This is a genomic window from Flintibacter sp. SJQ-8 (assembly GCF_054108085.1).
This window is the reverse complement of the sequence record NZ_JBPJWR010000007.1, coordinates 1-56,756: the sequence shown is the minus strand read 5'-3', so window position 1 is coordinate 56,756 and position 56,756 is coordinate 1. Positions and strand designations below refer to the sequence as shown.

Here is a 56,756-nt window from a genome sequence, read left to right as displayed (position 1 = left end):
ATGTGGCGGCGGATAGAGGCCAGCTCCGGGCTGGCGGAGTCGGCGATCTCGTCCTCCCCCAGGATGGAGTTGGTGATGCGGTCCTCCAAAAAGCGGTTGGGGGTGAGCGCCTGGAACAGGTGGGAGATGGGGCTCTTCTCCTGGCTGGCGCCATAGTCCCCGGCGGTGCGGGCCGCCCGCAGCACGGTGGCCACGTCGGTGAGCTCCCGGGTGGACAGGCTGCCCCCATGTCCGCCCGCTGGAGGGAGGCCGCCACGGGCTTTACCCCGGAGAAGCCGGGGCTGCCCCGCAGTATCAGCATCTTCACGGCGGCGGACGTCTCGTCCTGGGCCCGCTGGATGTCGTCCATATCCGTCATGGGGCGGAGTGTAAGGGATTTCTCCTTGCCCTCCTCCGTCACGGCGCAACCCGCCAGCATGGTCAGCACCTGGGGCAGTTCAAGGATCTGAATGGATTTTTCTGATAATTCGCTCATAGATGAAACTCCTGTACCCGGCGATGCCGGATGATTTATCTTTGCCTATTGTCCCACAAATCATGCCATTTTGCAAGGGGGCGGTCAATTGACTCCCGCCGCCGGGCCGAAATAGGTCACCAGCAGGTCCACGCAGGCCCCGTAAGACCGGATACCCAGGCTCTGGCCGTTGCCCTTTAAAAAGGAGTCGTACACCTGCTCCGCCCGGTCCTCCACCGGGGAGCGCATGGCCGCCCAATATTGGTTGTTGTCCTGCCAGTCCTGGGACAGCTCCGCCGTGAACGTGCTCTGGGCGATGGCCGTCCAGGTCTGGGGAGAGACTTCATACAGGGCGTTGCACAGCTGGAGCAGCCCCATGAGATAGCCGGAATACTGATAGGTCACGTCCTCCCCGGTGACGCAGGCGGCGATGCCCACAAAGTTGGCCTCCAGCTCGGAGGAGACCATGCGCTGGTGGGCCATCTCGTGGGCCACAGTGGCCGGGATGAGACAGGCCGGGGCGTCCACGTTCACGTTGGCCTCCCCGGTGAAGGGGAAGTACATCCCGGTAAAGCCCAGGCGGCTCTGGAGCCGGGAGAAGAAAATGGGCTTGGCCCTTACGGACTTCACGGCCAGGCAAGGGAATTCCCTTGTCAGGTTTTCATAGATATCCGGGCCGGTCGCAAACACAGTTTCCCGGTCCGCGGCGAAGTGGCCCTCTTCGTCCCGGGGGACCTGGTCGGCCAGCTTAGCGGCGTTCTGGGCGAAGTAATAGGTCACGGCGGCCAGCTCCTCCACCGAGCAGGCCTGGTCGGAAAGACCGCTGCGCTGGGCGAAGGTGTCGGCGTAATAGGCCGCCCGCCACATCCAGCAAAAGGCGCACCACAGCCACAGCCAGGCCGCAGCCAGAGCCAGCAGCCGCCGGAAGAATTGCCCCAGTCCCCGGCGGCGAATGAGGCCCACCACGGCCCGGACCAGCCACACCAGGTTCCCCGCCAGAAACAGGGCAATAGACCACTCCATCACGGAAAACGGGACGAGTGACCACAGCCGCCCCAGCAGCCGCTCCCCCGGACCCATCACGTGGAACACCCAGAAATTCATCACGGCCCGCTTGCTGTGTAGCAGCTGAAACAGCACGCTCAGGGCCGCGGGGATGCACAGCGCCCCCGCCCACCGCCAGAGGGAGCGGACGGTGTTCCCGCTTTTTCGCTCGTAAAATATGTCGTTCACAAAGGGCTCCTCCCGCTTAAGTCTATGTCCATCACCGGCCCACGGGTCCACTCCTGCCCCGGTGGGGGCAGCTGGGGCAGGAACAGGCCGTACAGGTCGGTACACCGGGCCTCCAGCTCAAACAGCCGCCGCCCCGGGCCGTCCAGTTCCCGGGCGTGGGCTGGCTTGGTGAGGATGGGCAGCTGGGCCGTTGTTTTCATCCGTTTTAAAACTTCCCGGCCCCGGGCGTTGAAGCCCAGCACCCGGAGATAGGGCGGCTCAGCGGGGACGTCCGCCGCCGTCAGGCCCAGAAAGGCCCACAGGGCCATCCGCCGCAGCCGGGCCATGGCATACCGCCGGGTCTTGGCCTGGGTGAAGAAGTCGTCCAGGCTCCGGCACTGCCGCCCCGCCCGCTCCAAACGCTGGGGCAGGCCCTCCCCGGCTCCGGCGTCGGGCAGCTTGGCCCAGTCCTCCGCTGTCATCTTCCGCAGGCAGGCCAGCACCGCCCGTTCCCCCAGTCTTGGATCGGCCAGAGGGGCAGACTGTAAAATATCCAGATTCCCGGCGGGGACATAGGGCCGGACGGCCTCCCACTCCCCCCGGGCCAGGTGCTGCCGCAGCTGGGTGGCGGAGCGGAAGCCCTCCCCCGTCCGGTCCAAGCTGTTGTGGGCCGCCCCCTCCCGGCGGATGGTGACGGGCTTGATATTGCTGTGCAGTGAGCGCAGGGCGCGGAGATACTCCACTCCCAAATTGTTGTTTGGGCTGGCCAGGGCGGCCCCCGACGGACCGATGAGGGCTTCCACTGCGGCCTGACGGGCAGCGGCAAAGGACGCGCCCCCCTCCAGGGCCTTCCGCAGCTGTTCCGGGTAGTCCGGGCTGTCCAAACACTCCGCCGCCGCCAGCAGGGGGGCCAGCTCCCCCGTCTCGCTGCCAAAGCACAGGGTATCTATCACCCCGCACCGGCACAGCAGCTCCACCGCCCCCCGGGCGAAGGACTCCGCCGAGGCCGCCGCCCACACCGTGGGCAGTTCTAAGATCAGGTCCGCCCCGCCGTTCAGGGCCATCCTGGCCCGGGTCCACTTGTCCGTCACGGCGGGCCGCCCCTGCTGGACCCAGCTGCCGCTCATCACCGCCACCACAGAGGTGTCCGGCCCCAGCTGTGCTTTCAGGGCGGATATCTGATAGGCGTGCCCCGTATGAAAGGGGTTATATTCCGCTGTGATCCCGGCGATATTCAAGGGCGCTCCTCCTACAAGTTACTGTCAGTCAATTTTCTTCATTTTTTAAGCAAGATAGCCGTTGTATTTTACGAAAAAAAGAGGTACAATAATTAGGCTTTTTTTATTGTAACGCCATTTTCGGCGCAAGGCAACGAAAACAATAAAATTTCTGTTATGAAGGAGATCGACTTCTATGAACGTACTGGTCATCAACGCCGGCAGCTCTTCCCTGAAGTATCAGCTGCTCAACCCCGATACCCAGGAGATCCTGGCCAAGGGCCTGTGTGAGCGCATCGGCATCGACGGCAAGTTTACCTATAAGCCCACCGGCAAGACTGCCGTCAAGGCCGCCGACGTGGCCATGCCCACCCACTCCGAAGCCATCCAGACCGTGCTGAACGCCCTGGTGGACAAGGACAACGGCGTCATCGGCTCCATGGCCGAGATCGATGCGGTGGGTCACCGCGTGGTCCACGGCGGCGAGAAGTTTGCCAAGTCCGTCCTCATCACCGACGAGGTCATGGCCGCCATCGAGGAGTGCAACCCCCTGGCTCCCCTGCACAACCCCGCCAACATCATCGGCATCCGCGCCTGCCAGAAGCTGATGCCCAACACCCCCATGGTGGCCGTGTTCGACACCGCCTTCCACCAGACCATGCCCCCCGTGGCCTATACTTACGCCCTGCCCTATGAGTATTACGAGCAGGACAAGGTCCGCCGCTATGGCTTCCACGGCACCAGCCACAAGTATGTGGCGCAGCGGGCCGCCGCCATGCTGGGCAAGCCCATCGAGGAGCTGAAACTCATCTCCTGCCACCTGGGTAACGGCTCCTCCATCACCGCCATCAACGGCGGCAAGAGTGTGGACACCTCCATGGGCTTTACTCCCCTGGCCGGTCTGCCCATGGGCACCCGCGCCGGCGACCTGGACGCCGGCATTCTCCAGTATCTGATGAACAAGCACGGCATGAACATCGACGAGATGCTCAACGTGCTGAACAAGAAGTCCGGTGTGGAGGGCGTCTCCCACATCTCCTCCGACTTCCGCGACCTGGAGAACGCCGAGGCCGAGGGCAACAAGCGCGCCGAGCTGGCCCTGCGCGTGTTCGACTATGCCGTGAAGAAGTACATCGGCGCCTATGCTGCCGCCATGGGCGGCGTGGATGCCGTTATCTTCACCGCCGGTGTGGGCGAGAACGGCCCTGAGACCCGCGAGAGCGCCTGCGCCGGTCTGGAGTTTATGGGCATCAAGATCGACCCCGAGAAGGACAAGGTCCGCGGCAAGGAGATGGACGTCTCCACCGACGACGCCAAGGTCCGCGTCCTGGTCATCCCCACCAACGAGGAGCTGATGATCGCCATGGACACCGCCGCCATCGTCAAGGGCTGAGCGCTGTTTCCATAAGAGAGCTCAAGAGGGCCGCCCAGCCGGGCGGCCCTCTTCGTTTCACCCGGAACACCCCATCCCGTTGACAATTCCCCCAAAACCGGCCATAATAAAACCAAGAAAGCGGATATGTAAGTATAAGGAGGCTCCCATGGACATCCATGTGAACGACGTGCTGAAAATGAAAAAGGCCCACCCCTGCGGCAGCCAGGACTGGCTGGTGCTGCGGGTGGGGATGGACTTTAAAATGCGCTGCCAGGGCTGCGGCCACGAGGTGATGCTGCCCCGGAGCAAGGCGGAGAAGAACATCCGCAAGGTGTTCCGGGAGGGCGCGCCCGTCCAGGTGTGACCCCTCCCCCAAGACTTTCAGGAAAGGATGAACCACTATGCGCTATGACAGCGACCTGCTGTATCGCCCGCCGGGCGAATGGAAGAGCTATCTGCTGCAATGCACCATCGGCTGCTCCAACAACCAGTGTACCTTCTGCGGCATGTATAAGGAGAAAAAATTCCGCATCCGCCCCACCGAGGAAATTCTGGAGGACATCGACATGGCCCGGGCCTATTACGGTCCCGGCCTTCAGCGGGTGTTCCTGATGGACGGCGACGCCATCATCATCAAGACGGAGGACCTGCTGCGCATCCTCCACAAGCTGTATGAGGCTTTCCCCGCCCTGGAGAAGGTGACGCTGTACGCCGGGCCCCGCAGCACCCTGTCCAAAACCCCGGAGGAACTGAAGGCCCTCCACGACGCCGGGCTGTCCCGGGCCTATCTGGGGGTGGAGAGCGGCAGCGACGCGGTGCTGAAGTTCATCCACAAGGGGGTCGGCGCCCAGCAGATGCTCCAGGCCGGTCAGCGTCTGGTGGAGGCGGGCATCGACCTGTGGGTGACCGTCATCCTGGGCATCACCGGGGAGGGCGGCGACTGGAAGGAGCACATCCTGTCCACCGCCAAGATCATCAACGAGATGAAGCCCCGGCATCTGTCCGCCATGACCTTCGCCCCCGCCAAGGGCACCCCCCTGGGGGACGACGTGCTGGCGGGCCGCTTCAAGGTCTATGGCCCCGACCACATTCTGGAGGAGTGCCGCCTGCTCATCGAGCATCTGGACGTGGACCCGCTGCACTTCACCAGCAACCACGCCTCTAACTATCTGCCCCTGAAGGGCGGCCTGCCCGAAGACCGGGAGAAGTTCCTCTCCCTCATCGACCAGGCCCTGGAGGGCAAGATCCGCCTGCGCAAGACCCTGAACCGGGGCATCTGAGAATTTTTCGACAGAACCCCTCCAACCACGATAAAACTCCCTCGGCTTCCCCTGCTTTCAGGGCGAACCGAGGGAGTTTTTGTGTTTTTCTGCGATGGATTTTTCTTCCTCTCCCGTCAAAGCGCTCTTATAATAGAGATATACATTCAGGAGGTGGAATACCATGACACAGGTCAACGTAGCGTCCCGGAAGTGGCGGGACGCCCAGGGGCGGGAGCGCCGGTTCCACTATGGACTGCTCATCCGTGAGGTGGCGGCGGAGCCCTTCTTCTGCGAGGACTACGGGGTGCGGGTGTGGGAGGACGGCGGCGAGGATGCCAGCGTCCCCGGCATCACCGTCAGCGCCCAGCGGGTGGACGAGCTGCTCTCCCTGCTGGTGGAGCACCGGGTCAGCCCCACCGCCCTGGCGGACGTGGTGGCCGATTGGCTGTGATGGGTGTAAAGGGACTTCCCTTACTTGTCCTTCCTGTCCAGTCGCTGCACGGCGAACACCAGCAGGGCGATGATGCCCAGAACGGCGAAGATACCGGCCATACCCTGGCCCATCAGCTCCAGGGCCATGTTTAAATTCTCTGTCATTAAACACGCACTCCTCTCGTCTCAGCCGCCGATCATGTGGACGGCGCAGTATTGCAGGACCACGCCCCCGGCCACCACCGAGGCGATCTGCCCGGACACGTTGGCCCCGGTGGCCTGCATCAGCAGGTGGTTCCGGCGGTCGGCCTCCTGGCCCAATTTTTCGATGACCCGGGCGGACATGGGGAAGGCGGAGATGCCCGCCGCCCCGATCATGGGGTTGATCTTCCGCCGGGGCATGAACAGGTTCAGCGCCTTGACGAACAGCACGCCCACCACCGTGTCCAGCACAAAGGCCACCAGGCCCAGGCACAGGATCATCAGCGTCTCCACCCGCACGAACTGGTCTGCCCGCATGGAGAAGGAGATGGTCACGCCCAGCAGCAGGGTGATGAGATTGGCCAGCTCGTTCTGAGCCGTGTTGCTCAGGGTGGCCAGCACGCCGCACTCCCGAATGAGATTGCCCAGCATCAAAAAGCCCACCAGCGCCACCGACGCAGGGGCCACCAGGCCGGCCACCACCGTGACCAGAATGGGAAACAGGATGCGCAGACGACGGGAGACCCGCCCTGGGGTGTACGGCATAGCCATGGCCCGCTCATTTTTGGTAGTGACCAGCTTGATGGCGGCGGGCTGGATGATGGGCACCATGGCCATATAGGAATAGGCCGCCACGGCGATGGCCCCCACATAATTGGAGCCCAGCACCTGGGACACCAGAATGGAGGTTGGCCCGTCCGCCGCGCCGATGATGCCGATGGAGGCGGCATCCTTCATGTCAAAGCCCAGGACCGTGGCCAGCAGCACCGTGAGGAAGATACCCGCCTGGGCCGCCGCCCCGCACAGAAACAGCCGGGGGTCAGCCAGCAGGGGCCCGAAATCGATCATGGCGCCGATGCCGATGAACAGCAGGATGGGCATGGCCTCGCTGGCCTCGATCCCCACCTGAAACAGCCACTGGACGATGCCGTGGGTGACCTCTCCCCCGGCCCCCGCCTGGTCGATGACCCCGGAGAGGGGCAGATTCACCAGAATGGCCCCAAAGCCCATGGGCAGCAGCAGCGCCGGCTCAAAGCCCTTTTCAATGGCCAGCCAGATGAGCAGCCCACCCACAACGTACATCACCAACTGCTGGGGGGTGATGGCGAGAACGCCCTGCCATAAGAATTCCATAGACATCCCTCTTTCTTTTCTTGTTTCTTGTTTTTTCGGCGAGCAGTACCTGGCCAGGATGAAAAAAGACCTGCGTTCCCGGTGACAGGAACGCAGGTCTGGTCATTTCAGGCAAAGCCAGGCCGGACGCATACGGTCCGCCATGCTTGTTGGCTTGGCCGCGCACGAAACCGTGCGCCGACTACTCCCCTTTGTTATGTGGATGATACCACAGTTGGGCCGCAGATGTCAAGGGAAATTTTTCTTTCCGGGGTATATTCCACGAAAAATCACGTGTGCAACCTGGAATTGCGGAAATTCAAAGTTGACATGGTGGCATTTCCCGCCGATTCCGTGTAAAATAGACGGTGTCGAAAGGAGGTCACGCAGGATGATCGGAACCAAAATATCGTTTTGCCGGAAAAAGGCCGGGCTGTCGCAGGAAGCTCTGGCGACGAGATTGAACATATCCCGTCAGGCCGTTTCTCGCTGGGAGACGGGCGAAGCAGTACCGGACACAGAGAAGATTGTTCAACTCAGCAGATTATTTCAGGTATCCACCGACTATCTTTTGCTGGATGAGATCAAGGAACCACTGACGGGACAAAATCCGGCCGGTATCCAAACAGGCCCCGCAAAAGAAAAGCGCAAACATCTGCGGATCTATTTTGGAAAGTGTCTGCTGGTCATCGGCCTCATTGCACTCGCTGTCATATTGATCGGTGCGGGCGTTTATGCGGATTCCCTGAATGAATGGTATACTGCATGGGGCAGATATGGAACGGCATTATTCAAAACGTGGATCATTGTGCCTTTTCTGCTCAGCGCCTGTATCTCAGCGGGCGGAGTCATAATTCTGTGGGCAGAATACTTCAGAGAGGACTGATGGACCTGCGCCGGGCAGAGCAGTTCTGTATCATAACAACCCCATAACGCCATCAAACGGAAAAGCCGGACTGAATGACCGAAGCGTGCCATTCAGTCCGGCTTTTTGTCTGTTTCCGGAAACGATAACGGATTTTTTCAGTGCTCCCCCTCGGTCAAAGCGGCCTCGATGGCTCCCTCCTCCGCCTGCATGGCCTTCAGGGTGCGCTCCAGCAGGGTGTCCAGCTCCCAGCCCAGCAGCTGAGCGCCGTTGGCGATGACGTCCCGGGAGCAGCCGGCGGCGAACTTTTTGTCCTTATATTTCTTTTTCAGGGACTTCAGCTCCATGTCCGCTACGCTCTTGGACGGGCGCATCAGGGCCGCCGCGCCGATAAGGCCGGTGAGCTCGTCGGCGGCATAGAGGACCTTTTCCATCTCGTGCTCGGGCTTGATGTCCACGCACAGGCCCCAGCCGTGGCTGGCGGTGGCGTGGATGATGGCCTCGTCCACCCCGGCCTGACGCATCAGCTCCTGAGACTTGACGCAGTGCTCCTGGGGCCACTGCTCAAAGTCCAGGTCGTGGAGCAGGCCCACCACGGACCAGAACGCCTTCTCGTCTCCATAGCCCAGCTCCTGGGCGTACCAGCCCATCACATGCTCCACCGTCACGGCGTGGCGGAGATGAAAGGGCTCGTGATTATACTCGGTCAGCAGGCCCCACGCCTGCTGTCTGGTCATTGCCATGGTGTTTTCCTCCCGGTGCATAAAAATAGAGGGTCAGCCGCAAAAAAGCTGGCCGCCCTCTATTTGTAACCCCATCGGAGCAGTTTGTCAATAGGCGGTCACAATGCCGCCGTCGTTGGCATAGACGCTGGTGATGCCGCCGGCCTCCAGAATGAGGATGTGGGCGAATTTGCAGCGCTGCTCGGCCATGGCCTTCACCTGGAAGGCCCGGTCCAGACAGTTGCAGTGGCAGATCGCCAGGGTGCGCCCGGCGTGGGCCGGGTCGTTTGCCATGTGGTCCACCATTTTGGACAGGGCCTGCTTCATGGACAGCATTTGTCCCAGCTTGCAGATCTCCCCCTCCGGCGTGGCCGCCATGAGCAGCTTGATCTTCAGCGCTCCGGTGATCACCGACTGCAGGCGGGTCAGGCGGCCGTTTTTCCGCAGGTTCTCCAGCGTCTCCAGCACGAACATGGTCTGCATCTGATAGATGAACTGCTCCACTTCCCGCACCACGTGCTTGAAGGGTGCGCCGCTCTCGGCCAGCTCCCGGACCTTCAGGGCCACCAGCACCTCGCCGGAGGAGGCGGAGCAGGAGTTGAACACATAGACGTTCTTGTTGGGGTGATCCTCCTCCATCAGCATCCGGGCCTGTTCGGCGCTGTTGTGGGAGCCGCTGAGCAGGGCGGACAGGGTGACCACATACACGTCCTCCTCCTCCGGGCCCTGATAGGCATCCAGATAGCTCTGGGGGGAGGGACAGGCGGTGGCGGGGGCGTCGTCGCTCTGCTTCATGGCCCACAGTAGGTCGGCCTGGTCAAAGGTCTCGTTGTCAATAAAGCTGCTTCCGTTGGAGCGGATGGTCAGCGGTACCTTTACAAAGTGGGGGTCCTTCAGCATCTGCCCGGTCAAATCGCAGCAGCTGTCCACAACGATCTTAAATCCCATTCGTATCATCTCCGAATATGGTTTTTTAAACTATATCTTGTAGGGTACTATAGCATATTTTCTCCTGTTTGTAAAGAGACCGTCTCGCTTCTGAACGTCAAAACAGCTCCGGGTGCTCCTCGTGGAGTTCCGCCAGCAGCTTTTTGTCCGATTTCTCCGTAAATTCCAGCTTTTCATACAGGTCCGGGCGGCGCTGGCGGGTGCGCAGCAGAGACTGCTTCCGCCGCCACAGGTCCACCTTGGCGTGGTTGCCCGACAGGAGGATTGGGGGCACGGCCCGGTCATGCCAGATCTCCGGGCGGGAATACTGGGGGGCCTCCAGCGTGCCGCTCCAGTGGCTCTCGTTCTCATAGCAGGAGGGGTCGGACAGCACCCCGGGTACCAGGCGGCACACCGCATCGGCCACCGCCATGGCGGGGATCTCTCCCCCGGTCATCACAAAGTCGCCGATGGAGATCTCCTCGTCCACGCACTCGTCGATGAAGCGCTCGTCGATGCCCTCGTAGTGGCCGCAGACCAGGATCAGGCGGGAGTAGTCCGCCTTCAGCCGCCGGGCGTCGGCCTGGGTGAAGGTCTTGCCCGCCGGGGACAGATAGATGGTGTGGACCCGTTCCCCCGCCTGGTCACAGATGTGCTGCCAGCAGTTGTAAAGGGGATCGGCCTGCATCACCGCTCCCCGGCCACCGCCGTAGGGATAGTTGTCCACCTGCCGCTGCTTGTTCTTGGTGTAGTCCCGGATCTGGTGGCACTCGATGCGGATATAGCCCCGTTCCTGCCCCCGGCCCAGCACCGATTCACACAGCATATCGCCCACCACATCGGGGAATAAGGTCATAATGTCGATCTGATACATGGTCTTTCCAGCGTCCTTATCTTTTCTTGTCTTTTTTCTCTCGCGTTCTTCTGCCGCCAGAGCGTCCCGGCAGCGTCCTTATCATTATACGGAATTTTTCCGGCTTTTTCAACGTATGTTTTGTTGTACGATAAAAATAAAGCGGCCGCCGCACAAAAAGCTGTGCGGCGGCCAAAGGTAAGAGAGGGCGTTATCAAATTCAGCTGGCCAGAGAGGCTCGGCTGGCTGCGGGCTGGGGGGAGACGTTCCGGGTGTGGCGGATCTCCTCCCACTGGGTGGTCTGCTTCACCAGGCAGCCCAGGGTGATGGGCACCCAGGACAGCAGGAACAGGCCATATAGCCCCAGGGCGGGCAGCAGGCGGCGGTCCCACTTGCCCTCCAGGGTCAGAACTAATGCGGCGGCGGCGGTGGAACCTAAGATCATCCCTGCCAGCTGGCTGAGGACGGCGGCCAGCAGCACCCAGGGAGCCAGCTCCGCCCGGGGACAGGCCAGGGCGGCAGACACCGACGACAGGATCAGTCCGCCCAGGGCCGCCGCCTGATAGAAGGGCGTCACCAGCAGGGCGGCCAGGTCGACCAGGGCCAGAGGGCTGCTCCCCTGCTCCACGCCCCGGCCAAGTTGGGACAGATACCGCCCGGCCACCTGAATGGTCCCGCTGGTCCATCGGCGGCGCTGCTTCACGGACACGGCATAGTCCAGGGGCTGCTCGTCATAGGTGATGGCCCGGGGGACCCAGACCACCTTCTCCCCCGCCAGGGCGCACTGGACGGTCATCTCCAGGTCCTCGCTGAGGGTGTGGGTGTTCCAGCCGCCCATGCCCTCCAGCACCCGGGCGGCCACCATAAAGCCGGTGCCGTTGATCATAGCAGACAGGCCGACAGCGGCCCGGCTCTGGTTATAAAACCGGTCCATCATCCAATAATAGATGGAGTAGCAGCCGGACATGGGGGTGTCATAGGGGTTCTTGCTGTCCCGATAGCCCTGGGCCGCCCCGGCCCCGGACTGACAGGCCAGGTCCATCTCCCGCAGAAACCGGCTGTCCACCACGTTGTCCGCATCGAACACGCAGTAGGCGTCATACCGGCGGCCCCGGAGCCGGGCATAGGCAAAGCGGAGCACCTCCCCCTTGCTCTTCACCGGGCGGTCACACTTCAGCACCCTTGCCCCAAACCCGGCAGCCGCCCGGGCGGTGTGGTCGGTGCAGTTGTTGGGGATGACCCAGATGTCGTATCGCTCCGGGGGATAGTCCTGCATCAGCAGACTGTTGATCAGCGGCCCGATGACCAACTCCTCGTTCCGGGCGGCGATGAGCACGGCGAACTTCGTCCTGGCTGGACGGATGGGAAAGGGCTTCTGCCCCCTCCAGCACATCAGTCCACTGACCAGATAGTATCCGCCCCACAGGGCCAGCAGCCCTCCCGCAGTGGCCGCCAGGGCCTTTATCAGCATCACGATCCATTCCATGTCCTTCTCCTCCTTGGTGGTTCTGCCATCATCCTAACAGACGAAGGTTAAGAAGCCAGCGGGAAGAAGTTTAAGGTTTTATAAAGACTTTATAAAGGTCCGCCCCTTTCGTCACAATTTCGACATACTTTCTTTACGGTTTATTGATTTGACGGTTTTTAACATATCCTGTATAATTGATTTATACAAATTGGCCAAAACCCTGTTTTGGTCTGCTGGCCCGGAACACCCTTATCGCCCGCGCTCACGGCGTTTTCTCCGCGTGTTCCCCGCAAAAAGGAGGTTCATTTTGATCCGCTTCGAGCATGTGTCCCTGCGTTATGGAAACCAGACCATTCTGAACGACCTGAATTTTGAAATCAAAGAGGGGCAGTTCGCCGTCCTCATCGGCCCGTCCGGCTGCGGAAAGACCACCACCCTGAAGATGATCAACCGGCTCATCCAGCCCGACAGCGGGCACATCTATCTGGGGGGCCAGGACGTGGCCAAGACGGACCGGTATCAGCTCCGCCGCCGCATCGGCTATGTCATCCAACAGGTGGGCCTGTTCCCCAACATGACGGTAGCCCAGAACATCTGCGTGGTGCCCCGGCTGCTGGGCGCGCCCCGGGAGGGCTATGACAACCTGGTGCGCCGGATGCTGGCCATGGTGGACCTGCCCTATGAATCCTACGCCCACAAATACCCCTCGGAGCTGTCCGGCGGCCAGCAGCAGCGCATCGGTATCCTCCGTGCCCTGGCCGCCTCGCCCCCGGTGGTGCTGATGGACGAACCCTTCAGCGCCCTGGACCCCATGACCCGCCGCTCCCTCCAGCTGGAGATCAAGCAGCTGCAGCAAAAGCTGAACAAGACCATCGTCTTTGTCACCCACGACATGGACGAGGCCCTGGACCTGGCCGACCTGATCGTCTTTCTGGACCGGGGGAACATCGTCCAGGCCGCCGCCCCGGAGGAGATGCTGGAGCACCCCGCCACCCAGCAGGTGCGGGACTTTTTGGGCAGCCACGTCTCCGGCCCCTCCCCCGCCGACCTCACCGCCGCCGACGTCATGCGCACCGGCGTGGTGGTGGTCAACCAGAATCGGGGCATCCACGAGTGCGTCAGCCGGATGCAGCACCACAACGTGGACACCCTGCTGGTGGTGGACGAGGCCCTGCGCTATCAGGGCACGGTGTCCATCGCGGACATCCGTCTCACCGGCCACGTGGTCAAGACCATCGGCCCGTTGGTGCGGAACAACACCCCCACGGTGGGCGCGGAGGACAACGCCAAGGACTGCTTCGATCTGCTGGCCTCCAGCGGCTTCCCCTATCTGGTGGTCCTCTCCCCGGACAGGACGGTGGCGGGCATCATCACCAAGACCTCTATGGCCGCCGCCATGGCGGAGCATCTGTGGGGGTGATGGATATGACCATGCAGACCGTCCGCGACATTCTCCAGGCCGTGGCCATCCACCTGGGCTATACGGTGGTCTCGGTGGCGGTGGGCTTTGTGCTGGGGGTGGCCCTGGGCATCGTCCTGTCCCGGTTCCCCCGGGCGGCCCGGTTCATCCTGCCCACCCTGTCCGTGCTGAACACCGTGCCCGGCATCGTCTTCATCGGCCTGCTGTTTCTGTGGCTGGGGATGCGGCCTGTCACCGTGCTGGCCGCGCTCAGCATCTACGCCGCCTTCCCTGTGCTGAAAAACACGGTGGCGGGCCTGGCGGCGGTGGAGCCCCAGTATAAAGAGGCCGCCCGGGGCTGCGGCATGGACCAGCTTCAGCGGCTGCGGCTGGTGGAGCTGCCCCTGGCTATGCCCACCATCATCGGCGGGCTGCGCCTGTCCACGGTGTACACTGTCAGCTGGGCGGTGCTGGCCGCTATGATCGGCCAGGGCGGACTGGGAGACTTTATCTACAAGGGCGTCAGCTCCAACAACCATGTGCTCATCCTCCAGGGGGCCATCCCGGCGGCCCTGCTGGCGTTTTTGCTGGGCTCCCTGGTGGACGCCCTGCAAAAGCGGGTGGTCCCCCGTGGGATACGGGGCGGAAAGGGGGCGGCGTAGAGATGACCATGCTCATGCTGCGGGACCACCTGGCTCTGGTGCTGGCCGCCATGCTTTTGGCCGTGGGCCTGGGCGTCCCGCTGGGGCTTGCCTCCTATCTCTACCCCAAGGCGGGGCGGGTCATTCTCCGCCTGGTGGACCTGATCCAGACCACCCCCGCCCTGGCTCTGCTGGGTGTCATTATGGTGGCCATGGGGCCGGGCAAGCCCACGGTGGTGGTGGGGCTGGCCCTCTATTCCCTGCTGCCCATCGTCCGCAACACCAGCCTGGGGCTGTCCCAGGTCCCCGCCTATTTAAAAGAGGCGGGGGACGGCATGGGCATGACCCGGGCCTATCGCCTGCGCCACGTGGAGATGCCCCTGGCGCTGCCCATGCTCTTCACCGGGGTGCGCATCGCCGCCGTCAACGCCATCGGCACGGCGGTGTTCGCCGCCTTTGTGGGTGGCGGCGGCCTGGGCGGGGTGTTTTACACTGCGATTCGGCAAAAGGACCTGCCCCTGATGCTGAAGGGCACCGCTGTCCTCATGGTCATGGCGCTGATCTTAGACCTGGCCCTGTCGGCGGCGGAGCGGCGGCTGAATGACCGCCGGTGGCGCAAGCCCGCGCCCCCCTGGCTCCGCTGGACCGGCGGGCTGGTCTGCGCCGCCCTGTGCGCCGGACTGCTCCTGTTCCCCCTGCTGCCCCAAAGCGCCGCCGGGACCCTAGTGCTGTATGACGGGGACTACACCGAGGTGAAGCTGATGCACCGCATCATCCGCCTGCTGGTGGAGGACCAGACCGACCTAACTGTGGACATCCGGGACCAGATGACCCAGGTGAACAACTATAATGCCCTGCGGGGCCCCTCTCCCAGCTGCGATCTGATGTTCACCTATGACGGCACGGTGCTCACCACCTTCCTGGGCCGGGACACCGCCGATATCCCTGCCGGGGAGAGCCTGTTTGACTATGTGAATGCCCAAGTGGCGGAGGACGGCCTGCGGCTGCTGGGCAAGGTGGGCCTGAACAACACCTATGCCGTGGGCGTCACCGCCCAGGCGGCCCGGGAATACGGCCTGACCACCCTCAGCGACCTGGCCGCCGCAGCTCCCGACCTGCGCTTTGGGGCGGAGCACGAGTTCTTCACCCAGGAGGGCAGCATGAAGTTCGACCCCTTCACCCGGTTCTACGGGCTGAATTTCCGCACCGTCTCCGCTGTGGACGTGGTGCTGAAATATCAGGCCCTGGAACAGGGGGCCTTCGATGCCATGATCGTCTATACCACCGACGGACTGAACAAGCGGGCGGGGCTGACCATTCTGGCCGACGACCGGGGCTTCTTCCCGGAGTACAACGGGGCCATTCTGGTGCGGGAGGACCTGTTCAGCCGCCACCGGACCGACACACCGGAGCTGGAGCAGGTGCTCAGCCAGCTCACCGGCCAGGTCAGCAGCGCCGACATGGTGGAGATGACCTACGCCGTGGACGTGGAGGGCCGGGACCTAGAGACCGTGGCCCACGATTTTCTGGTCCAGCGGGGCCTGCTGGCATAAAAATGGCATAAGAAAACCATGCGCTCTGAAACGACGACAGGTCGGAAAGGGCGCATGGTTTTTTTGTGCGGCGCATACCCTTACTACAAAAGGAGGGAGCGCCCATATGAATATAAGCATGGAACAGCTGCGGTATAAAGAGGTGGTCAGTCTGGCCGACGGCACCCGGTTCGGCTATGTGGGGGATTTAGAAGTGGACACCGACCTGGGCCAGGTCACGGCCCTCATCATCCCGGGCCGGCCCCGGCTGCTGGGACTGCTGGGCCGGGAGCCGGACCGGACCATCCCCTGGTCCGCCGTGCGCCGCTTTGGGGAGGACATCGTCCTGGTGGACCTGCCCGGCCAGCGGGGGGACTGATTTTTTTCACACGTCCCAGGCCCGCCCGGTGGCGAAAAACCACAGAACCCGCCGCCGCACCGGGCGGCCCAATATCTCTTCCAGGGCGCGGCTGTAGGCAGACAGCTGCTGGCGGTACTCCTCCCCCCGCAGGGCCTCGCCACCGGGCTGGATGCGGTCACTTTTAAAGTCGATGACGGTGACGCCGTCCCCGTCGTCGAACCAGGCGTCGATGACGCCCTGGAGGAGCACCTCCTCCCCCGCCTCCGCCTGGGGCTCATACTCCCGGGCGGGGACCAGCAGAGAGAATTTAAACTCCCGGCGGCACTCCCTGGCCGCACACATGGCCCGGCCCAAGTCGCTCTGGAAAAAGGCGGACAGCACCGCCGGACGGATGGCCTGGCGCTGCATGGGGGTGAGAAAGCCCTCCCGGGTCAGCCGGTCCAGCTCTGCCCGCACCCCCTCCGGGCTGTGGTCCCCGGTCAGGGGGAGATACTGCATGGCCTGGTGGAGGGCGGTGCCCCGCTGGGCGGCGGTCAGGCCCCGTTCCTCCGCGGCAAAGCGGGGGCGGTGGATGGCGGGTTCCGATTGGGGCAGGTCGGTGGACATGCCCTCCTCCGCCGCCTCCTGGTCCAGGGGCCGCCCCTTCCGCTGGGTGGCCGTCACCTTAGAGGGCACGTCGGCCAGGGCCAGATGGGGATAGCGCCAGGACAGATCCGGCTCCGGGCCGTCGTCCGCCTGGGCCTTCTCTTCCGCCCGGAATATAACGCCGTCCCGGTCAGCCTGGTCCTCGCTCAGATCGTTCACCCAGCGGATGTCCCAGCCGGGGCCGATGTCGGGGTCCGGGAAGTCCTCGTCATGTCCCGGACCGCCCAGGGCGCGGAGGAGCGAGGCCTCTGGCCGGGTCATGGCATACAGCAGCACCCAGTGGCCCACACTGGGCTGCACCGACAGGGTCATGGGGGAGACAGGCAGAGACAGGTCCTCCCCCAGATCGGCCAAGGTCTTGCTCCCGGCGGTGAGGGCCACGGACAGGATCAGTTTCTCCCGGGCCCGGGTCATGGCCACATACAGCAGCCGCAGCTCCTCGGCCATCATCTCCTGGTCAAGGCGCAGGGCCACCGCCTGGCGGGCCAGGGTGGGATACTGGACCATCCGCTCCGGCTCCAGCCCCTTGGGACCCACGCCCAGCTCCGGGTGGAAGAGCACCGGGGCCTTCAAATCGTCCCGGTTCAGCCGTCGGCTCAGGCCGCACACCAGCACCACCGGCTTCTCCAGCCCCTTGGAGCGGTGGATGGACAGGATGGACACGCCCTCCCCCTCCTGGGCCGGGCGGGCGGCGGTGAGCTTGCCCCCCGTCTGGCGCAGCCGGTCCAGCCGCAGCAGGAACTGGAACAGGGTCCGGCAGCCCCCGTCCTCCATCTGCCCGGCCAGGGCATAGAAGGACAGCAGGTTCTCCTGCCGCTTGCGCCCCTCGTTCATGGCGCCGAAGACGCCAAGCAGGTCCGCCGTCTCATAGATGTGCCAGATGAGCTGGCGGCAGGTCCTGTCTCCCGCCCCAAAGCGCAGCCGCTCCAGCTGGTCCAAAAAGTCTGCGCAGTCCTGCTCCCCCCGGGCCGCCCCGGCAGCCACGGCAGAATAGAAGTCCTCCCCCTGGTCGGCAGCGCGCAGCTCGGCCAGCCGGTCGGCGGTAAAGCCGTACACCGGGGAGCGCAGGGCGGCCAGCAGTGGCACGTCCTGCCGGGGGTTGTCCACCAGGCGCAGGATGGCCAGGGCCACGTTTACCTCGGTGGTGGACAGAAAGTCCTCGTTCCCGTCGGCCACCCAGGGGATGTTCTCCTCCCCCAGGGCGCGGGTGTAGTAGTGCAGCACCGCGCCGGGGCTGCGCAGCAGGATCATCACGTCGCTGGGCCGCAGGGGCCGCTGGTGGTCCCCCTCGGTCACCATCATGGGCTTGTCCAGCAGCTCCCGCACCCGCCGGGCGGCAAAGCGGGCCTCGGCCTGGTCCTTGTTCTCCCGGTCCTCCTGGCTCTGCTCCCCCAGATAGGCCAGGTCCAGCACGTCCAGCTCCAGGGCATAGTCCGCCCCCTCCGGGTCGGGGAATGCCGCCCCGGGGACCAGAGCCTGGTCCTCGGTGTAGTCCAGCTCCCCAAAATCCCCGGACATGACGTTTCGGAACAGATCGTTGCAGCCCAGCAGGACCTGGGGCCGGGAGCGGAAGTTCCGGGACAGCACCCGCCGCCGGGGCTGGCCTGGCCGGGCGCTGGCTCCGTTTGGGAAGCGGCGGTATTTGTCCAGAAAGATGGTGGGGTCGGCCAGGCGGAAGCGATAAATGGACTGCTTCACGTCCCCCACCTGAAACAGGGTGCGCCCCTGGTGGGAGATGGCCTGGAAGATGGCGTTCTGCACCTGGTTGGTGTCCTGATACTCGTCCACCTGGACCTCTTCAAAGCGATCGGCCCACATGCGGGCGGCCTGGGTGGGCTGGCCCTGGTCATCCAGCAGCAGCTTCACCGTCAGGTGCTCCAGGTCGGAGAAGTCCACCAGCCCCCGCCGCCGCTTCTCCCTGGCATAGTCGGCCAGAAAGTCTGTCGTCAGGTCCATCAGGGCCTGGACCACCGGGCGGGCCAGGGCCAGCTCCTCCCCCAGCTCCCGGCTGTTCTCCTGGAACAGGGCGGAGAGCTTTTCCAACTGCTTCTTGCACCGGGCGCGGATGGACTTGATGCGCTCGGCCCGGTCCGCGGCGTCCATCTCTTCCTGGGCGTCCAACTCTTTTGCCCGCTTCTTCTTCCGCCCCAGGGTGGGGAACGGGATGGGCAGGCAGGCGCTGGTCTCGTCCCAGCCGTGGGCGGCGAGGAGCTTGTCCAGCCGGGCGGCGCTCTCGTACAGGGCGGGGGCGCAGTTGGCCTTCAGCAGCTCGTCCTCCCCCACCAGGTCCAGGGCCTGGCCCAGGCGCTTCCGACACCAATAACACCGGCGGCGCAGCTCCTCCAGCAGGATGGCCCCCCAGGGGGTGTCCTCCATGTCCGTGCCCGGGGCCAGCTGCCAGCGGCTCTGCTCCTCCCCCAGCCAGCGGGCGGGGTCGGGGTGGCTCTGCACCCGTCCGGCGATGTCCAGCACGATCTGGGCCAGGCGGCTGTCGTCCCGCCCGGCGGACAGAGTGTCCACCAGCTGGGCGAAGGGCCCCTGGGGGTCCAGGCCCTCATAGCGGCGGTCCAGAGTCTGCTCCAGCACCCGAGCCATGAGTACCTGGGCCTCCCCCTCGTCGCACAGACGGAAGTCGGGGTCTAAGTCCAGCAGATGGCCGCTCTCCCGCAGCACGGCGGAGCAGAAGGCGTGGATGGTGGAGATCTGCGCCTTGTATACCAACGTCAGCTGGCGCTGAAGGTGCCGGTCATGGGGCCGCTCGGCCAGACGGACGGCCAGCTCCTGGGCCACCCGGGTGCGCAGCTCGGCGGCGGCGGCTTTGGTATAGGTGATGACCAGGAACCGGTCAATGTCCAGCCCCTCCTCCGTCACCCGGTCCAGCAGCCGCTCCACCAGCACCCTTGTCTTGCCAGACCCGGCGGCGGCGGACACCAGCAGCTCGCCCCCCCGGTCCTGTACGATATCCTGCTGTTCCGGGGTCAAAGGAAACGCCATGGCTCACCCTCCCTAACTTCAACTTCGATCTTAGTGCTTCAGCACGTCCAAAAATTTCTCGATGCGGATGCCCTTGTTCTTCTCGATCTCGTCCTTCTCCAGGTCGATGAGCGTCTCCAGCACGTCCATGGCCCGGCGCACCGCGCCCTGGAAATCCGTGCCGCCCAGCAGCTCCCCCACCAGCACGGCGGAGAACATGTCCCCCGTGCCGGGGAAGTGGACGTCGATGAACTGAAAGGGGATGGAGAAATACTCCTCCTTCTTGTGGTCATAGCCCCACACGGCGTGTTCCCCCGTCTCCGTCTGCTTGCCGCTGGTGATGACCACCGACCGGGGACCGAAGGCGCGCAGGGCATCCACCACCTGGCGGACCTGAGCCTGGGTCAGGCTCTCCTGCCCCTCGTACAGGCCGGTCAGAAACTCCGCCTCGGTGAGGTTGGGCACGATCACGTCGGCCACGCCGATGAGACGGCGCATATTCTCCACCGTCTCCTCCGTCACGCCGTTATACAGCTTGCCCTCGTCGGCCATGATGGGGTCGGTCATCACCAGCAGGCCCTCCTTCTTCTGGCTGGCGATAAAGTCCCGGATGATGCCCACCTGGGCCGCCGAGGCCAGAAAGCCGGTGGTGATGCAGTCGAAGCGAAAGCCCAGCTCCTTCCACACGGCGATGGCCTTGGTCATATAGTCGGTGGTGTCCAGAATGGTAAACTTGCCATAGTCCAGGGTGTTGGAGACCAAAGCGGTGGGCAGGTTATAGACGCTGTGGCCCAGGGTGGACAGCACGGGCAGCATGGCCGCCAGGGCCACCTTGCCATAGCCGGGCATGTCGTTGATGATGAGCACGTTTTTGCCGTTTTCCATAGTGGTGAAACCTCTCTTTTTTCCTCAGTCCTTCTGCAAAAAATCCAGGACCAGGGGGTTGAATTCCTTCCAGTTGTCCCGGGCCACAAAGTGGTCCCCGGGCAGGATGGCCAGTTTGCCGTGGGGGATGGGCGCGGCGATCATGCGGGTGTGGGCCTCATAGATCATGTCGTGGTCCCCGGCCACCACCAGCACGGGCATCCTCAGGCCCCGCAGGGCCAGGTGGTCGATGTGGGGCTGGGTGACCATCAGGTCCAGCAGTTCGAACTGCCGCTCCAGCTCCGGCTGCACGTGGCGGGCCGCCTGGAGGGCCGCCCAGCGCAGGCGCAGCTTCATCCGCAGGCCGCTTTTCAGCCCCTCCGGCTCCAGATTGGCCCCGCACAGCACCAGCTTTTCAATGTACTGGGGGTATTTCAGGGCGAAGATCAATGCCACGTTCCCCCCGTCGGAAAAGCCCAGCAGGTGGCACTTTTCAATGCCCTGTTCGTCCAGAAAGTCTTTTAAGTCCTGGGCGAACTGCTCCAGGGTGAAGGGCGCCTCCCCCCGGGGTGAGCCCCCGTGGCCCCGGGTGTCCAGGGCGATGACCCGATAGTGGGCGGCAAAGGGCTCCATCTGGTGTTGAAAATAGGTGTGGTCCTCTCCGTTTCCGTGGAGCAGGACCAGGGGGAAGCCCTCCCCCATCTGCTCGTAGTGCAGCGTGATATCCATGTTTTCTTCTTGTCTCCTTATGTCACAAAGCCCGGCGGGGCTTTTTTGCTGTTTCAAAGGCCCGTCTTCAATAGGGGCAGCACGTTGATCACCGGCTCCTCATAGGGGTGGGCCGATTTGATGGCCGCAAGGGTCTCGTCCAGCCGGGCGGCCAGGCAGCACACCTCGATCTTGATCTCCTCCGCCCGGCACAGCTGCCCCGGCTGGCCCAGATAGGGGTCCGTCCCCGCCAGGGGCCGCCAGCAGCTGTTCACCCGGCTCCAGGACAGGCAGCGATCGTACTGGCCGATGTGCCCCGCGTCCACCGACCACAGGGCCTGGCAGATCGGGTCGAAGTGGTCCTCCGGCAGGAAGATCTCCAGCTTATACACATCAGTCATGCTTTTTGCCTCCGTCCACCTGGGTCCAGAACTCCGCCGCAGCCAGCTTGTGGGCCCACCGGCGGCAGTCGCCCCCCCGGCCCTCCTCAAAGTGGCAGGCGGCGGCGTAGTCGCAATAGCGGCAGGCGTTCTTGTCCGGCCCCCGCCAGAAGGGGTCGGCGGCGATGGCCCCCTGGCCCAACTCCCGGCAGATATCCTCCAGCACCTGCTGGATGTGGTAGCCCAGCTTGCCGAACTGCTCGGCGGTGGCCAGGGCCTCCCCGGTCACGTCACCGGAGGTCTTGGACACCCGCAGGGGCAGAAAGCGATAGCCCGCCTCCCCCGCTGTCTCCATGGCGTCCAGCACGCCCCGGTCATTCAGCACCAGGCCGCTGCGGGTCAGCTCTTTATCCACCGCCTTGCGCCACTGGTCGTCGTCCATGGTCCGGCTGCCCTGGATCACTGCCTCGTGGGCGGGGAGATAGAGCACACCGGCGCTTGCCACGGGCATATTGTAAAGGTTTTCTCCCTGTCGCTCCAGGGCAAAGAGATACAGCAGCGTCTGCAGCCCTAAGCCGTTCCAGACCTCCGTCCAGTCGAAGGACTTCTTCCCGGTCTTATAGTCCACCACCCGCAGATAGAGCCGTCCGTCCCGGACCCAGCCGTCCACCCGGTCCACAAAGCCAGACACGCTGATGGTCACCCCGTCCACGGTCAGCTCCACCGGGGGCAGGTCCCCCTTCCGGCCAAAGCCCAGCTCGAAGGAGATGGGCTTGAAGCTGCCCGACAGCAGCTCCTGGGCCACGTTCTCCACCACCGCCTGGACCGAGCGGAGCAGACGGCGGAACAGATATTGAAAGCGCTCTGACTGGCCCTCCAGGCCGCCCAGCTCCTCCCGGGTATAGCGCTCCACCGCCGCCCGGGTCAGGTCGGCTAAATGGGCGCGCTCCCGGTCCTCAAAGTCCGGCTCCATGCCGGGGAGCCGGGTCTGCTGGAACATCTCGTCCTGCATGACCTGCTCCAGCACATAGTGGACAAAGGTGCCGTAGGCCGGGGCGGAGAACCCCGCCTGCCGCCGGGGCTCGGCCTTCAGGCCATAGCGCATGAAATAGGCGAAGTGGCAGGAGCGGTATTTGTCCATGCGGGAGGCGGACATGGCCACCCGCCGGCCATACAGCCGGTCGGCGGCGGAGCGGGACAGGGTGCCCCGTCCCCAGTGCTCCGCCCGGTCCTGGCGCTCCAGCGCCCCGGCATACTCGGGCAGACCATCCAGGGCACGGCGCGCCCGGGGATTCCAGCCCGCCTGCTCCAAGGCGGGCCTGGGGGCCTCTAAGGCAAACTGACCGTCGCGCTCCTCCCGGCTCACCGTCAGGTCGGAGAAGATCCGCAGCAGCCGCTGGGCCAGAAAGCTGGGGCGGCGCTCCTCCCCGCCGGGGCCGCAGGCCGCCCAGGACACCAGCAGATATCGGCTGGGCCGGGTGCAGGTGAGATAGACGGTGGTCATCTCCCGGTACAGCAGCTCCCGGGCCGAGCCGCTCAGCTCCAGGCCATACAGAGCCAGCAGACTGCGGTCGTCATCCGACAGCAGCCCCGGGGGACTGCCCGCCTGGGGGATGGACCCGTCATCCGCCCCCAGCAGGATCAGGGCCTTCACCTGGTGGCCCGTCTGGCGGGTGGTCTCCCCCGCCGTCACCCGGTCCAGGGAGACGGGGATGGCCCCTACCTCATATTGGGACAGCACCAGGCGGAACAGGGCGGCAAACTCGTCCAGCTCCATGGGCCGCTCCCCCAGCAGGGCGGCGCACTGCTCCAGGCCGCCGCACAGGATGTCCCACAGCTGGCGATATTCCTCCGCCAGCAGGGGTTCCCCCCGGCGCTTCAGCTCCTCCACCCGCTGGGCAAGGCGCTCCGGCAGGCCGATCTCCTCCAAAAATGTGTAAAGGGCTATCGCTTGACCGCGCCCGGTTTTATTGGCGTTGCGACGCAGCATCTCCAGAGGCTTGGCCACAGTCCGCCGGGCGGCGTCCAACCGGTCCACCAGAGTGCGGTCCGCCTCCTCCCAGGGGAAACCATAGCCCCTGGGATGCCAGGCCCAGGGCTTGTCCTGGGTCCAGGCGCTCCCCCGGATGTCCCACTCCAGCACATAGTTTTCCAGCAGGTCCCGGTCCTCCTGGGGCAGGTCCGTAAGCCCCGTTTTCAGATAGCGGAACACGTCGTCATAGGCATAGTTCCCCGCCACCGTGTCCAGGGCCGCCGTCACCAGGGCCAGCACGGGCTTTTCCAGGATGTCCGACATGGCGGAGGAGAACACAGGGATGCCGAACCGGGGGAAAATGCTCTCGATCAGGTCCCGATAGGCCCCATAGTTCCGGGCCACCACGCCGATATCCCGAAAGCGCAGGCCCTGGTCCCGGGCCAGGCCCAGGGTGCGGGCGGCGGCCCACTCCACCTCCGCCCGGGGGCTGGAGGCCCGGAACAGCTCCACCGCCCCGGCCTGGGGGATGGGCTGGACCTCCTCGTGGCCGAAGAGGGCGTACTCTAAGTGCTTCAGGCTGTCAGGCTTTGGGCTGTAGTCACTGACAAGGTGTTCCACCTCACAGGAAATTCCCTCGCTGGCGGCCAACCGCAGCAGCCGGGCGGCGGTGAGTCGGGCGGGGGAAAAGATGCCCGTGCCCCCCTCGTCCTCCTCCAGATGGTCACAGGTCAGGGTCACCGTCACCTGATGGGCCTGTCGGAGGAGGTGGCGCAGCACCTCCTGCTGCTGGGGGGTGAAGTCGGTAAAGCCGTCCAGCCACAGGTCCTTCCCCTCCGCCCAGGCGCAATGGGTCAGCTTGTCCGCCGCCCGGGTGAGCCGGTCTCTGGGGTCCAGGGCCGTCTGGGCCACCAGGGCCTCGTAGGCCCCGCAGATGAGCCCTAAGTCGGTGAGCTTGTCCCCGCTGGGGCCCTCGGCCTCCTCCCCCGCCCGGATGAGCTGCTCCGGGCTTACCCGGCAGCTTTTCAGCTCGTCCACCGTGGCCAGCAGGGATTGGAGGAAGGCCGGACGCTTGGAGGGGCGGCCATAGACCTTCAGCTGCTGGGCGGTCTCCTGCACCGCCCGATACATCAGCAGCAGCCGTCCGCCCCCGTCCAGCTCCTCCTGGCCCAGTCCGCCCGCGGCCTGGAACACCCGGTTGGCCAGGCGGCTGAAGGACAGCACCTCTGCCCGCAGGGAGATCCCCGGGCCGCCAGCCTTACATAAGGCTCGCTCGGCCTCGTGGGACTGCTGCTCCGGGGTCATCAGCACCTGGGGCCGCTCCCCGGCGGCCTGGCACAGGCGGTTTAGCACGGCGGTGGTCTTGCCGCTCCCGGCCCGTCCCATGAGAATGCGCAGCATCCGGCTTCCCCCTCTCTTGTTACAAAATCGGCCTTTATTTTACCACACTTTCCCCTGCAAAAAAAGAGACGGAATGTAAAAAATGCCCCGGGCTTTTCCTGGGAAAAGCTCCGGGACCTCTGGGCGATATGCTTCACGGCGTTTTCTTTTCTTCGATGGTCTGATACAGCCAGTTCAGGGCGTCGGTCAGGCCGCCCAGTTGGTCGATGAGGCCCAGCTGCACCGCCTCCTCCCCATAGAGGATGCTGCCCACGTCGGCGGCCAGCTCGTCGGTGCGCAGCATCAGCCGGGTCAGGTCCTCCCGGGAGATGTGGCTGTTTCCGGTGACGAAGCGGACGATGCGCTCCTGCACCCGCTCGAAGTAGTAAAAAGTCTGGGGCGCGCCGATGACCAGGCCGGTCAGCCGCACCGGGTGTACCGTCATGGCGGCAGAGGGGGCGATAAAGGACCGCCGGGCCGCCACCGCCAGGGGCACGCCGATGGAGTGGCTGCCCCCCAGCACCAGGGAGGCAGTTGGCTTAGACATGGAGGCGATCAGCTCCGCGATGGCCAGCCCTGCCTCCACGTCTCCCCCGGCGTTGTTCAGCAGGATGAGCAGGCCGTGGATGTCCGGGTCGCCCTCCACCGCCGCCAGCAAGGGCAGCACGTGCTCGTATTTGGTGCTCTTCATGCCGGAGGGCAGCAGCTGGTGCCCCTCGATCTGCCCCACGATGGTCAGCACATAGACCCGCCCCTCCTCCCGCTGGATGAGGGAGGTACCCAGGTCCACCAGGTTCTGCGTGTTGGCCGGGGCCTCCGGCTGTGTGTGCTCCTGTTCCATGTCTGCCATTTCTTGCGCCTCCTAAACCGGAATTTCTGTTAGGGTGCGCGGAATAGGGCCGGTTTACTCACAAAAATGGGCGCAAAAAAAGCGGCGTGACGAAAATTCGTCACGCCGCTGGTGTTCCGGCTAAAATCAGCCCCGCTCACGCATCTTGGCGAAGCAGTCGCTGCAATAGACAGGACGGTCAGACTTGGGCTCGAAGGGCACCTTGGCCTCGCCGCCGCAGGCAGCGCAGACAGCGGTGAAGTACTCACGGGGGCCACGAGCCGCGTTCTTGCGGGCATCACGGCAGGCCTTGCAGCGCTGGGGCTCGTTCTGGAAGCCGCGCTCGGCATAGAACTCCTGCTCACCGGCGGTAAAGGTAAACTCGTTGCCGCACTCTTTGCATACCAGGATCTTGTCTTCGTACATGGATAATTCCCTCTCTTTGACTGTTGTCCGGCCCTTTCCGGGTCGAACGGTGTAATATTGCGATCAGCTCTCGCTGGATACGCCGGAAGAAAATTGCTGCGCCACCTTGCGCCGAATGCGTTGGATCGCGTTGTCCACCGACTTTGGGGGGCGGCCTACCTGGCGGGCGATCTCTCCGCAGGAGAGGCCGTTGAGGTATAGGGGTAAGATGTTCCCTTCGAGCTCAGATAACTGGCCCTTCAGAGCGTCTAGTCGCTCTTTCAGTTCCTCCCTGCCGATGATGACGTCCTCGGGACTTTCGACGCTGGAAAACAGGTGCGCGTTGCTTCCATCAAAAAGAGGGGGTTCAAAAGAGACGCTGTGGTTTAAGGGGGCGTGCTTTCCGCCCTGGGCCGCGCGGATGGCGGTGTAAAGGCGGCTGCGGATGCATATCTCCGCATAAGTCCGAAACAGGGTGTCCCGCTGGGGGTCGAAGCCCCGGATGGCAGTGAGCAGACCCAGCATACCCTCTTGGATCAGGTCCTCGCTGTCCCCTCCCGCCAGAAACAGGGGGCGGGCACAGGCACGGACCAACTGCCCGTAGCGGCTGACCAGCTCGGTCTCCGCCTGGGGATCGCCCCGGGCAGCGCGCAGACACAACTCCCGGTCTAAATCGTCCGGGGAGGAGTCTGCTTGCCTATTAACACTTCTGCTATCAACCATAATAAACAAAATCGCCGGATTTGTCAAGGGGCCTGTGGAAATATTTTGTTCAATTTTCCAGAACCGACAAAATCCGTGGCAGATGCTTACAGCTTGGCGATCAGATCCGCCAGCCGCTGGGCGGCCTCCTGGGCGGTCTGCTCTGTCTTGGCCTCCACCATGACCCGCATCAGGGCCTCGGTGCCGGAGGGGCGCACCAGCACCCGGCCGTCATCGCCCAGCTTCTCCTCCTCCCCGGCCACGGCCTGGGCCAGCGCTTCGCTGGCCATGATGGCCTTTTTGGCGTCGTTGTTGGCCACGGGGATGTTGATGAGCACCTGGGGATACCGGGGGCAGGCCCCGAAGACCTCAGAGGCCTTTTTGCCGCTCTCCTTCAGCAGGGCCAGCATCTGCAAGGCGGTCAGCTCGCCGTCGCCGGTGGTAGCGTGCTCTAAGAAGATCATGTGGCCGGACTGCTCGCCGCCGATGGCATAGCCCTTCTCCAGCATCCGCTCCAGCACGTTCCGGTCCCCCACGTTGGTGCACTCCAGCTTCATGCCGTGCTCCTTCACGAACTGGTGCAGCCCTAAGTTAGACATCACCGTGGCCACCACCGTCTCGCCGGACAGCTTGCCCTTGTGCAGCATATCTAACCCGCAGGCGGCCATGATCTGGTCCCCGTCGATGAGGTTGCCCAGCTCGTCCACCGCCAGGCACCGGTCCGCGTCGCCGTCGAAGGCGATGCCGATGTCATAGCCGCCGGCCTTGACCATGGCGGCCAGGGCGTCGGTGTGGGTGGAGCCGCACTTCTCGTTGATGTTCACCCCGTCGGGGTCGGCGTTGATGACGTCGGTGCGCAGCTTGGAGAAGCGGTCAAACAGCCGGGCGGCGGTGGCGGAGGCCGCGCCGTTGGCGCAGTCCACCAGGATGCGCAGCCCGCCCAGGGTGGAGTCGATGGTCCCCTCCAAATGGTCGATGTAGTCCTCCGAGGCCTTGGGAGCCACATAGCTCACCTTGCCGATGTCCCCGTGGGTCTTGCGGGGCACGTTGTTGTGGCCGAAGAGGACGATGTCCTCGATCTGCTCCTCCAGCTCGTCAGAGAGCTTAAAGCCCTTGCCGTTGAAGATCTTGATGCCGTTGTGCTCGAAGGGGTTGTGGCTGGCGGAGATGACGATGCCCGCGTCCGCCCCCTCATCCACCGTCACCCAGGCCACGCCGGGGGTGGGCAGGGTGCCCAGGTCCATCACGTCGGCCCCGGCGGTGCACAGGCCCGCGATCAAGGAGCCCTTCAGCAGGTCGCCGGAGATGCGGGTGTCCTTGCCGATGGTGACCAGGGGCTTCTCCCCCGGCTGCTTGTCCTTGGCCAGCACCTGCGCGGCAGCCAGGCCCACCTTATATGCCAGATCCGCATCCAGACCGGCGTTGACCACGCCGCGGATGCCGTCGGTCCCAAATAACTTTCCCATAGTTCGATCTCCTCATTCTTATTCTGTCTGACCCGGCCCGAAAGAGCCGGTTTTGTATACTTTTTTACAGGGACAGCTGGTCCAGGCCGCTGTTCTCCCCGGTCAGAACGCCGGGGACAGGCAGGCCCAGGTGCTGATAGGCCTTTGCGGTGACGCACCGGCCCCTGGGGGTGCGGGTGAGGAAGCCCAGCTGCATGAGATAGGGCTCGTACACGTCCTCCAGGGTCACGGCCTCCTCGTTGATGGTGGCCGCCAGGGTGTCCAGGCCCACAGGGCCGCCCCGATAGTTTTCTATGATGCTGCGCAGCATCCGGTGGTCGATGGCGTCCAGGCCCAGATGGTCGATCTCCAGGGCGGTGAGGGCCTCGTCGGCCACCTTTTTGGTGATGACGCCCCCCGCCCGCACCTGGGCAAAGTCCCGCACCCGCCGGAGCATCCGGTTGGCGATACGGGGCGTGCCCCGGGAGCGCCGGGCAATCTCCATGGCCCCGTCGTCCTCGATGGGCACCTCCAGAATGTCCGCCGAGCGCTTGACGATGAGGGCCAGCTCCTCCGGGGTGTACAGCTCCAGCCGCAGCGTCACGCCGAAGCGGTCCCGCAGGGGGGCGGATAACTGTCCGGCCCGGGTGGTCGCCCCGATCAGGGTGAATTTGGGCAGGTCCAGCCGCACGGAGTTGGCCGAAGGGCCTTTGCCGATGATGATGTCGATGACATAGTCCTCCATGGCCGGGTATAAGATCTCCTCCACCTGGCGGTTCAGCCGGTGGATCTCGTCCACAAAGAGGATGTCGTTCTCGTTTAAATTGGTCAGCAGGGCGGCCAGGTCCCCCGCCTTTTCGATGGCGGGGCCGGAGGTCACCCGCACGTTTACCCCCATCTCGTTGGCGATGATGCCAGACAGGGTGGTCTTGCCCAGGCCCGGGGGGCCGTGGAGCAGCACGTGGTCCAGGGGCTCGTGGCGCATCTTGGCCGCCTGGATGAACACCTCCAGGTTGCCCTTGGCCTTCTCCTGGCCGATATACTCCCGCAGGGTCTTGGGCCGGAGGGAATATTCGTTCTCATCCTCCCGGGTCAGGGAGGTGGTAACAAGGGGCTCCTCCATGTCCTGGGGGTCAAAATCCGAGTTGGAAAAATCAATAGACATTGGGTCACTTCCTATTGGGATGCGTTCATACGCAGTTTTACAGCATAGTCGATTTTCTGGCAGACCTCGGGAAATCTCTCCCAGATATCCACGTTGGGAAAGCGCAAAACTTCCAGCCCCCACGCGTTGAGGTGGCGGTCTCTGGCTTCATCATAAATTAGGCCATCGGCTGTAAGGTGCTGACGTCCATCTAATTCTATCACTAATCTCGCCTTTGCGCAGTAGAAGTCGGCAATATAGCCATCAATTATTTTCTGCCGAAGAAAACGGACAGGGTATCCCCGTAAAAAATCATACCAAAGGTGCCGCTCTTCCGCCGTCATATTTCTGCGAAGTCCTTTTGCCCTTGGCGTCAGTTCCGGGGACATGCTTTAAATGTGCCATTTAAAACCCTTCCGCTCTGTATGTATCTGCTTCCGTGGTCGGAATCCTTCCGTCACGGCTACCGCCGTGCCACCTCCCTTTGACAAGGGAGGCTGTTTTCCGCGCCCATCAGGCCCCCTTGTTAAAGGGGGCTGGCATCGCCGCTAGGCGATGACTGGAGGATTCCACCTCTGCCCTAATTCTTCATCATCTTTTTCAGCGCCGCCTTGATGATCTGCTCCAGGGTCAGGCCCTCCAGATCCAGGCCCTTCAGGGCCAGGTTGATCTCCCCCTGGGAGTAGCCCAGGACGGCCAGGGCGGCGGAGGCCTCAGACAGCTTGTTTTCCGGGATGACGGTGATGCCGCTGCCGCCATAGCTCTCCCCTGCGGTACCGAAGCTCTGGCCCTTGGCCAGCTTGTCCTTCAGCTCTAAGATCACCCGCTGGGCGATCTTTTTGCCGATGCCCTGGGCGCAGGTGAGGGCCTTCTCGTCCCCGGTGATGATGGACAATGCCAGGTTGGCCGGGGTGGTGGCCGACAGGATGGACAGCGCTGCCTTGGGGCCCACGCCGGAGACGGAGATGAGCTGGCGGAACAGGTTCAGTTCCTCCTGGGTGCCAAAGCCGAAGAGCTCCATGGCGTCCTCCCGGGTGTTCAGGTGGGTGAACAGCTTGGCTTTCTCCCCCTGCTTCAGCTTGGACAGGGTATAGCTGGTGGTGCGGCAGGCATAGCCCACGCCGCCGCAGTCGATGACGGCCAGGTTGGCCTCCATGTGGGCCACCGGGCCGCTGACATAGTAAAACAAAACGATCCCTTCCTTATGATAATCGGTCAGCGCCGCTTATCTGGTGTCATATTTCGCCGGGTCGAACTCCCGGTCTGTGTTCAAAAGCGAGGTGGCCGCCCGGCTGTGGCAGATGGCCAGGGCCAGGGCATCGGCGGCGTCATCCGGTCGGGGAATCTCCTTCATGTGCAGCAGGCGCTGGGTCATCAGCATCACCTGGCGCTTTTCCGCCTTGCCATAGCCCACCACCGCCTGCTTCACCTGCATGGGGGTATACTCGAACACGGGCACCCCCAGCTTTTCTGCCGCCAGTAAGATCACGCCCCGGCCATGGGCCACGGCGATGCCGGTGGTGATATTTTTGGTGAAAAATAACTCCTCCACTGCCATCTCGTCGGGGTGAAAGGCGTGGATCAGCTCCTCCATGTCGTTGGAGATCTGCAGCAGCCGGTTGGACAAGGGGATGCCCGGCGGCGTGGTGATGACCCCATAGCGCAGCAGCTGGTTCCGGTTCCGCTCCGCCCGGACCAGGCCAAACCCAATGGTAGCCACCCCGGGGTCGATGCCTAAAATGATCATGCCGCCCTCCCCTGTTCGCTGTTAGTCGTACTATTGTACCACAAAGTTTTGAAAATGGAAAGCAGAATAAATTTTGTTGCCCGGGCCGTCTGGTGCATGGTACAATAAGATTGATTTAAGACGGGATGGAGGTGCGGCTGTGCGGTATCTTTTAATGGACCAGGACGTCCCCTGGCTGGAGTTTTCCTGCGTCCGGGACGAGTTTGACGAGGTGACGGCGGTGGAGGAGTGCTGGTACACCCACCTGCGGCCCCTGGGCTATCGGAGCCTCACCGGCTTTTTGGAGCGGCGGCGGGCCCCCAAGCACCGGGCCCATGTGGACCAGCTGCTGGAGTACGGCTGCCAGAGCCTGGACGGCTATCTGGACGTGGCCCACGCCCTCTCGCTGAACGACACGTTCTGGGTGAAGTCCGTCCGCTCCTCCCTCACCTGGGACCAGGTGTCCCTCTATCGCAACCCATTCAACGCCGTCATCTCCCACACCGCCTTCGACGGGACCCTCAGCAGCCCCACCCTCTCCTCCACCTCCCCGGAGTTCAGTACCGACGGACAATACGCCAAGTGCTGGGTGCGGGAGGGGGACAGCATCCAACTCTACAAAACGGGTGGTTTCTTCGGCCTGGAGCCAATCTCCGAGTATCTGGCGGGCCAGTTGGCCGCCCGGCTCTGCCCGGAGGCCGTATCCTACGACCTGGACATGTACCGGGGCCAGCTGATCTGCAAGTGCTCCCTGTTCACCGACGAGGGCCATGGCTTTGCCAAGGCCGCCGCCCTGTTCCCCGAGGAGCACACCCTGTCCGCCCTGCTGCGCCGGTTCGAGGACATGGGCAGCGGGGACGCCTTTCGCCGCATGTGCGTTCTGGACGGGCTGATCTTGAACACGGACCGGCACATGGGCAATTTCGGCGTGCTGTTTGACACGGAGACCTTGGAAATTCAAAAAATGGCCCCGGTGTTCGACCACAACCGCAGCCTGCTCTTTGATCGGGACGCCGACCAGCTGCGGGACATGGACTTCTGTCTGCGCCACTGCGTCCCCCGGCTGGGCACGGATTTCATCGCCACCGCCAGGGGAATGCTCACCCCGGACATTCGGCGGGATCTGGAAGCTCTGAGGGGCTTTCAGTTCGCCCAGCACCCCGCTCTTCCCATCGCCCAGGACCGCCTGGACGGCCTGAACGCCATCGTCCAGCACCAGCTGGAGCGCATTTTGGCGTAAAGGCGTAAAAATAGATTTAAAAATATGGAGGTGCTCCTATGAAAAAAGTGGAATTCGTGCGGGTCAAGTCGGAACTGAGCGGCTATGGCTTCAGCAAGGGCATGAAATACTGCTTCACCGGCATCGAAAACATCATCAAGGACCGCCTGATGGACGGCTGGTCCTTTGAGGGCTACGTCCCCGTGGAGACCCGGGGCATCGGCGACATAGAGACCCTATCGCTGATCTTTCAGAAGGAGCTGTAAGTCATCATGACGAAAAAGCGAATCAGAGATATTGTGCTCGCTATCATCATATTGGCAATGATCTGTTTTATTTTTTGGAGCAATTCATGGCTCTCTTCTTGGAAAGAAGTTGCCTTTTTGTATGTTCTATTAGCGATAGGGATCGCAATCAGTATTGTCACCGACGCAATAAAAAGGAAGTTCAAAAGATAAACTTCCTAGTGGGTTTTGTCCGTGCTTGCCTTGAAAGCGAGTGATTTGACCGGAGACTGAAATATTTTTCCGTCAGTGCTTGACAAACGCCCTCTTTTTCGCTACAATCATCGTTACAACAGGCGATGACGGGAATAAAGACAGCGGCCTGCCCATTTCAGAGAGTCGGTGGTTGGTGCGAACCGATGTGTGCTCCGCTGTGTATAACTGCTCCCCGAGCCTTCTGTCTGAACGAATGAGTAGGACAGAACGTCTGGCCCCGTTATCGGCCCCGGCCTTGTTAGAGGCTTCTAAGGGCCGTTTGGGCGACCAACGGCTGAACCAGGGTGGTACCGCGTGATGTTCACGCCCCTGACTTGAACAGACAAGTCAGGGGCGTTTTTATTTTCCCTGACGGACATTTCTAAGGAGGCTCTTATCGCTATGAAACCCGGATATCAAAAGTACATTCCCTTCCAGCCCCAGAAGATCGAAAACCGCACCTGGCCCGACAGGGTCATCACCAAGGCCCCTGTCTGGTGCTCCGTGGACCTGCGGGACGGCAACCAGGCCCTGGTGGACCCCATGAACCTGCAGGAGAAGCTGGAGTATTTCCACACGCTGGTGGACATCGGCGTGAAGGAGATCGAGATCGGCTTCCCCTCCGCCAGCGAGACGGAGTACGAGATCTGCCGGGAGCTGATCGAGGGCGGCCACATCCCCGACGACGTGACCATCCAGGTGCTGGTCCAGGCCCGGGAGCACCTCATCAAAAAGACCTTCGAGGCCATTCGCGGCGCCAAGAACGTCATCCTTCACTTCTATAACTCCACCTCCACCCTCCAGCGCAAGGTGGTGTTCCACATGGACACCGACGGCATCACCAAGATCGCCACCGACGCCGCCGACCTGATCTATGAGATGAGCAAGCCCCTCATCGACCAGGGCATGAACCTGCGCTTTGAGTATTCCCCCGAGTCCTTTATGGGCACCGAGATGGACTACGCCGTGGAGATCTGCCAGGCGGTGCTGGAGCACCTCCACGCCACCCCGGAGCGCAAGGTCATCCTGAACCTGCCCACCACCGTGGAGAACTGCATGCCCAACCAGTTTGCCGACATGCTGGAGTATTTCTGCCGCAAGATCCCCGGCCGGGACAGCGCCATCATCTCCCTCCACCCCCACAACGACCGGGGCACCGGCGTGGCCACCACCGAGCTGGGCCTGCTGGCCGGTGCGGACCGTGTGGAAGCCACCCTGTTCGGCAACGGCGAGCGCACCGGCAACGTGGACATGGTCACCCTGGCCATGAACATGTGGACCCAAGGCATCGACCCGGAGCTGGACTTCCACGACATCAACAAGATCAAAGAGATGTTCGAGCGCTGCACCAAGATGCCCGTGGGCGACCGCCAGCCCTACGCCGGCAAGCTGGTGTTCACCGCCTTCTCCGGCAGCCACCAGGACGCCATCAACAAGGGCAGCCAGTATATGAAGGACTCCGGCACCGAGTATTGGGAGATCCCCTATCTGCCCATCGACCCCGCCGACGTGGGCCGGGAGTACGAGCCCATCATCCGCATCAACTCCCAGTCCGGCAAGGGCGGCGCAGCCTATATCATGGAGCACAACTTCGGCTTTGATCTGCCCAAGGCCATGCACCCGGAGTTTGGTTCGGTGGTCCAGCACGAGACCGATGCCGTGGGCACCGAGATCACCCCGGAGCGCATCAACCAGCTGTTCCACCAGACCTATATCGACGTGGATGGCCCCTACAAGCTGCTCAAGCACGCCTTCCAGGAGACCATCGACGGCGAGGGCCACTCCCACGTGGCCTTCCAGGGCACCATCCAGCACACCGACACCATCTTCCAGGTAGCCGGTGAGGGCAACGGCCCCATCGACGCCTTCTTCAACGCCATCAAGGGCGAGAAAATGGCCCGCTTCTCCTTCCTGGACTACGCCTCCCACGCCATCACCGACGGCTCCGACTCCCAGGGCGTGGCCTATATCCTGCTCCAGGATCAGCGGGACGGCAAGAAGTATTGGGGCGTGGGCCTGTCCCACAACATCAACCTGGCCCCCCTGCGCGGCATCCTCTCCGCCATCAACCGCGCCAAGCGCGCCGGGCACCACGAGTAAGTTCATCCTGATCTGTCTGATCTGTCTAACGGCAAAGGCCGGTCCCTCCGGGGACCGGCCTTTGATTATTTCCGTTTCTTCGGCTTGGGTGCAGGCAGTTCGTCGTACATGGCGTTGAACAGGCCCGTCAGGAACTCCTTGTTATCCACCTCGTCCACCAGCAGCATCTCCTTCGCGCCCTCATAGGGCAGCTCATACCGCGCTGCGGGCATATAGGCCACAGCCGACTTTACGGGCTTTACCAACAGCCGGTCATCATAGATACCGCCCACGATCTTGCCCCGGTAATACAGGATGAATTCACCCATCATGGCCCGATGGGTGATCTCATCCAGACCGGACAGCTGCTCCAATATGTAATTCAGATATTCTTTTCTGGACGCCATAATCCCCTTCTCTCCCCTTTTGTGGTTTTGATTTCATTATACGCGGTCTGTCATAAATACTCCAGATTAGATTTGATATTTTAGTCCGATTATATTAAAATTGCTTCTAAAGGAGGGTACACGATGAATATAAGCAGTTCGGTTTCTGACCTGCGGAACAACTTTGATAGCGAGATCTATTCCAAACTCATAGAGGCGGAACAGGAAGCAAAATCGACAGACAAACGATACACCTCCGCAGATGTACTAAAGGCCATGCAGGAGACGATTCGGTAATCAGGGGGACGGTTCTTGTGATTAGCACCTAATCAGAAGAACCGCCTCCCTGATTACATCTCTTCCCCCCTCCCCCGCCCAAATTAGTCCGCCTTTCTTTCTCTATTTTCCCGGTTTATTTTTGTTTTATCTGTGAGATATCCCGATTTTGCGGGAGGACTTTCGATATCAATTGACTTTTCGCCGCTTTAGAGTATACTTAACTTTGTTCTTATTTGATCTATTCCGCCTGTCTCTGCCCAGTTGGGGCTGTTTTTTGCATACAGGGTTCTTGTAAGAAGAACAGAGACGGGTCGGCTTTCTTTTAAGGAGGCGCTTCCATGGCAAAAGCGGCGGACAACATCCCAAAGGCGGCGGCCAAGGCCCCTGCCCGCATGTCGAAAAAGGACTCTCTCACCAAGGACCAGATCCGGGCGGTAGACGCCTGGTGGCGGGCGGCCAACTATCTGTCCGCCTGTCAGCTCTATCTGCTGGACAACCCCCTGCTGCGCCAGCCCCTGCGGCCCGAGCACCTGAAGCAGCACATCGTGGGCCACTGGGGCACCTGTCCCGGCCAGAATTTTATTTACACCCATCTAAACCGGGCCATTGTGAGATATGACCTGGACATGATCTACATCTGCGGTCCCGGCCACGGGGGCAACGCGGTGGTGGCCCAGGACTATCTGGACGGCTCCTACAGCGAGGTATACCCCAACATCAGCCAGGACGAGGCGGGGATGAAGCGGCTGTTCCGCCAGTTTTCCTTCCCCGGCGGCATCCCCTGCCACACCGCACCGGAGACCCCCGGCTCCATCAACGAGGGAGGCGAGCTGGGCTATTCCCTGGCCCACGCCTTTGGGGCCGTGATGGATAACCCCGGCCTCATCGCCGCATGCGTGGTGGGGGACGGCGAGGCGGAGACCGGTCCCCTGGCCGCCGCGTGGCACTCCAACAAGTTTCTGAACCCCATCACCGACGGGGCGGTGCTGCCCATCCTGCACCTGAACGGTTTTAAAGTCTCTAACCCCGCGATCTTCGCCCGCATCTCCCACGAGGAGATCGAGATGTTCTTCAAGGGCTGCGGCTGGGAGCCCCGGTTCGTGGAGGGGGACGAGCCCCAGTCTATGCACCAGAAGATGGCCGCCGCCTTAGATTGGGCCGTGCGGGAAATTCAGCGCATTCAGGAGTACGCCCGTTCCAGCGGCGACGCCGCCCGGCCCCGGTGGCCCATGATCGTCCTGCGCACCCCCAAGGGCTGGACCGGCCCCAAGGCGGTAGACGGAAAAGTTGTGGAGGGCTCCTGGCGCTCTCACCAGGCCCCCATCCCCGTCCACGACGGCCAGCCGGGGCGGTTAGAACAGCTGGAGACCTGGCTGCGCAGCTATCACCCCGAGGAGCTCTTTGACGAGAACGGCACCCTCATCTCCTCCCTCCAAGACTTCGCCCCCAAGGGGGAGCGGCGCATGGGGGCCAACCCCCACGCCAACGGCGGACTGCTGCTGCGGGACCTGCGCATCCCCGACTTCCGGGAGTACGCCCTGGAGGTGCCCCAGCCGGGGGCGGTGGAGGCCGAGGACATGGCCGTTTTGGGGGGCTATGTGCGGGATCTGATGTCCCGGAACCTGTCCGGGCGGAACTTCCGCATCTTCGGGCCGGATGAGACGGCGTCTAACCGCCTGGACCAGGTGTTCCAGGCCAGCGGCCGCCGCTGGGCCGACGAGATCGACCCCGAAGTGGACGAGGGTCTGTCCCACGACGGGCGGGTCATGGACGCCGCCCTGTCCGAGCACCTGTGCCAGGGCTGGCTGGAGGGCTATCTCCTCACCGGGCGGCACGGCTTCTTCAACAGCTACGAGGCCTTTATCCGCATCGTGGACTCCATGGTCTCTCAGCACGCCAAGTGGCTGAAGGTGTGCCGTCAGCTGCCTTGGCGGCAGTCCATCGCGTCGCTGAACTATGTGCTGGCCTCTAACGTGTGGCAGCAGGACCACAACGGCTTTACCCACCAGGACCCTGGCTTTTTGGACCACGTGGCCAACAAAAAGGCGGACGTAGTGCGGCTCTACCTCCCCCCCGACGCCAACTGCCTGCTGTCCTGCTTTGACCACTGCATCCAGAGCCGGAACCAGATCAACGTGATGATCGCGTCCAAGCTCCCCCGGCCCCAGTGGCTGAACATGGAGGAGGCCATCAAGCACTGCACCCACGGCATCGGCATCTGGCAGTGGGCTTCCAACGACCAGGGCTATGAGCCTGACGCGGTGCTGGCCTGCTGTGGCGACACCCCCACGTTAGAGACCCTGGCCGCCGTGACCATCCTGCGCCATCACCTGCCCGATTTGAAGATCCGGGTGGTGAACGTGGTGGACCTGATGAAGCTCCAGCCCCACACCGAGCACCCCCACGGTCTCACCGACGAGGACTATGACGCCCTGTTCACCACCGACGCCCCCATCATCTTCGCCTTTCACGGCTACCCCACCCTGGTCCACGAGCTGACCTATCGCCGCCACAACAAAAAGCTCCACGTCCGGGGTTATAAGGAGGAGGGCACCATCACCACCCCCTTCGACATGCGGGTGCGCAACGACATCGACCGCTTCCACCTGGTCATGGACACGGTGAAGCGCCTGCCTCAGCTGGGCAACAGCGCCGCCTACCTCATCCAGGAGATGAAGGACAAGCTGGTGGAGCACCGCCAGTACATCACCACCCACGGCCAGGACATGCCCGAGGTGCGGGACTGGAAGTGGAACGGCGGGAAGGGCATCTATTGATTTTAAACAAGCGGAGAGGGCAGGAACAGACTGAACTGTTTCTGCCCTCTTGACCTATATAATTTGGGCGGATATACTTAGCAACTCGGTTTGGTACCCGCTCCTTTACCTTGCTTCGCTGAGAAAGCCGAATGATTGCTCGATGAAGCACCCGCAAACCTTGAAAGAGTTTCGAAGCGGTTTCCTTGCCGACAATCGGCAGCGAACACCCGCCCGGACCAGTTTTGCAGAGTCCAGTATCCCCGGCTTATTCTCCAGCGCCATGGTCACCCCCCTCTCCCCTGCGTAATTCACGAGTGGTTCCTCTTGATGGTCTTAGTAGTATACCACGCATCGCGTAGAGGTTCAAATTGTGCGCTCCGTGTGAGAAGCGACATACACTATCAAAAATCCCAGACAGTGTCTGGAATTTCAATTCACGCCTTCTTTGCAGGGAGCGACAATGTGACCACAACAATTTAACAGACGCCGTCTGTTATTTTGATCCACGCCCCCCTCGCGGGGGGCGACTTAACCTTTATCTTAAAAGCAACATCTTTATTTCTAGTGATAAGATGTTTTAATTTTATTGAGTGAGATAGTATTTGCATGATCCTATTTTCTGTGGTAGACTAAGAAAGTCAGTTCTATGTATAGAGCTGTGGATTGAAAATAGTGTTAAGATGTTTTCAACGCAGAAACCCCCGCCCCCAAGCCGTTCTCACGACTCAGGGACGGGGGTCTTACTCTATCTGATTCTATTACTGCGGGGGTCAGGTTCAGCCCTCCACCACGCCGCCTTCGACGACCAGCTCGTCCTCGTAGTCGGCGCCGTAGGTGTCCACCAGGGTGGCCTCATAGTCCTTGTGGAAGAAGTTCTCCTCGCCCAGGGTCTTGATCTCCTCGTTCAGCCAATCCAGCAGGGTCTGGTTGCCCTGGGACACGGCGGGGGCGATGGTGTCCTTGCTGCCCAGAGAGGGGATGCCCACGGTGTAGCCGGTGTTCTGGCTGGCAAAAGCGATGACCTCGGTGTTGTCGTTGGCCCAGGCCACGCCGTTGCCGTTCTCAATGGCGTTCTTGGCGTTGGCATAGGTGTCGTACTTCTGGAGAGGGATATCGGGATAGTTCTCGGTGAGATAGGTCTCGGCGGTGGTGCCGGAGATGACGATCATCTGGTCATTGGCGTCCCAGTTGTCCAGGCTGTCAATGACCCGGCTGTCCGGGGAGACCACGCCCAGAGCCACGTTCATATAGGGCAGAGCGAAGTCCACCTCCTCGGCACGCTGGGGGGTCACAGTGAAGTTGGCCAGGATCACGTCCACTTTGCCGGTCTGGAGATACTCGATGCGGTTGGCGGCCTCGGTGGAGACGAAGTTCACCTCCACGCCCAGGTCCTCCCCGATGCGGTTGGCGAAGTACACGTCATAGCCCTGATAGTCGCCGTTCTCGTCCACATAGCCGAAGGGGTTCTTGTCAGAGAACACGCCGATGTTGATGGTGCCGCTGTCCTTGATCTGGTCCAGGGTGCGGTAGACGGTCTTGCCGTCCCCGCTGCCGGAGGCGCTGCCAGAGACGGAACCGGCGCTGGAAGTGGCGCTGTTCCCGTTGCCGCAGGCGGCCAGAGCCATCAGCATGGCGGCGGAAAGTGCGGCGGACAGGACTCTTTTCAGGTTTTTCATTGCAAAAACTTCCTTTCAAATTCTATTTATGTCAAACTCCCGGCCATTTAAGCCTTGGGAGCCTTGGCTGCGTCAAATTCAAACATATTCAGGAACTGCTTGGCCCGCTGGGTCTGGGGGTGCTGGAAGAACTGCTCCGGCGGGGCCTCCTCGGCCACCACGCCGCCGTCTAAAAACAGCACCCGGTCGGCGATGGCCCGGGCAAACTGCATCTCGTGGGTGACGATGACCATGGTCTTGCCCTCCCGGGCCAGGCCCAGCATCACGTCCAGCACCTCCCGGACCATCTCCGGGTCCAGGGCCGCCGTCACCTCGTCAAAGAGCAGGATCTCCGGGTGCATACACAGGGCGCGGACAATGGCCACACGCTGCTTCTGGCCGCCGGAGAGCTGGCGGGGATACTGGTCCTGCTTCTCCAGCAGACCCACCCGGCCCAGCAGGGCCCGGGCCTCCTCCCGCACCTCTTCCCGGGGCTTCTTCAGGACTTTACAGGGGGCCAGGAGAATGTTGTCCATCACCGTCAGGTGGGGAAAGAGCTCATAGCTCTGGAACACCATGCCGATGCGGCGGCGCAGGGCGGGCAGATCTTTGGCCCCCTGGCCGATGACCTGGCCGTTTAAGCGGACCTGGCCGCCCTGGATGGGCTCCAGGGCGTTGATACACCGCAGCAGGGTACTCTTGCCGCAGCCGCTGGGGCCGATGATGACCACCACCTCCCCCTGGCCCACAGAGAAGCTCACGTCCTTTAAGATGGTGTTCTGGCCATAGGCCTTGGTCAGGTGGTCGATTTGCAAAAGGGGCTCATTCATTGGGACTTACCTCCATTTTTCTTCCAGGTGCCGGGCCAGCAGGCTGATGGGCCAGCAGGCCAGGAAATAGAGCAGCAGCACAGTCAGATAGATGCCGAAGGCCGCGTTGGGGCTGGCGGAGCGGTTGGCCTCGATGATCTGCTGGGCCACCTTCAGCACCTCCACCACGCCGATCATTAAGATCAGGCTGGTGGTCTTGATCATGCGGGTGATGAGATTGATGGACAGGGGCAGCAGACGGCGCAGGGTCTGGGGAATGATAATGTAGTAATAGGTCTGGAGCTTGCTCAGGCCTAAGGCCTCGGCGCTCTCATACTGGTGCTTGGGGATGGAGATGAGCGCCCCCCGGACCAGGTCCCCCATCTCCGCCGTGCCCCACAGGGAGAAGACGATGATGGCGGACAGCTCCCCGGACAGGTCCCAGCCCAGGGCCCGGGTGGTCCCGAAGAACACCAGGAACAGCAGGACCATCTGGGGCATGATGCGGATAAACTCCAGATACAGCCGCAGCACCGCCCGCAGGACGATGTTTTTCCGGGTCATCAGCACGCCCAGCAGCAGACCCAGGGGGATGCTGATGGCCACGGCGATGAGACTGACCCGCAGGGCCACCCACAGGCCGCCCAGCAGGCGGACCATGTTCTTGCCCTTCAGCAGGACTTCAAGACCCAAATCCGGCATAGCGCACCCTCCTCTCGATCAGGGTCCCCACCACCGACACGGGCAGCAGGATAATGAGATAGAACACCACCAGCATGAACAGGCTCTCGGTGGTCTTGGCGTACATGCCGATCAGGTCCTTGGCGGTGAACATCAGGTCCATCAGGCTGACGGCGCTGAACACGCTGGTCTCCTTCAGCAGGAAGATGACGTTGGCCACAAAGGCGGGCACGCTGATGGACACCGCCTGGGGCAGCACCACATAGGCCATGGCCTGGGTGCGGGTCATGCCTAGGCTGAAGGCGCTCTCCCGCTGGATGGGCTCCACCGCCTCCAGGCCGCTTCGAAACGCCTCGGCCATGTAGCTGCCCCCCAGAAAGGCCAGTCCGGCCACGCCGCACATGGCGGGGCTGGTGCGGATGCCGATCTTAGGCAGGCCATAATAGAGGAAGAACAGCTGGATCAGCAGCGGGGTGTTCCGGCTGATCTCGATATACACCGCCACCACCCGGCGCAGCACGGGGATCTTTTCATACTGGATCACCGCGCAGGCCAGGCCCACGGCGATGGACAGCAGAATGCCCATCACGCCCAGCCGCAGTGTCAGCCAGGCCGCCTTTTCGTACAGGGGCAAGTATTGTTGGATAAATTCCCAGTTCAGAACGGTCATCGCCTTTCTTCGGGGCTCTCCCCCGGCGTTTTGGCATAAAAAAGCGGGAGCTCATCGCTCCCGGTCAACAAACCTCAACAGCCGCGCCCGCAGACGCAGGATGCAGACAGCCCCGCCGCGCCCCTGCGCAAGCTGGCCGTGAGAGAGGACCGAGAGACAGACATTCCGCGACAACAGCAGCACATCATGTTCATCATCGCTTCCGTCTCCTTCCCGGTATCCCCGTTAAATTTGATGTGGCTATGGTACTCCTTTCAACCTAGTTTGTCAATAGGTAAATCGGTATTATTTTATTTTTCCCACTCTCCCTTGTCGTTTTCCCTATAGACATTTTAATTACTTTGTGATATGATTTTAAAAATCAGATTAAGGCGTGACTATTTCTCTCCCATCCGGCCATGCTAACACAAAACTACTTTTTTATCAGGAGGTCATTCCCATGTACTATTCCAGCGGAAATTACGAGGCGTTCGCCCGCCCCAAAAAGCCTGAGGGGGTGGACCAAAAGTCCGCCTATCTGGTGGGCAGCGGCCTGGCCGCCCTGGCCGCCGCCTGTTATCTGGTGCGGGACGGCCAGATGAAGGGCGAGAACGTCCACATTCTGGAGAGGGGCGACCTGCCCGGCGGGGCCTGCGACGGCTATAAGTTCGAGAACCTGGGCTACGTCATGCGGGGCGGCCGGGAGATGGACAACCACTTCGAGGTGATGTGGGATCTGTTCCGCTCCATCCCCTCCATCGAGACCGAGGGCGTCAGCGTGCTGGACGAGTATTACTGGCTGAACAAGGCCGACCCCAACTACTCCCTGTGCCGGGCCACGGTGGACCGGGGCCAGGACGCCCACACCGACGGCAAGTTCGGCCTGTCTGACAAGGGCGCCAAAGAGATCTTAAAGCTGTTCTTCACCCCCAACGAGGACCTGCAGAACAAGCGCATCACCGACATCTTTGACGACGAGGTCTTTAAAAGCAACTTCTGGCTGTGTTGGCGGACCATGTTCGCCTTTGAAAACTGGCACAGCGCTCTGGAGATGAAGCTCTATCTCCAGCGGTATATCCACCACATCGGTGGTCTGCCCGACTTTAAGGCCCTGCGCTTTACCCGGTATAACCAGTATGAGTCTATGATCCTGCCCATGGTGAAATACCTGGAGGGCTTCGGCGTCCAGTTCCACTATGGCGTTCAGGTGACCAACGTGCAGTTCGACTGCAACAAGACCCGCAAGCTGGCCACCCGCATCGACGTGCTGCGGGATGGCAAGCCCGACGCCATCGCCCTGACAGAGAACGACCTGGTGTTCATCACCCACGGCGGCTGCGTGGAGAACTCCGCCACCGGCAGCCAGGACAAGCCCGCCCCCTTCAATACCGAGCTGCGCCCCGGCGGCGGCTGGGACCTGTGGAAGAAGATTGCCGCCCAGGACCCCTCCTTCGGCCACCCGGAGAAGTTCTGCTCCACCCCCGATCAGACCAACTGGATGAGCGCCACTGTGGAGACGCTGGATGACCGCATCATCCCCTATATCAAAAAGATCTGCAAGCGGGACCCCTTTACAGGCGGCGTGGTCACCGGCGGCATCGTCACGGTGAAGGACTCCTCCTGGCTGCTCAGCTGGACCATCAACCGCCAGCCCCAGTTCCGGGACCAGCCCAAGGGCCACTGCCTGGTGTGGCTGTACTCCCTGTTCACCGACAAGCCCGGCGACTTTGTGAAAAAGCCCATGCGGGACTGCACCGGCAAGGAGATCTGCATGGAGTGGCTCTATCACCTGGGCGTCCCCGCCGACCAGATCGAGGACATGGCCGCCCACAGCGCCAACACCGTGCCCGTGATGATGCCCTATATCGACGCCTTCTTCATGCCCCGGGCCTACGGCGACCGGCCCGCCGTGGTCCCCCAGGGGGCGGTGAATTTCGCCTTTTTGGGTCAGTTTGCCGAGACCGCCCGGGACACCATCTTCACCACGGAGTATTCCATGCGCACGGGCATGGAGGCGGTGTATACCCTGCTGAACGTGGACCGGGGCGTGCCCGAGGTGTGGGGCAGCGTGTTCGACCTGCGCTGCCTGCTGGACGCCACCGTAAAGCTCCGGGACGGCAAAAAGGCCACCGACATGGACCTGGGCTGGATGGAGCGCATGGCCCTGAAAATGGCCCTGGGCAAGATCCAGGGGACCGATCTGGAGAAGCTGCTGAAGGCTTATGAGGTGATCTGAGCGGCGCATCGTTCGGGCGGATGGGGACATCCGCCCCTACGAAACGCCGACGAAATACGGGTAGGGGCGGACCTCTGTGTCCGCCCGCAGCCCTCTCCGCCCCCTGCGGGGGCACCTCCCCCAAAAACTCAACCGGACTGGCCGTTCCCCTAATTAACGGCCAGCCCGGTTTTTTTATTCCAACGTGATCTTTCCGTGCTCTTTTTCATACTCCGCGATGCATTTCAGCATCAGCTGGATGATCTGGGCGTTGGCCGAGCGGCCTTTGAACCCGCAGACATAGCGGAACTTTGCCAGAATGTCTCCATCCACCCGCAGCCCGAAGTGCTTTTCATTGATCTTGTTCATCCTTTTTGCCTCCGTATAACGCTATTATGGACTTATAATAGCGTTAAGCCTTGCAAAATTTTGAAAATGGAGTTATGATAGAGTTATAATAACTCTGGAAATTTTGCGGTTTGAAATGTAACCGGCGTTTGTCCGGGAGAACAAGACAAAAAAAGAGGACGCAGGCATGAACGAACTGAAAGGTCTGAGCTATGAGGAGCTGCTGTGCTTTATGCGCAGCGCCCCGGCCAGCATTTTCTTGAAAGATACCCAATGCAAATATCGCTTTGTCTCCAACCTGTGCGGTCTGGCCCACGGCAGCCCGGAGGGCGGCCTTTTGGGCAGGACCGATCTGGAGGTCCAGTCTGACCCCGCCCTGGGCCGGGAGTATTATGAGGAGGACCTGCACGTCCTGGCCACGGGCCAGGGCAGCCAGCGGGTCAGCCGCCTCTCCCTCCCCACCGGCCCGGTCTATCTGGAGATCAAAAAGAACCCGGTGGTGCTCCACGGGGCGGTTATCGGCATCATCGGGGTCATCAACGACATCACCCAGCAGGTGACCCAGGAGCGGGAGCTGAAGGAACTGTCCTTCCGGGACAAGCTCACCGGCCTTTATAACCGGAACTATCTGGAGACCCGTATCCGCCGCTATGTCCGCTCCGGCGACTTCCCCGCCAGTTTAATTATGGCCGACTGCAACTATCTGAAACGGGTGAACGACACCTTGGGTCACGAATATGGCGACCTGATGCTCCAACGGGTGGCCCGGTGTATCCAGGACAGCATTCCCGCAGGCTCTGTGGCCATGCGGGTGGGCGGGGACGAGTTTCTCATTCTCTGCCCCGAAGTGCTCCGCCGACCAGGCCGCCGGGCTGATCGCCCGCATCCGCCGGCGTTTGGAGGAGCGCAGCGACGGCATCCTCACCCTGGACGTGGCCCTCGGCAGCTACACCGCCCAGGACGACAGCCTGACCTTTGACCAGGTGTTCCACCGGGCGGACCGGGCCATGTACGAAAACAAAAAAGCGCTGCACCGCACACAGGTGCAATGAACCGCAAAACAGCCGCCCGGCCGGGCGGCTGTTTTTGCGCGTTGGGGAACGGATTGCCACATCTTCACTTCATATATTTCTCCCGGAATTCCTCCGCCGGGATGGCCTTGGAGAACCAGAAGCCCTGGGCGCTGTCGCAGCCCACGGTGCGCATGATGTCCACCTGTTCCCGGGTCTCAATGCCCTCGCAGATGACCTGATAGCCCAGGCTCTTCACCATGTTCACCACCTGCTGCAGAAAATAGATGCCCCGCTGGTTCTCCGCGCAGCGGGCGATAAAGCCCCGGTCCAGCTTTATGGTGTTGATGGGGATGTCCACCACGGAGTTGAGCACGGAATAACCCGCGCCGAAGTCGTCCAGGGAGGTCTGCATCTTCTTCTCCTGGAAGCAGGCGAAGAGCTTTTTCACGCAATCGAACTCGGACACGGCGGCGGTCTCGGTAAGCTCGATCTCCAGCAGCTCGGCACTGACCTGATGGCGCTGGAGGATATTCTCGCAGCGCCGGGCGTTCTCCGGGTCCTTGGCCAGCGCCACCGAGGCATTCACCGCAATGGGGAACAGCCTCAGGCCGTCCTGAATGCCGCGCTTTAAAAACTCCGCCACCTGCTCGAACATATAGAGGTCCAGGTCCACGATGCGGCCCGTGGTCTCCAGAATGGGGATGAACTGGTCGGGATAGAGCACCGTGCCGTCCTCCCGCTCCCACCGGACCAGGGCCTCCGCCCCGATGACGGAAAAGTCCTTCAATGAGAACTTGGGCTGGAGATACAGCTTGAACTCCCCCCGCTCCATGGCCCGGTTCAGACCGTTGGTCAGCTCGTTGGCCAGGGTCTGCCGCTCCCCCATCTGCCGGTCATACCGCAGGACGGAGACCCGGCTGTCGGGCCGGAGCTGCTTGCGGGCGAAGTTGGCCTTGTCGATGGCGGCGGAGGCGCTGAGACAGTCCGGCTCGATCTCGTAGATGCCGCTGCGCAGGCGCAGGCTGGCCTCCGGGTATTTCTCCGCCTGCTGCCGCTCGAACACCCGGTTCATCCGCTCTACAAAGACCGTGCTGTCCTCCGGCTTGCGATAGGGCAGATAGACGGCGAACTGGTCCCCGGCCACCCGGGTCATGTACACGTCCCCTACGGCCCGCACGCCGGCCACCAGATAGTTGCTGAACTCCTTCAGCAACTGGTCGCCCACGGCGTAGCCATATTTCTCGTTGAAGTATTTAAAGTTTTCAAAGTCGCTGTACACGATGATGTGGCCGTCGGCATAGCCGCCCACGATCTTGTGCTCGATCTCCTCCCGAAAGCGGCCAAAGCTCAACAGGCCGGTGAGCCGGTCAAAGTCCGGGGCGGCCATCATGCCCCGGTTGATGGCGTTGGCGGCCAGGTGCTTGGTGAGATAGGCGTTGATGATCTTGGTGATCTCCCCCAGCTCTCTGCGGCTCTGCTTGGTCCAAAAGCGCTTGCTGCCGCACACCACATAGGAGATGGCCCCCAGATACTCGCCCTCGCTGTACATGGCGGCATAGACCACCGTCTTCGCGCCCCCCTGCATCAGCAGGGCGGCCCCGTCGGGGGAATACATGTCCATGTTGTCATACTGCAAAACGGTGGTGCCATACTCGTCATAGCTCTGGAACAGGGTGAGGAAGTCCTCCTTGGTAAAGCCTCTCCCCTGCTCCAGCACCTCCGGTGCCCGGGGAGAGGTCCACTGGAACTGCCGGGTGGTCCGGTGCTCCTTGATATCCGTGTTGATGACGGTGATGCGGTCCAGCTGGAGCCGGATGCCCACGATCTTTAAAAACAGGGGGATGGCCGCTTCGAAGCTGTTCATCTTTTCAAACAGCTCGAAAGCGGTGGAGATGAGGTCGTTGTGGAGGTATCGGGCGTCGATGTCCTCAGTTCTGACCTCTTTGCTCTCCCCCTTCTCTTTCTTTTCTTTCTCCCGTTCTCTCTCCGTCTCGGCATAGCGGTGGAGGTTGTCACAGAAGGCATATTGGTTGCGCCCGTTCTCCTTGGCCTGATACAGGGCCCAGTCGGCGTTTTCGAACAGCTGCTCATAGGAATAGCCCGATACGTTTTCCGGCAAAAAGCAGACCCCGATGCTGCATGTCATGCAGTAGTCGTTCTCCTCGAACACCAGCTTCCGCACCGCCTCAGACAGCTGCCTGGCCTTTTTCAGCACCACGGAGTGTCCGGCATCCTTCATAAAGACCAAAAACTCGTCTCCGCCGATGCGGGCCAGCACGTCCCCCCGCTTGAACAGGGTGTCCAGCAGGCGGGCGAACTCCTGCAAGACCTTGTCCCCGAACAGGTGGCCGTAGCGGTCATTCACGTTTTTGAAAAAGTCCACGTCGATGACCAGCAGACCGCAGGAGGCATAGGGGTCCTTCTCCCCCAGATACCGGTCAATGAGGGTCTTGGCCATCCGGCGGTTATACAGCTGGGTCAGCGGGTCGTGCTGGGCCTGCTGGCGCAGGCTGCGCTCCTTCTCCTTTTCCGGGGTCACGTCCTTGGCGTATCCGGCGAACACGCCCCCCTGTTGGGCGTCTTCCACAGGCAGGGCGTCCACCTCCAGATAGATGAGCTTGCCGTCCTTCTTCTCCCGCAGCTCCAACGGCCCGTGCATCTGGCCGGTGAGCAGCTCCCTCAGCTGCCACCGGTCCTCGGACAAGACATAGCCGTGCCCGGCCGCCAGATACTGGTCGATGGTCCGCTGAACGTTCAGTTCCTGGTCATAGACCACCATGGTGTCGGTGCTTGCAAAATATTCAAACAGATAGACCCGGCGGTGCCGCAGCAGCTCGGTCACGGCCCGGTTGTCTCTGATACTGGCCACAAAACGGGATGCTCCCATGTGTTTGCCTCCATTTTCTCTCTTCTCGTTTTTCCAAGTATAGCAGACTTTTCACCCTTTTACAATTCTTCCAATACAAAATTTGTCAAAACCTTTACAGGGTCTTTACAAGTTGACTTTTTCCGGCCCCGCTGATATGATTTTTCCGGCGAAATTCGCCCATTTTCCCCGGGAGGTGACCTCTTTGATCCGACGATTTCAACGGCTGACCCTGGAGCGCCAGCTGTTTGTCAGCTTTTTCTCCCTGTGCGCCGCCCTGCTGCTGCTGTTTACCGGCACGACCTTATGGCTGGACATCTCCCGCCAGCGCCAGGCATTGGACCGCACCATCTCCAACACCGCCGCCTATGTGGCCTCCCTCCGCCCGGTGGCCGACATGCTGGAGCAGGGCTATCCCGACCCCCAGCTCCGCCAGGAGCTGGACGCCATGAGCCGGACCATGTCTGACCTGGACGTGATCCTGGTGTGCGACGCTACCGGGATGCGCTTTTACCACACCAGCCGCCAGTCCGGCGGCGAGACGGAGCTCACCGGGGACGAGACCGCCCTGCTCCAGGACCGGGACAGCTATATCGCCACCGGCTACAGCACCCGGGGGGAGCAGCGCCGGGCCTTTCACGCCGTGTATGACGACCAGGGGGCGCTGGTGGGCTTTGTGATGGTCTCGGTCTTCACCTCTGACATTCTGCGGGGCAGTCTGCGCCTGACGGTCTACAGTCTGGTGCTGCTGTGCGTCATGCTGGCGGTGGCCCTGGCCCTGTCCCACGGCATCGTGGCTCTGCTGAAAAACAGCCTGCGGGGCCACCACCCCGCCGAGCTACTGGACCTGTATCTCCGCCAGGCCGACGTGCTCAACGCCATTGAAGACGGCGTGGTGGCCACCGACCCGGCGGGCGCCATCGTCTTCTGCAACCGGGCCGCCCAGAGCCTGCTCCAGACGGAGAACGACCCGGCGGGCCGCCCCCTGCCCCAGCTCTTCCCCGACTCCCGCTGCCGGGAGACGGCCCGGGCAGACGCGGGCAGCTATAACCGCTCCTGCACCCTGGGCAACCGCCAGGTGCTGACCACCGAGCTGCCCATCCGGGAGGAGGGCGGCGGCGTGCTCACCGTCTTCCACGACAAGACGGAGATGCTCCGCCTGTCGGACAAGCTGTCCGGCACCCAAAACACCCTGGACACCCTGCGGGCCTTTAATCACGAGTTCATGAACAAGCTCCACGTGATCCTGGGCTATCTCCAGTCGGGGCAAATCGACCAGGCCAAGCATCTCATCATAAACAGCAGCCTGGTCTCCAGCCAGGCCATCCGGGAGACGGCGGACTGCATCCGGGTGTCCTCCATCTGCGCCCTGGTCATCGGAAAGATGATGCACGCGGCGGAATACGGCATCTGTCTCACCGTCACGCCGGACAGCCGGTGCCGCCCGGAGGACCTGCTGCTCACCGAGACGGAGTGTACCTCCATCGTGGGCAATCTGCTGGAGAACGCCATCGAGGAGCTTGCCCGCACCAGCCCCAAGGTGCGGGAGATCCGCCTGGGGTTCTACACCCGCTCCGACTGCAACATCATCACCTGTGAGGACACGGGGGACGGGGTGCCCGAGGACATCCGGGCCCGCATTTTCGAGCGGGGCTTCTCCTCCAAGGGCCCGGGCCGGGGTCTGGGCCTTGCCATGATCCGGGACATCACCCAGCGCCGCGGGGGGACCATCGACCTGGACACCGAACCCCACACCGGCACCTGCTTCACCCTGACGTTTACGAAAGAGAGGTCCTGACCGTGCCCTATCATGTGCTGATCATCGAGGACGCGACTCTATGGTGGCCGCCATTGACCGGCAATATGTGGAGTCTGACCGCCGGTTCCAGGTGGACCGGGTCTTTAAAAATGGGCTGCCCGCCCTGGACTACTTGGCGGAGCACCGGGCCGACCTGGTCATTCTGGACTACTACACCCCCCAGATGAACGGCCAGGAGTTTCTGGACCGGCTGCTGGCCCTGCCGGGCCCCGTCCCCGCCGTCATCGCCGTCACCTCGGCCAACGACCCGGACATCGTTCAGGCCCTGCTCCAGCGGGGGGTGCTGGACTATCTCATCAAGCCCTTTGTCCTGCCCCGGTTCCGCCAGGCCATGGACCGCTTTCTCCAGCGGCAGAGCCTGCTGACCCAGCACTCCGCCGGGGTGGACCAGCAGACCATTGACCGGCTCATTCAGCTGCCCGAGCCCCCGCCTCCGGCCGAAGAGCTGAGCAAGGGGCTGAACCTGTCCACCCTGTCCATGATCCGGGAGTTCCTCTCCGCTCACCCCGGAGAGGCCTTCACCAGCGAGCAGATCGCCGCCCAGGTCCATCTGTCCCGCATCACCGTGCGCCGCTATGTCAGCCACATGGTGGAGACCCACGAGCTGGAGAGCTCCATCGACTACCGCACCGGCGGACGGCCCTCTATCCAATATCGATACGTGGGAACATAACAAACAAAACCCGGATATTTCTGCATGAGATATTCGGGTTTTATTCATGTCCTCCCCCGCTTGCGGGCTTCTTTCCGTCTGTTCGCTTATTTTTTTGCAGAATTTTGTTTTCCATCTGTATTTTTGATTTTTCTCCTTCATATACTTTACTTACTTATGTGCTTCTTTAAGTACAAAAATTGACTTTACCATCGTCTTTTTTATATATTGTGTCCAGAAAGAGCAAGGTCCCCGGAGAAGGGCCCTGCAGTAGGAGGAAACGCATATGGAAAACATTTTAAGCTACTTCGGCACCTATACGCCGGCAGCGGATGGTGCCATCGCCGGGTTTCAGTTTGAATATCTGACCAGCCTGGGCTTTGCCGCCATCGTCATCTTCCTGGGGCGGTTCATCATCGACCACTCCACCCCCCTGCGAAAGTTCGCCATCCCCGCCCCCGTGGTCTCCGGCCTGCTGTTCTCGATCCTGGTGGCCGCCATCAAGGGCTCCGGCATCATCGCCCTGTCTTTTAACGTTGGCACCATCAAGGACCTGTGCCAGAATATCTTCTTCATGTGCGTGGGCTATGGCTTCAGCGCCAAGCTGCTGAAAAACGCCGGCGGCAAACTGTGCGTGAAGATCGCCCTGGCCGCCTGTCTGCTCATCACCATGCAGGACGTGCTGGGCGTTGTGGTGGCCAAGTTCATCGGGATGCACCCCCTGCTGGGCCTGCAGTGCTCCTCCTCCGCCATGTCCGGCGGCGTGGGCACCGCCTCCGCCTTCGGCCCCATCTTCGTCAAGCTGGGTGCCCCGGAAAACGCCACCGAGGTGGGCGTGGCCGCCGGCACCATGGGCAACATCATAGGCTCCCTCATCGGCGGACCTGTGGCCGCTTTCCTCATCACCCGTCACCACCTGAAGGCCGACCCCAACGACAAGCCCGACTCCGCCAAGACTGGTGCGGCCAATCCCCTGGTCAGCAGCCGCATGGTCTCCTGCTTCGGCCTGGTGCTGCTCATCTGCGCCCTGGGTATGCCCATCTACTGCCTGCTGGACAACATCCCCAAGATCGAGATGCCCAAGTTCATCGGCTGCCTGTTCGCCGGCAGCATCGTCCGCAACATTCTGGAGGCCGCCCACGTGGAGACCTATGTCCCCGAGATGGACGCCCTCGAGCACATGTTCCTGGAACTCTATCTGGCCCTGGTGCTGATGACGGTGGACATCACCGCCCTGTCCAGCGTGGCCGGTCAGATGGGCGTCATTCTGGTGGCCCAGGCCGTCCTCATCGTCCTGTTTGCCATCTTCATCTCCTTCCCCGCCTTTGGCCACGACTATGGCGCGGCGGTCATGGCCGCCGGTAACTGCGGCTGGGGCTGCGGCTCCGGGCCCAACGCGGTGGCCAATGAGAAGGCCGTGATGGACCAGTACGGCTGGCACAACGTGGCCTGGGTGCTGTATCCCTCCTTCGCTGTCATCATCGATGACATCTATAACCCCATTTTCCTTTCCCTCTTCGGCAGCTTCTTCGCCGGTTGATCTCCAGCGAAAAGCAGCGCGGCCCGGAGCATCCCGCTCCGGGCCTTTTGCCGTCTTAGCGGCCTCCCTCTTGCGGAGGGGCGTTTTTCTGTGGTATAATGCCCGGGAATGGCGGCGGACCCGCCGCCCCTCTATTCCGCTTGAAAAAAGGAGCCCGCCATGAAATTTCGGAATACCGCCCCCCTCGCCCTTCTCCTCTCTCTGGCTCTGGTCCTGCCCGGCTGCGCCGCGCCCAAGGCGGAGCCGACCCTGCTAACCATCGGCACGGCGGACCGGGGCGGGACCATGGCCCCCGCGGGCAGCGCCATCGCCGCCGTGCTGTCTGACGGTGAGGAGAGAAAGATCAGCGTCAGCGTGTCCAGCGGCTCCACGATGAACGTGCAGAGTCTGGCCGCCGGGGACATCGACCTGGGACTGGTGTCCGGCGACGTGGCCTATGCCGCCTATGTGGGCGCGGAGGAGTTCGACGGCCAGCCCCAGCCCCTGCGGGCGGTGGCGGCGGTATACTCCAGCGTCTCCTGCTGGATCGCCCCGGCGGCGGGGGCGACGGAATATGTCCACGACCTGGGCGGCCTGCGCCTGGGGGTCGGCCCCCAGGACTCCACCACCGAGCTGTCCGCCCGGGCGGCGGTAGATATTCTGGATTTGGAGACCCAGGGCGCCCAGCTGGTGAATTGCAGTCTGGAGGAGGGCGCCCGTCAGGTCGCCGACGGCACTCTGGACGCCCTCCATGCCTTTGCCGGGGTGCCCGCCCGCAGTCTGACCTGGCTGGCCCAGCAGGAGCCGTGCCGCCTGCTGCGCTTCACCGACGAGGAGCTGGACCGCATCCTGGCCGAAAACCAGTCCTATTACGCCGCCTGTATCCCCGCCGGGACCTATTCCGGCCAGACGGAGGACCTGAACACCTTCGGGGCCAAGTGTCTGCTGTGCGTCCGGGCCGACGCGCCGGACGAGCTGGTCTATCAGCTGACCCAGGCCCTGTATCACGGGGCGGAGGAGCTGGCCCAGTCCACCCCCGCCCTGGCGGAGATGGCCCGGCCGGAATTTCTGTATGAGGACCTGCCCATCCCCCTCCACCAGGGGGCCGCCGACTTCTACCGGGCGGAGGGCCTGATCGAAAGCTGACGGAAAACGCCGGATCCTCCCATGGGCGGGAGGGTCCGGCGTTTCTTCATGATTGACAAGGTTTCCATGAAATGTTATTTTAAATGTAACATGTATCCTGATGTGGGGGTGTTTCCATGAAAAAGGGCCTGCTGGCCGCCGCCCTGGCTGCGATCTTGACTCTATCGACCCTGACCGCCTGTGGGGGAACCGGAACCGACGGCTCCGGGCAGGAGGACCTGCCCCGGCTGGTCATCGCCAGCGACAACTATGAGCCATACAGCTATGTGGGCCCCAACGGCAATTTGATTGGCGTGGACGTGGACCTGGCTACCGAGGCCTGCCGCCGTCTGGGCTACGCCCCGGAGTTCCGCCAGATCGTGTGGGAAAACAAGGACGTCTATCTGTCCATCGGCCAGGTGGACTGCCTGTGGGGCAGCTTTACCATGACCGGACGGGAGGACCTGTATCAGTGGGCCGGGCCCTATCTCTACAGCCGCCAGGTGGTGGCGGTGCGGACGGACAGCGGTATCCAGACCTTGGCCGACCTGGCGGGCCGCCGGGTGGCGGTGCAGGCCACGGGCAAGCCGGAGAGCATCTTCCTCACCTCTGACGCCCCCGGCATCGCTCAGGTGGAGGCGGTGTACTCCTTCTCCACCATGGACGAGGTATATGCCTGTCTGCGCAAGGGCTATGCCGACGCCATCGCCGGGCACGAAAACGCCCTGGGGCTGTTCCTCGCCTCCTCCCCCGGCTCCTATCGGATGCTGGACGAGACCCTGGACATGTCCCAGCTTGGGGTGGCCTTTCAAAAGGACACCCATCAGGAACTGGCCCAGGCCCTCACCCAGACCCTGGCGGAGATGGAGGCCGACGGGACCACCCGGGCCATTTTAGAGCGCTATGGCCTGGACGCTGACCGGGCCCTGGGGGTGACACCATGAGCACCATGAAAAAACACCTAGACGCCGCGTGCAGCTTTTTGGCCTCTAAGCTCTTCTGGCTGTCCCTGCTGGCCGGACTGGTCCTGGTCCTGCTGGGCTACAGCGCCCACACCGCCCTGGACAAGGCCGACGTGCGCCGGGTGGCCCAGCAGACCCTGTCCTCCGTGTCTGGCCGCCTGCAGCGGTATGAGAACTACATGGCCAACGAAAAGTCCAAAAGCCTGATTCGACTGTTGGACAAGGCCAACGAGCTCAGCCGCTGTCTGGCCCAGGAAACAGCGGACCGGAGCGGATTTTTGGCCGACTATGTCCACCAGCAGCGCCTCACCGGCGTGATCCTGCTGGACGGCCAGGTCCATATGGAGACCCGCTTTCCAGAGGCCCCCATTCCCCTCTCCGGCCTGGACCAGACCAACGTCCGCGCCCAGGTGGAATCGGTGGTCCAGCATCCCAAAAAGACCTATCTCACCCGCCTGACCACCTCCGGCGGGACCTTCGACTTTGCCGCCGTGGCCCGACAGGATGGCCCCGGCGCGGTGGTCGCCTATGTGCGTAAGGAGACCGCCGAATTCAGCGAGGACGACATCTCTCTGGACACCATGTTCCTGGGCGACAACTATAACCTGGACGGCGTGGTGGTGGTGTCTGACGGTACCGCGATCCTGGCCTCCAACAAGAGCGCGCTGCAGGGGACTTATTCCGCAGAATTTCTGGACCGCTTCCACCAACAGCTGGCGCCGGACCGCTCGGGGCTCATCCACCTGTCCTATCAAGGAAAGGACTGGTACGGCGCCCGCACCAGCAGCGGGAGCTATCGTCTATACGCCTTCTTCCCCGCCTCGGCGGTCTTCGCCACCCGCACCGGCGCCCTGGGGTATACCCTGGCGGCCTATATCCTGCTGCTGACCGTGTTTACTGTCCTGCGCCACCGCTCCTCCCGGGCAACGCTCCGCCAGCTGGAAAAGCAATATCGGATCATCAGCGCCGTGAGCAGCATCTACTCCTCCTGCTTTCTGTTCTCCTTGGATGGGCAGTCGGTAGAGGTCATCCGGGCCCAGGAGGACATGCGCCCCCAGCTGGATCAGCTTACCCGGCCCCAACAGGTGGTCGACCTGCTGGTTCAAAAACATGTCACCCCCGCCTATCGTCAGAGTTTTCTGGCCTTCACCGATCTGTCCAGCGTGGAGCGCCGCCTGACGGGGGCCTCCTCCCTCTCCTGCCCCTTTGAGGACCTGTCCGGCCGGTGGATGTCGGCGGTGCTGATCCCCCAGGAATACGACGATGGCGGCGGCATCCAGTCGGTGCTGCTGCTGCTGCGGGACATGACGGCCGAGAAGCGCCGGGAGCTGGACTATCAGGAGCAGCTGCGTCAGGCGGCCCAGCAGGCCGAGCGGGCCAACCTGGCCAAGACCGACTTTCTCCGCCGCATGAGCCACGACGTGCGCACCCCCATCAACGGCATCCGGGGCATGGTGGCCATCAGCCGGCACTACGCTGGGGACGAGGCCAAGCAGGAGGAGTGCCGGGAGAATATCCTCTCCGCCTCCGGCTTCCTGCTGGACCTGGTCAACGATGTGCTGGATATGAACAAGCTGGAGTCCGGCTCCATCCAGCTGGAGGAGCGCCCCTTCTCCCTGAGCGAGGTGATAGACAGCGTCCTGTCCATTGTCCAGGTCCGGGCGGGCGAGCGGGGCGTGGTCCTCCACCGTGAGGTCATGGATGTGGTCCACGACAGGCTCATCGGCAGCCCCCTCCATCTGCGTCAGATCCTGCTGAACATCTCCAGCAACGCGGTGAAGTATAACCACCCCGGCGGCTCCGTGGCCATCTCCTGCCGGGAGCTGCCCCCCGCTGACCCGGCGGTCCGGGGGCCGGTGACCTTCACCTTCACCTGCGCCGACACCGGTGTGGGCATGAGCCAGGAGTTCCAGACCCGGGCCTTCGAGCCCTTCGCCCAGGAGGACACCACCGTCCACTCCACCTACAGCGGCACCGGCTTAGGCCTGCCCATCGCCAAGGAGCTGGTGGAGCACATCGGCGGCTCCATCTCCTT

At 62.5% G+C, this 56,756-nt stretch carries 50 protein-coding genes, 2 pseudogenes and 1 other annotated feature (1 of these 53 running past the window's edge); of the genes and pseudogenes, 23 read left to right on the top strand and 29 right to left on the bottom strand.

The genetic code is table 11. The features are described from left to right. The 3 genes and pseudogenes from ACSAMP_RS04415 to ACSAMP_RS04405 form a co-directional block, all read right to left on the bottom strand. Positions 1-475, bottom strand: a pseudogene (locus tag ACSAMP_RS04415) (endonuclease MutS2); it reaches 1,894 nt to the left of the window's first position. 84 nt (positions 476-559) lie between these two features. Next, entirely contained in the window at positions 560-1,687 is a 1,128-nt protein-coding gene (locus ACSAMP_RS04410; RefSeq protein WP_457799657.1) for a DUF3810 domain-containing protein, read from the bottom strand. Continuing rightward, entirely contained in the window at positions 1,684-2,904 is a 1,221-nt protein-coding gene (locus ACSAMP_RS04405) for a tRNA(Met) cytidine acetate ligase (RefSeq protein WP_457799656.1), read from the bottom strand. Before ACSAMP_RS04405 ends, ACSAMP_RS04410 begins: the two co-directional genes overlap by 4 nt. Positions 2,905-3,079: 175 nt before the next feature. On the opposite strand from ACSAMP_RS04405, the gene ACSAMP_RS04400 reads away from it, so the two are divergent. The 4 genes from ACSAMP_RS04400 to ACSAMP_RS04385 all read left to right on the top strand — a co-directional run bounded on the left by ACSAMP_RS04400 (position 3,080) and on the right by ACSAMP_RS04385 (position 5,971). Next, the gene (locus tag ACSAMP_RS04400) at positions 3,080-4,276 is read left to right on the top strand and encodes an acetate/propionate family kinase (RefSeq protein WP_441795771.1); all 1,197 of its coding nucleotides are present in this window, start codon (positions 3,080-3,082) and stop codon (positions 4,274-4,276) included. A gap of 148 nt (positions 4,277-4,424) precedes the next feature. After that, a complete protein-coding gene (locus ACSAMP_RS04395; RefSeq protein ID WP_441795772.1) occupies positions 4,425-4,622 on the top strand; it encodes a DUF951 domain-containing protein in 198 nt (65 codons plus the stop codon). Between the two features lie 37 nt (positions 4,623-4,659). Beyond that, complete coding sequence (locus ACSAMP_RS04390) at positions 4,660-5,538, top strand: B12-binding domain-containing radical SAM protein (RefSeq protein ID WP_457799655.1); 879 nt, start codon at positions 4,660-4,662, stop codon at positions 5,536-5,538. Between the two features lie 163 nt (positions 5,539-5,701). Then, complete coding sequence (locus ACSAMP_RS04385; protein WP_457799654.1) at positions 5,702-5,971, top strand: DUF6514 family protein; 270 nt, start codon at positions 5,702-5,704, stop codon at positions 5,969-5,971. 20 nt (positions 5,972-5,991) lie between these two features. Here the strand turns inward: ACSAMP_RS04385 and ACSAMP_RS04380 are convergent, their stop codons facing one another. Then, on the bottom strand, positions 5,992-6,117 hold the full coding sequence (locus ACSAMP_RS04380; RefSeq protein WP_457799653.1) for an OadG-related small transporter subunit: 126 nt from the start codon (positions 6,115-6,117) through the stop codon (positions 5,992-5,994). A 21-nt stretch (positions 6,118-6,138) separates the two neighbouring features. After that, a complete protein-coding gene (locus tag ACSAMP_RS04375; protein ID WP_457799652.1) occupies positions 6,139-7,287 on the bottom strand; it encodes a sodium ion-translocating decarboxylase subunit beta in 1,149 nt (382 codons plus the stop codon). A 370-nt stretch (positions 7,288-7,657) separates the two neighbouring features. On the opposite strand from ACSAMP_RS04375, the gene ACSAMP_RS04370 reads away from it, so the two are divergent. Then, a complete protein-coding gene (locus ACSAMP_RS04370; protein WP_457799651.1) occupies positions 7,658-8,152 on the top strand; it encodes a helix-turn-helix domain-containing protein in 495 nt (164 codons plus the stop codon). Between the two features lie 137 nt (positions 8,153-8,289). Here ACSAMP_RS04370 and ACSAMP_RS04365 read toward each other — a convergent pair whose 3' ends face one another. From ACSAMP_RS04365 to ACSAMP_RS04350, 4 genes are all read right to left on the bottom strand, one after another. After that, entirely contained in the window at positions 8,290-8,874 is a 585-nt protein-coding gene (locus ACSAMP_RS04365) for a hydrolase (RefSeq protein ID WP_457799650.1), read from the bottom strand. An 87-nt stretch (positions 8,875-8,961) separates the two neighbouring features. After that, positions 8,962-9,801 carry a DegV family protein gene (locus ACSAMP_RS04360; protein WP_457799649.1) on the bottom strand — a complete coding sequence of 280 codons (840 nt, stop codon included), beginning with the start codon at positions 9,799-9,801 and terminating at the stop codon, positions 8,962-8,964. 97 nt (positions 9,802-9,898) lie between these two features. Further along, complete coding sequence (trmD, locus tag ACSAMP_RS04355) at positions 9,899-10,654, bottom strand: tRNA (guanosine(37)-N1)-methyltransferase TrmD (RefSeq protein ID WP_457799648.1); 756 nt, start codon at positions 10,652-10,654, stop codon at positions 9,899-9,901. A gap of 199 nt (positions 10,655-10,853) precedes the next feature. Then, entirely contained in the window at positions 10,854-12,119 is a 1,266-nt protein-coding gene (locus tag ACSAMP_RS04350) for a glycosyltransferase family 2 protein (RefSeq protein WP_457799647.1), read from the bottom strand. Between the two features lie 289 nt (positions 12,120-12,408). Here ACSAMP_RS04350 and ACSAMP_RS04345 point away from each other — a divergent pair, with 289 nt between their 5' ends. The 4 genes from ACSAMP_RS04345 to ACSAMP_RS04330 all read left to right on the top strand — a co-directional run bounded on the left by ACSAMP_RS04345 (position 12,409) and on the right by ACSAMP_RS04330 (position 16,052). Further along, complete coding sequence (locus tag ACSAMP_RS04345; protein WP_457799646.1) at positions 12,409-13,521, top strand: betaine/proline/choline family ABC transporter ATP-binding protein; 1,113 nt, start codon at positions 12,409-12,411, stop codon at positions 13,519-13,521. A gap of 5 nt (positions 13,522-13,526) precedes the next feature. Next, entirely contained in the window at positions 13,527-14,162 is a 636-nt protein-coding gene (locus ACSAMP_RS04340; RefSeq protein ID WP_457799645.1) for an ABC transporter permease, read from the top strand. A gap of 2 nt (positions 14,163-14,164) precedes the next feature. Beyond that, on the top strand, positions 14,165-15,694 hold the full coding sequence (locus tag ACSAMP_RS04335; RefSeq protein ID WP_457799644.1) for a glycine betaine ABC transporter substrate-binding protein: 1,530 nt from the start codon (positions 14,165-14,167) through the stop codon (positions 15,692-15,694). 106 nt (positions 15,695-15,800) lie between these two features. Beyond that, positions 15,801-16,052 (top strand): YlmC/YmxH family sporulation protein, encoded by a 252-nt coding sequence (locus tag ACSAMP_RS04330; protein WP_457799643.1) that lies wholly within the window; start codon positions 15,801-15,803, stop codon positions 16,050-16,052. A gap of 6 nt (positions 16,053-16,058) precedes the next feature. Here the strand turns inward: ACSAMP_RS04330 and addA are convergent, their stop codons facing one another. The 13 genes from addA to ruvC form a co-directional block, all read right to left on the bottom strand. Next, complete coding sequence (gene addA, locus ACSAMP_RS04325) at positions 16,059-19,673, bottom strand: helicase-exonuclease AddAB subunit AddA (RefSeq protein ID WP_457799642.1); 3,615 nt, start codon at positions 19,671-19,673, stop codon at positions 16,059-16,061. A 30-nt stretch (positions 19,674-19,703) separates the two neighbouring features. After that, positions 19,704-20,537 carry a pyridoxamine kinase gene (locus ACSAMP_RS04320; protein WP_457799641.1) on the bottom strand — a complete coding sequence of 278 codons (834 nt, stop codon included), beginning with the start codon at positions 20,535-20,537 and terminating at the stop codon, positions 19,704-19,706. Between the two features lie 24 nt (positions 20,538-20,561). Continuing rightward, complete coding sequence (locus ACSAMP_RS04315; RefSeq protein WP_457799640.1) at positions 20,562-21,245, bottom strand: alpha/beta fold hydrolase; 684 nt, start codon at positions 21,243-21,245, stop codon at positions 20,562-20,564. A 53-nt stretch (positions 21,246-21,298) separates the two neighbouring features. Continuing rightward, on the bottom strand, positions 21,299-21,625 hold the full coding sequence (locus ACSAMP_RS04310; RefSeq protein WP_441795789.1) for a YqfO family protein: 327 nt from the start codon (positions 21,623-21,625) through the stop codon (positions 21,299-21,301). Then, entirely contained in the window at positions 21,618-24,977 is a 3,360-nt protein-coding gene (locus ACSAMP_RS04305) for a PD-(D/E)XK nuclease family protein (protein ID WP_457799639.1), read from the bottom strand. Before ACSAMP_RS04305 ends, ACSAMP_RS04310 begins: the two co-directional genes overlap by 8 nt. A 133-nt stretch (positions 24,978-25,110) precedes the next feature. Further along, on the bottom strand, positions 25,111-25,797 hold the full coding sequence (locus tag ACSAMP_RS04300; protein WP_457799709.1) for a ClpP family protease: 687 nt from the start codon (positions 25,795-25,797) through the stop codon (positions 25,111-25,113). Between the two features lie 135 nt (positions 25,798-25,932). Beyond that, positions 25,933-26,211 (bottom strand): zinc-ribbon domain containing protein, encoded by a 279-nt coding sequence (locus tag ACSAMP_RS04295; protein WP_457799638.1) that lies wholly within the window; start codon positions 26,209-26,211, stop codon positions 25,933-25,935. Between the two features lie 63 nt (positions 26,212-26,274). Then, positions 26,275-26,913, bottom strand: a complete 639-nt coding sequence (locus ACSAMP_RS04290; RefSeq protein ID WP_441795792.1) for a sigma-70 family RNA polymerase sigma factor — start codon at positions 26,911-26,913, stop codon at positions 26,275-26,277. Positions 26,914-26,999: 86 nt separating this feature from the next. Then, positions 27,000-28,358, bottom strand: coding sequence for a phosphoglucosamine mutase (gene glmM / locus ACSAMP_RS04285; protein WP_441795793.1), 1,359 nt, complete (start codon positions 28,356-28,358; stop codon positions 27,000-27,002). Positions 28,359-28,422: 64 nt separating this feature from the next. Further along, positions 28,423-29,502, bottom strand: a complete 1,080-nt coding sequence (gene ruvB, locus ACSAMP_RS04280) for a Holliday junction branch migration DNA helicase RuvB (protein WP_457799637.1) — start codon at positions 29,500-29,502, stop codon at positions 28,423-28,425. 11 nt (positions 29,503-29,513) lie between these two features. Beyond that, complete coding sequence (locus tag ACSAMP_RS04275; protein WP_457799636.1) at positions 29,514-29,870, bottom strand: endonuclease domain-containing protein; 357 nt, start codon at positions 29,868-29,870, stop codon at positions 29,514-29,516. A 191-nt stretch (positions 29,871-30,061) separates the two neighbouring features. After that, on the bottom strand, positions 30,062-30,670 hold the full coding sequence (ruvA, locus tag ACSAMP_RS04270; RefSeq protein ID WP_457799635.1) for a Holliday junction branch migration protein RuvA: 609 nt from the start codon (positions 30,668-30,670) through the stop codon (positions 30,062-30,064). A 36-nt stretch (positions 30,671-30,706) separates the two neighbouring features. Then, positions 30,707-31,228 (bottom strand): crossover junction endodeoxyribonuclease RuvC, encoded by a 522-nt coding sequence (ruvC, locus tag ACSAMP_RS04265; protein WP_186878460.1) that lies wholly within the window; start codon positions 31,226-31,228, stop codon positions 30,707-30,709. 139 nt (positions 31,229-31,367) lie between these two features. On the opposite strand from ruvC, the gene ACSAMP_RS04260 reads away from it, so the two are divergent. From ACSAMP_RS04260 to leuA, 3 genes are all read left to right on the top strand, one after another. After that, positions 31,368-32,447, top strand: a complete 1,080-nt coding sequence (locus tag ACSAMP_RS04260; protein ID WP_457799634.1) for a HipA domain-containing protein — start codon at positions 31,368-31,370, stop codon at positions 32,445-32,447. A 38-nt stretch (positions 32,448-32,485) separates the two neighbouring features. Then, on the top strand, positions 32,486-32,692 hold the full coding sequence (locus tag ACSAMP_RS04255; protein ID WP_227146590.1) for a DUF4177 domain-containing protein: 207 nt from the start codon (positions 32,486-32,488) through the stop codon (positions 32,690-32,692). A 308-nt stretch (positions 32,693-33,000) separates the two neighbouring features. After that, positions 33,001-33,240: a binding site (T-box leader), on the top strand. A gap of 67 nt (positions 33,241-33,307) precedes the next feature. After that, positions 33,308-35,005 carry a 2-isopropylmalate synthase gene (gene leuA / locus ACSAMP_RS04250; RefSeq protein WP_457799633.1) on the top strand — a complete coding sequence of 566 codons (1,698 nt, stop codon included), beginning with the start codon at positions 33,308-33,310 and terminating at the stop codon, positions 35,003-35,005. A 65-nt stretch (positions 35,006-35,070) separates the two neighbouring features. Here the strand turns inward: leuA and ACSAMP_RS04245 are convergent, their stop codons facing one another. Next, positions 35,071-35,391, bottom strand: a complete 321-nt coding sequence (locus ACSAMP_RS04245; RefSeq protein ID WP_457799632.1) for a TfoX/Sxy family protein — start codon at positions 35,389-35,391, stop codon at positions 35,071-35,073. 123 nt (positions 35,392-35,514) lie between these two features. Here ACSAMP_RS04245 and ACSAMP_RS04240 point away from each other — a divergent pair, with 123 nt between their 5' ends. Continuing rightward, positions 35,515-35,667, top strand: coding sequence for a hypothetical protein (locus ACSAMP_RS04240; RefSeq protein ID WP_457799631.1), 153 nt, complete (start codon positions 35,515-35,517; stop codon positions 35,665-35,667). Positions 35,668-36,041: 374 nt separating this feature from the next. Continuing rightward, the gene (locus tag ACSAMP_RS04235; RefSeq protein WP_457799708.1) at positions 36,042-38,426 is read left to right on the top strand and encodes a phosphoketolase family protein; all 2,385 of its coding nucleotides are present in this window, start codon (positions 36,042-36,044) and stop codon (positions 38,424-38,426) included. A 758-nt stretch (positions 38,427-39,184) separates the two neighbouring features. Here the strand turns inward: ACSAMP_RS04235 and ACSAMP_RS04230 are convergent. Genes ACSAMP_RS04230 through ACSAMP_RS04215 form a run of 4 tightly spaced genes read right to left on the bottom strand, consistent with a single transcriptional unit; the run spans position 39,185 to position 42,223 of the window. After that, entirely contained in the window at positions 39,185-40,084 is a 900-nt protein-coding gene (locus ACSAMP_RS04230) for a transporter substrate-binding domain-containing protein (protein WP_457799630.1), read from the bottom strand. 47 nt (positions 40,085-40,131) lie between these two features. Further along, positions 40,132-40,893 (bottom strand): amino acid ABC transporter ATP-binding protein, encoded by a 762-nt coding sequence (locus ACSAMP_RS04225; protein WP_457799629.1) that lies wholly within the window; start codon positions 40,891-40,893, stop codon positions 40,132-40,134. 6 nt (positions 40,894-40,899) lie between these two features. Continuing rightward, positions 40,900-41,574 (bottom strand): amino acid ABC transporter permease, encoded by a 675-nt coding sequence (locus tag ACSAMP_RS04220; protein ID WP_441795802.1) that lies wholly within the window; start codon positions 41,572-41,574, stop codon positions 40,900-40,902. Next, positions 41,555-42,223: an amino acid ABC transporter permease gene (locus ACSAMP_RS04215; protein WP_457799628.1), complete on the bottom strand. Its 669-nt coding sequence runs from the start codon at positions 42,221-42,223 to the stop codon at positions 41,555-41,557. The genes ACSAMP_RS04220 and ACSAMP_RS04215 overlap by 20 nt, the downstream gene beginning before the upstream one ends. A gap of 439 nt (positions 42,224-42,662) precedes the next feature. On the opposite strand from ACSAMP_RS04215, the gene ACSAMP_RS04210 reads away from it, so the two are divergent. Continuing rightward, positions 42,663-44,438: an oleate hydratase gene (locus tag ACSAMP_RS04210; RefSeq protein WP_457799627.1), complete on the top strand. Its 1,776-nt coding sequence runs from the start codon at positions 42,663-42,665 to the stop codon at positions 44,436-44,438. A gap of 174 nt (positions 44,439-44,612) precedes the next feature. On the opposite strand, the gene ACSAMP_RS04205 is transcribed toward ACSAMP_RS04210, so the two are convergent. Continuing rightward, positions 44,613-44,786, bottom strand: coding sequence for a hypothetical protein (locus ACSAMP_RS04205; RefSeq protein ID WP_186878496.1), 174 nt, complete (start codon positions 44,784-44,786; stop codon positions 44,613-44,615). Between the two features lie 166 nt (positions 44,787-44,952). Between ACSAMP_RS04205 and ACSAMP_RS04200 the strand changes: the two are divergent. Together ACSAMP_RS04200 and ACSAMP_RS04195 are read left to right on the top strand one after the other, a co-directional pair. Further along, a pseudogene (locus ACSAMP_RS04200) lies at positions 44,953-45,606 on the top strand (diguanylate cyclase); the annotation flags it as partial. A gap of 55 nt (positions 45,607-45,661) precedes the next feature. Next, a complete protein-coding gene (locus tag ACSAMP_RS04195) occupies positions 45,662-45,817 on the top strand; it encodes a hypothetical protein (protein WP_457799626.1) in 156 nt (51 codons plus the stop codon). 64 nt (positions 45,818-45,881) lie between these two features. Here ACSAMP_RS04195 and ACSAMP_RS04190 read toward each other — a convergent pair whose 3' ends face one another. Continuing rightward, complete coding sequence (locus tag ACSAMP_RS04190; protein WP_457799625.1) at positions 45,882-48,647, bottom strand: bifunctional diguanylate cyclase/phosphodiesterase; 2,766 nt, start codon at positions 48,645-48,647, stop codon at positions 45,882-45,884. Between the two features lie 202 nt (positions 48,648-48,849). Here ACSAMP_RS04190 and ACSAMP_RS04185 point away from each other — a divergent pair, with 202 nt between their 5' ends. The 6 genes from ACSAMP_RS04185 to ACSAMP_RS04160 form a co-directional block, all read left to right on the top strand. Then, positions 48,850-50,442 carry an ATP-binding protein gene (locus ACSAMP_RS04185; RefSeq protein WP_457799624.1) on the top strand — a complete coding sequence of 531 codons (1,593 nt, stop codon included), beginning with the start codon at positions 48,850-48,852 and terminating at the stop codon, positions 50,440-50,442. Between the two features lie 40 nt (positions 50,443-50,482). Then, a complete protein-coding gene (locus tag ACSAMP_RS04180; protein WP_457799623.1) occupies positions 50,483-51,136 on the top strand; it encodes a response regulator in 654 nt (217 codons plus the stop codon). Positions 51,137-51,401: 265 nt separating this feature from the next. Then, the gene (locus ACSAMP_RS04175) at positions 51,402-52,655 is read left to right on the top strand and encodes a sodium/glutamate symporter (RefSeq protein WP_457799622.1); all 1,254 of its coding nucleotides are present in this window, start codon (positions 51,402-51,404) and stop codon (positions 52,653-52,655) included. 159 nt (positions 52,656-52,814) lie between these two features. Next, positions 52,815-53,780, top strand: coding sequence for a TAXI family TRAP transporter solute-binding subunit (locus tag ACSAMP_RS04170; RefSeq protein ID WP_457799621.1), 966 nt, complete (start codon positions 52,815-52,817; stop codon positions 53,778-53,780). Between the two features lie 116 nt (positions 53,781-53,896). Next, positions 53,897-54,703, top strand: a complete 807-nt coding sequence (locus ACSAMP_RS04165; RefSeq protein ID WP_457799620.1) for a substrate-binding periplasmic protein — start codon at positions 53,897-53,899, stop codon at positions 54,701-54,703. Then, a partial coding sequence (locus ACSAMP_RS04160) for a PAS domain-containing sensor histidine kinase (protein WP_457799619.1) occupies positions 54,700-56,756 on the top strand: 2,057 nt, incomplete at its 3' end. The genes ACSAMP_RS04165 and ACSAMP_RS04160, both read left to right, overlap by 4 nt.

What these genes read in the sequence shown, in the direction of transcription:
- ACSAMP_RS04400 (WP_441795771.1), top strand. Translation starts at nt 3,080, where the DNA reads ATGAACGTACTGGTCATCAACGCCGGCAGCTCTTCCCTGAAGTATCAG.
- ACSAMP_RS04395 (WP_441795772.1), top strand. Translation starts at nt 4,425, where the DNA reads ATGGACATCCATGTGAACGACGTGCTGAAAATGAAAAAGGCCCACCCC.
- ACSAMP_RS04390 (WP_457799655.1), top strand. Translation starts at nt 4,660, where the DNA reads ATGCGCTATGACAGCGACCTGCTGTATCGCCCGCCGGGCGAATGGAAG.
- ACSAMP_RS04385 (WP_457799654.1), top strand. Translation starts at nt 5,702, where the DNA reads ATGACACAGGTCAACGTAGCGTCCCGGAAGTGGCGGGACGCCCAGGGG.
- ACSAMP_RS04380 (WP_457799653.1), bottom strand. Translation starts at nt 6,117, where the DNA reads ATGACAGAGAATTTAAACATGGCCCTGGAGCTGATGGGCCAGGGTATG.
- ACSAMP_RS04375 (WP_457799652.1), bottom strand. Translation starts at nt 7,287, where the DNA reads ATGGAATTCTTATGGCAGGGCGTTCTCGCCATCACCCCCCAGCAGTTG.
- ACSAMP_RS04370 (WP_457799651.1), top strand. Translation starts at nt 7,658, where the DNA reads ATGATCGGAACCAAAATATCGTTTTGCCGGAAAAAGGCCGGGCTGTCG.
- ACSAMP_RS04365 (WP_457799650.1), bottom strand. Translation starts at nt 8,874, where the DNA reads ATGGCAATGACCAGACAGCAGGCGTGGGGCCTGCTGACCGAGTATAAT.
- ACSAMP_RS04360 (WP_457799649.1), bottom strand. Translation starts at nt 9,801, where the DNA reads ATGGGATTTAAGATCGTTGTGGACAGCTGCTGCGATTTGACCGGGCAG.
- trmD (WP_457799648.1), bottom strand. Translation starts at nt 10,654, where the DNA reads ATGTATCAGATCGACATTATGACCTTATTCCCCGATGTGGTGGGCGAT.
- ACSAMP_RS04350 (WP_457799647.1), bottom strand. Translation starts at nt 12,119, where the DNA reads ATGGAATGGATCGTGATGCTGATAAAGGCCCTGGCGGCCACTGCGGGA.
- ACSAMP_RS04340 (WP_457799645.1), top strand. Translation starts at nt 13,527, where the DNA reads ATGACCATGCAGACCGTCCGCGACATTCTCCAGGCCGTGGCCATCCAC.
- ACSAMP_RS04335 (WP_457799644.1), top strand. Translation starts at nt 14,165, where the DNA reads ATGACCATGCTCATGCTGCGGGACCACCTGGCTCTGGTGCTGGCCGCC.
- ACSAMP_RS04330 (WP_457799643.1), top strand. Translation starts at nt 15,801, where the DNA reads ATGAATATAAGCATGGAACAGCTGCGGTATAAAGAGGTGGTCAGTCTG.
- addA (WP_457799642.1), bottom strand. Translation starts at nt 19,673, where the DNA reads ATGGCGTTTCCTTTGACCCCGGAACAGCAGGATATCGTACAGGACCGG.
- ACSAMP_RS04320 (WP_457799641.1), bottom strand. Translation starts at nt 20,537, where the DNA reads ATGGAAAACGGCAAAAACGTGCTCATCATCAACGACATGCCCGGCTAT.
- ACSAMP_RS04315 (WP_457799640.1), bottom strand. Translation starts at nt 21,245, where the DNA reads ATGGATATCACGCTGCACTACGAGCAGATGGGGGAGGGCTTCCCCCTG.
- ACSAMP_RS04310 (WP_441795789.1), bottom strand. Translation starts at nt 21,625, where the DNA reads ATGACTGATGTGTATAAGCTGGAGATCTTCCTGCCGGAGGACCACTTC.
- ACSAMP_RS04305 (WP_457799639.1), bottom strand. Translation starts at nt 24,977, where the DNA reads ATGCTGCGCATTCTCATGGGACGGGCCGGGAGCGGCAAGACCACCGCC.
- ACSAMP_RS04300 (WP_457799709.1), bottom strand. Translation starts at nt 25,797, where the DNA reads ATGGAACAGGAGCACACACAGCCGGAGGCCCCGGCCAACACGCAGAAC.
- ACSAMP_RS04295 (WP_457799638.1), bottom strand. Translation starts at nt 26,211, where the DNA reads ATGTACGAAGACAAGATCCTGGTATGCAAAGAGTGCGGCAACGAGTTT.
- ACSAMP_RS04290 (WP_441795792.1), bottom strand. Translation starts at nt 26,913, where the DNA reads ATGGTTGATAGCAGAAGTGTTAATAGGCAAGCAGACTCCTCCCCGGAC.
- glmM (WP_441795793.1), bottom strand. Translation starts at nt 28,358, where the DNA reads ATGGGAAAGTTATTTGGGACCGACGGCATCCGCGGCGTGGTCAACGCC.
- ruvB (WP_457799637.1), bottom strand. Translation starts at nt 29,502, where the DNA reads ATGTCTATTGATTTTTCCAACTCGGATTTTGACCCCCAGGACATGGAG.
- ACSAMP_RS04275 (WP_457799636.1), bottom strand. Translation starts at nt 29,870, where the DNA reads ATGTCCCCGGAACTGACGCCAAGGGCAAAAGGACTTCGCAGAAATATG.
- ruvC (WP_186878460.1), bottom strand. Translation starts at nt 31,228, where the DNA reads ATGATCATTTTAGGCATCGACCCCGGGGTGGCTACCATTGGGTTTGGC.
- ACSAMP_RS04255 (WP_227146590.1), top strand. Translation starts at nt 32,486, where the DNA reads ATGAAAAAAGTGGAATTCGTGCGGGTCAAGTCGGAACTGAGCGGCTAT.
- leuA (WP_457799633.1), top strand. Translation starts at nt 33,308, where the DNA reads ATGAAACCCGGATATCAAAAGTACATTCCCTTCCAGCCCCAGAAGATC.
- ACSAMP_RS04245 (WP_457799632.1), bottom strand. Translation starts at nt 35,391, where the DNA reads ATGGCGTCCAGAAAAGAATATCTGAATTACATATTGGAGCAGCTGTCC.
- ACSAMP_RS04240 (WP_457799631.1), top strand. Translation starts at nt 35,515, where the DNA reads ATGAATATAAGCAGTTCGGTTTCTGACCTGCGGAACAACTTTGATAGC.
- ACSAMP_RS04235 (WP_457799708.1), top strand. Translation starts at nt 36,042, where the DNA reads ATGTCGAAAAAGGACTCTCTCACCAAGGACCAGATCCGGGCGGTAGAC.
- ACSAMP_RS04230 (WP_457799630.1), bottom strand. Translation starts at nt 40,084, where the DNA reads ATGAAAAACCTGAAAAGAGTCCTGTCCGCCGCACTTTCCGCCGCCATG.
- ACSAMP_RS04225 (WP_457799629.1), bottom strand. Translation starts at nt 40,893, where the DNA reads ATGAATGAGCCCCTTTTGCAAATCGACCACCTGACCAAGGCCTATGGC.
- ACSAMP_RS04220 (WP_441795802.1), bottom strand. Translation starts at nt 41,574, where the DNA reads ATGCCGGATTTGGGTCTTGAAGTCCTGCTGAAGGGCAAGAACATGGTC.
- ACSAMP_RS04215 (WP_457799628.1), bottom strand. Translation starts at nt 42,223, where the DNA reads ATGACCGTTCTGAACTGGGAATTTATCCAACAATACTTGCCCCTGTAC.
- ACSAMP_RS04210 (WP_457799627.1), top strand. Translation starts at nt 42,663, where the DNA reads ATGTACTATTCCAGCGGAAATTACGAGGCGTTCGCCCGCCCCAAAAAG.
- ACSAMP_RS04205 (WP_186878496.1), bottom strand. Translation starts at nt 44,786, where the DNA reads ATGAACAAGATCAATGAAAAGCACTTCGGGCTGCGGGTGGATGGAGAC.
- ACSAMP_RS04180 (WP_457799623.1), top strand. Translation starts at nt 50,483, where the DNA reads ATGGTGGCCGCCATTGACCGGCAATATGTGGAGTCTGACCGCCGGTTC.
- ACSAMP_RS04175 (WP_457799622.1), top strand. Translation starts at nt 51,402, where the DNA reads ATGGAAAACATTTTAAGCTACTTCGGCACCTATACGCCGGCAGCGGAT.
- ACSAMP_RS04170 (WP_457799621.1), top strand. Translation starts at nt 52,815, where the DNA reads ATGAAATTTCGGAATACCGCCCCCCTCGCCCTTCTCCTCTCTCTGGCT.
- ACSAMP_RS04165 (WP_457799620.1), top strand. Translation starts at nt 53,897, where the DNA reads ATGAAAAAGGGCCTGCTGGCCGCCGCCCTGGCTGCGATCTTGACTCTA.